This window comes from Geomonas terrae (assembly GCF_004791675.1).
Lineage (GTDB): Bacteria > Desulfobacterota > Desulfuromonadia > Geobacterales > Geobacteraceae > Geomonas > Geomonas edaphica.
Window position 1 is genome coordinate 57,672 of sequence record NZ_SRSC01000006.1, and the last position, 55,742, is coordinate 113,413.

The 55,742-nt window shown below is 63.1% G+C and carries 56 protein-coding genes (2 of these 56 cut by a window edge); 5 read left to right on the forward strand and 51 right to left on the reverse strand.

The features are described 5' to 3' along the window. A protein-coding gene (locus E4633_RS19645) for a fumarate hydratase (protein WP_135872942.1) crosses the window boundary here: on the forward strand, positions 1–1,082 show its 3' portion. The gene continues 544 nt to the left of window position 1, outside the view; 1,082 of the gene's 1,626 nt are visible here — the last part of the coding sequence; the start codon falls outside the window, past its left edge; the stop codon is at positions 1,080–1,082. Positions 1,083–1,210: 128 nt separating this feature from the next. Here E4633_RS19645 and E4633_RS19650 read toward each other — a convergent pair whose 3' ends face one another. Further along, a complete protein-coding gene (locus E4633_RS19650; protein WP_246014742.1) occupies positions 1,211–1,714 on the reverse strand; it encodes a chemotaxis protein CheX in 504 nt (167 codons plus the stop codon). Between the two features lie 190 nt (positions 1,715–1,904). Then, on the reverse strand, positions 1,905–2,087 hold the full coding sequence (locus E4633_RS19655; RefSeq protein ID WP_135872944.1) for a MerR family transcriptional regulator: 183 nt from the start codon (positions 2,085–2,087) through the stop codon (positions 1,905–1,907). A 247-nt stretch (positions 2,088–2,334) separates the two neighbouring features. Here E4633_RS19655 and E4633_RS19660 point away from each other — a divergent pair, with 247 nt between their 5' ends. Further along, entirely contained in the window at positions 2,335–3,312 is a 978-nt protein-coding gene (locus E4633_RS19660) for an HD domain-containing phosphohydrolase (RefSeq protein ID WP_135872946.1), read from the forward strand. Between the two features lie 615 nt (positions 3,313–3,927). Here E4633_RS19660 and E4633_RS19665 read toward each other — a convergent pair. Together E4633_RS19665 and E4633_RS19670 are read right to left on the reverse strand one after the other, a co-directional pair. Further along, positions 3,928–4,296: a glutaredoxin domain-containing protein gene (locus E4633_RS19665; protein ID WP_135872948.1), complete on the reverse strand. Its 369-nt coding sequence runs from the start codon at positions 4,294–4,296 to the stop codon at positions 3,928–3,930. Position 4,297: 1 nt separating this feature from the next. Further along, positions 4,298–4,675 (reverse strand): S41 family peptidase, encoded by a 378-nt coding sequence (locus E4633_RS19670; RefSeq protein ID WP_135872950.1) that lies wholly within the window; start codon positions 4,673–4,675, stop codon positions 4,298–4,300. A gap of 109 nt (positions 4,676–4,784) precedes the next feature. Here E4633_RS19670 and asnS point away from each other — a divergent pair, with 109 nt between their 5' ends. Beyond that, positions 4,785–6,170, forward strand: coding sequence for an asparagine--tRNA ligase (asnS, locus tag E4633_RS19675; RefSeq protein WP_135872952.1), 1,386 nt, complete (start codon positions 4,785–4,787; stop codon positions 6,168–6,170). Positions 6,171–6,260: 90 nt separating this feature from the next. Here the strand turns inward: asnS and E4633_RS19680 are convergent, their stop codons facing one another. From E4633_RS19680 to hpnJ, 4 genes are all read right to left on the reverse strand, one after another. Further along, positions 6,261–7,016 carry a DUF3108 domain-containing protein gene (locus tag E4633_RS19680; protein WP_135872954.1) on the reverse strand — a complete coding sequence of 252 codons (756 nt, stop codon included), beginning with the start codon at positions 7,014–7,016 and terminating at the stop codon, positions 6,261–6,263. 128 nt (positions 7,017–7,144) lie between these two features. Beyond that, a complete protein-coding gene (locus tag E4633_RS19685; protein ID WP_135872957.1) occupies positions 7,145–7,525 on the reverse strand; it encodes an EamA family transporter in 381 nt (126 codons plus the stop codon). Further along, on the reverse strand, positions 7,518–8,384 hold the full coding sequence (hpnK, locus tag E4633_RS19690; protein ID WP_135872959.1) for a hopanoid biosynthesis-associated protein HpnK: 867 nt from the start codon (positions 8,382–8,384) through the stop codon (positions 7,518–7,520). The genes E4633_RS19685 and hpnK overlap by 8 nt, the downstream gene beginning before the upstream one ends. Positions 8,385–8,436: 52 nt before the next feature. Further along, positions 8,437–9,858 (reverse strand): hopanoid biosynthesis associated radical SAM protein HpnJ, encoded by a 1,422-nt coding sequence (gene hpnJ / locus E4633_RS19695; protein ID WP_135872961.1) that lies wholly within the window; start codon positions 9,856–9,858, stop codon positions 8,437–8,439. 152 nt (positions 9,859–10,010) lie between these two features. Between hpnJ and E4633_RS19700 the strand changes: the two genes are divergently transcribed. Then, positions 10,011–10,784: a phosphorylase family protein gene (locus tag E4633_RS19700; protein WP_135872963.1), complete on the forward strand. Its 774-nt coding sequence runs from the start codon at positions 10,011–10,013 to the stop codon at positions 10,782–10,784. A 7-nt stretch (positions 10,785–10,791) separates the two neighbouring features. On the opposite strand, the gene ptsP is transcribed toward E4633_RS19700, so the two are convergent. The 10 genes from ptsP to lptC form a co-directional block, all read right to left on the reverse strand. Next, positions 10,792–12,552, reverse strand: a complete 1,761-nt coding sequence (ptsP, locus tag E4633_RS19705; RefSeq protein ID WP_135872965.1) for a phosphoenolpyruvate--protein phosphotransferase — start codon at positions 12,550–12,552, stop codon at positions 10,792–10,794. Continuing rightward, entirely contained in the window at positions 12,533–12,799 is a 267-nt protein-coding gene (locus tag E4633_RS19710) for an HPr family phosphocarrier protein (RefSeq protein ID WP_129128392.1), read from the reverse strand. The genes ptsP and E4633_RS19710 overlap by 20 nt, the downstream gene beginning before the upstream one ends. 209 nt (positions 12,800–13,008) lie before the next feature. Next, a complete protein-coding gene (locus tag E4633_RS19715; protein ID WP_135872966.1) occupies positions 13,009–13,404 on the reverse strand; it encodes a PTS sugar transporter subunit IIA in 396 nt (131 codons plus the stop codon). Then, the gene (rapZ, locus tag E4633_RS19720; protein ID WP_135872968.1) at positions 13,401–14,264 is read right to left on the reverse strand and encodes an RNase adapter RapZ; all 864 of its coding nucleotides are present in this window, start codon (positions 14,262–14,264) and stop codon (positions 13,401–13,403) included. Before rapZ ends, E4633_RS19715 begins: the two co-directional genes overlap by 4 nt. Beyond that, positions 14,265–15,215, reverse strand: coding sequence for an HPr(Ser) kinase/phosphatase (gene hprK / locus E4633_RS19725; RefSeq protein WP_162604741.1), 951 nt, complete (start codon positions 15,213–15,215; stop codon positions 14,265–14,267). It abuts the gene before it with no gap. Between the two features lie 147 nt (positions 15,216–15,362). After that, positions 15,363–15,911, reverse strand: a complete 549-nt coding sequence (gene hpf / locus E4633_RS19730) for a ribosome hibernation-promoting factor, HPF/YfiA family (protein ID WP_129128396.1) — start codon at positions 15,909–15,911, stop codon at positions 15,363–15,365. A 66-nt stretch (positions 15,912–15,977) separates the two neighbouring features. Continuing rightward, positions 15,978–17,525: an RNA polymerase factor sigma-54 gene (rpoN, locus tag E4633_RS19735; RefSeq protein WP_135872972.1), complete on the reverse strand. Its 1,548-nt coding sequence runs from the start codon at positions 17,523–17,525 to the stop codon at positions 15,978–15,980. Between the two features lie 233 nt (positions 17,526–17,758). Beyond that, on the reverse strand, positions 17,759–18,496 hold the full coding sequence (gene lptB, locus E4633_RS19740) for an LPS export ABC transporter ATP-binding protein (protein WP_135872974.1): 738 nt from the start codon (positions 18,494–18,496) through the stop codon (positions 17,759–17,761). After that, on the reverse strand, positions 18,477–18,977 hold the full coding sequence (gene lptA / locus E4633_RS19745) for a lipopolysaccharide transport periplasmic protein LptA (protein WP_246038263.1): 501 nt from the start codon (positions 18,975–18,977) through the stop codon (positions 18,477–18,479). Before lptA ends, lptB begins: the two co-directional genes overlap by 20 nt. Then, entirely contained in the window at positions 18,974–19,594 is a 621-nt protein-coding gene (gene lptC, locus E4633_RS19750; RefSeq protein ID WP_135872976.1) for an LPS export ABC transporter periplasmic protein LptC, read from the reverse strand. The genes lptA and lptC overlap by 4 nt, the downstream gene beginning before the upstream one ends. Between lptC and E4633_RS20465 the strand changes: the two genes are divergently transcribed. Next, complete coding sequence (locus E4633_RS20465; RefSeq protein ID WP_162605045.1) at positions 19,524–19,748, forward strand: hypothetical protein; 225 nt, start codon at positions 19,524–19,526, stop codon at positions 19,746–19,748. The genes lptC and E4633_RS20465 overlap by 71 nt on opposite strands. 4 nt (positions 19,749–19,752) lie before the next feature. Here E4633_RS20465 and fcl read toward each other — a convergent pair whose 3' ends face one another. The 33 genes from fcl to bamA form a co-directional block, all read right to left on the reverse strand. Continuing rightward, positions 19,753–20,682, reverse strand: a complete 930-nt coding sequence (fcl, locus tag E4633_RS19755; protein ID WP_135872978.1) for a GDP-L-fucose synthase — start codon at positions 20,680–20,682, stop codon at positions 19,753–19,755. Continuing rightward, positions 20,672–21,724 (reverse strand): GDP-mannose 4,6-dehydratase, encoded by a 1,053-nt coding sequence (gene gmd, locus E4633_RS19760; protein WP_135872980.1) that lies wholly within the window; start codon positions 21,722–21,724, stop codon positions 20,672–20,674. Before gmd ends, fcl begins: the two co-directional genes overlap by 11 nt. Before the next feature lie 75 nt (positions 21,725–21,799). Further along, positions 21,800–23,263, reverse strand: a complete 1,464-nt coding sequence (gene hldE, locus E4633_RS19765) for a bifunctional D-glycero-beta-D-manno-heptose-7-phosphate kinase/D-glycero-beta-D-manno-heptose 1-phosphate adenylyltransferase HldE (protein ID WP_135872982.1) — start codon at positions 23,261–23,263, stop codon at positions 21,800–21,802. 65 nt (positions 23,264–23,328) lie between these two features. Continuing rightward, positions 23,329–23,694 carry a four helix bundle protein gene (locus E4633_RS19770; RefSeq protein WP_135872984.1) on the reverse strand — a complete coding sequence of 122 codons (366 nt, stop codon included), beginning with the start codon at positions 23,692–23,694 and terminating at the stop codon, positions 23,329–23,331. 60 nt (positions 23,695–23,754) lie between these two features. Then, the gene (locus tag E4633_RS19775; RefSeq protein WP_135872985.1) at positions 23,755–24,702 is read right to left on the reverse strand and encodes a hypothetical protein; all 948 of its coding nucleotides are present in this window, start codon (positions 24,700–24,702) and stop codon (positions 23,755–23,757) included. A 44-nt stretch (positions 24,703–24,746) separates the two neighbouring features. Beyond that, the gene (locus E4633_RS19780) at positions 24,747–25,538 is read right to left on the reverse strand and encodes an HAD-IIA family hydrolase (protein WP_135872987.1); all 792 of its coding nucleotides are present in this window, start codon (positions 25,536–25,538) and stop codon (positions 24,747–24,749) included. 45 nt (positions 25,539–25,583) lie between these two features. Continuing rightward, entirely contained in the window at positions 25,584–26,399 is an 816-nt protein-coding gene (locus tag E4633_RS19785; protein ID WP_135872989.1) for an aldolase/citrate lyase family protein, read from the reverse strand. A 34-nt stretch (positions 26,400–26,433) separates the two neighbouring features. Further along, positions 26,434–28,245, reverse strand: a complete 1,812-nt coding sequence (locus E4633_RS19790; RefSeq protein WP_135872991.1) for a thiamine pyrophosphate-binding protein — start codon at positions 28,243–28,245, stop codon at positions 26,434–26,436. Between the two features lie 17 nt (positions 28,246–28,262). Then, positions 28,263–29,147 carry an NAD-dependent epimerase/dehydratase family protein gene (locus E4633_RS19795; protein ID WP_135872993.1) on the reverse strand — a complete coding sequence of 295 codons (885 nt, stop codon included), beginning with the start codon at positions 29,145–29,147 and terminating at the stop codon, positions 28,263–28,265. Next, a complete protein-coding gene (gene rfbH / locus E4633_RS19800; RefSeq protein WP_135872995.1) occupies positions 29,144–30,778 on the reverse strand; it encodes a lipopolysaccharide biosynthesis protein RfbH in 1,635 nt (544 codons plus the stop codon). The genes E4633_RS19795 and rfbH overlap by 4 nt, the downstream gene beginning before the upstream one ends. After that, entirely contained in the window at positions 30,759–30,980 is a 222-nt protein-coding gene (locus tag E4633_RS19805) for a hypothetical protein (protein WP_135872997.1), read from the reverse strand. Before E4633_RS19805 ends, rfbH begins: the two co-directional genes overlap by 20 nt. Continuing rightward, positions 30,977–32,080: a CDP-glucose 4,6-dehydratase gene (rfbG, locus tag E4633_RS19810; RefSeq protein ID WP_135872999.1), complete on the reverse strand. Its 1,104-nt coding sequence runs from the start codon at positions 32,078–32,080 to the stop codon at positions 30,977–30,979. Before rfbG ends, E4633_RS19805 begins: the two co-directional genes overlap by 4 nt. A gap of 49 nt (positions 32,081–32,129) precedes the next feature. Beyond that, complete coding sequence (gene rfbF / locus E4633_RS19815; protein WP_135873001.1) at positions 32,130–32,903, reverse strand: glucose-1-phosphate cytidylyltransferase; 774 nt, start codon at positions 32,901–32,903, stop codon at positions 32,130–32,132. Between the two features lie 108 nt (positions 32,904–33,011). Then, on the reverse strand, positions 33,012–34,022 hold the full coding sequence (locus E4633_RS19820) for an NAD-dependent epimerase (protein WP_135873003.1): 1,011 nt from the start codon (positions 34,020–34,022) through the stop codon (positions 33,012–33,014). A gap of 144 nt (positions 34,023–34,166) precedes the next feature. Beyond that, positions 34,167–35,297 carry a glycosyltransferase family 4 protein gene (locus E4633_RS19825; RefSeq protein ID WP_135873005.1) on the reverse strand — a complete coding sequence of 377 codons (1,131 nt, stop codon included), beginning with the start codon at positions 35,295–35,297 and terminating at the stop codon, positions 34,167–34,169. Further along, the gene (locus E4633_RS19830; protein WP_135873007.1) at positions 35,294–36,277 is read right to left on the reverse strand and encodes a glycosyltransferase family 2 protein; all 984 of its coding nucleotides are present in this window, start codon (positions 36,275–36,277) and stop codon (positions 35,294–35,296) included. Before E4633_RS19830 ends, E4633_RS19825 begins: the two co-directional genes overlap by 4 nt. Positions 36,278–36,293: 16 nt before the next feature. After that, positions 36,294–38,156, reverse strand: coding sequence for a DUF3413 domain-containing protein (locus E4633_RS19835; RefSeq protein WP_162605046.1), 1,863 nt, complete (start codon positions 38,154–38,156; stop codon positions 36,294–36,296). A gap of 88 nt (positions 38,157–38,244) precedes the next feature. Continuing rightward, positions 38,245–39,378, reverse strand: a complete 1,134-nt coding sequence (locus tag E4633_RS19840; protein ID WP_135873011.1) for a glycosyltransferase — start codon at positions 39,376–39,378, stop codon at positions 38,245–38,247. Between the two features lie 75 nt (positions 39,379–39,453). Next, the gene (locus E4633_RS19845) at positions 39,454–40,215 is read right to left on the reverse strand and encodes a glycosyltransferase family 2 protein (RefSeq protein WP_135873013.1); all 762 of its coding nucleotides are present in this window, start codon (positions 40,213–40,215) and stop codon (positions 39,454–39,456) included. Further along, positions 40,212–41,261, reverse strand: coding sequence for a lipopolysaccharide heptosyltransferase I (waaC, locus tag E4633_RS19850; protein WP_135873015.1), 1,050 nt, complete (start codon positions 41,259–41,261; stop codon positions 40,212–40,214). The genes E4633_RS19845 and waaC overlap by 4 nt, the downstream gene beginning before the upstream one ends. 21 nt (positions 41,262–41,282) lie before the next feature. Next, positions 41,283–42,359, reverse strand: coding sequence for a tetraacyldisaccharide 4'-kinase (gene lpxK / locus E4633_RS19855; protein ID WP_135873017.1), 1,077 nt, complete (start codon positions 42,357–42,359; stop codon positions 41,283–41,285). After that, on the reverse strand, positions 42,356–43,423 hold the full coding sequence (gene waaF / locus E4633_RS19860; RefSeq protein WP_135873019.1) for a lipopolysaccharide heptosyltransferase II: 1,068 nt from the start codon (positions 43,421–43,423) through the stop codon (positions 42,356–42,358). The genes lpxK and waaF overlap by 4 nt, the downstream gene beginning before the upstream one ends. 152 nt (positions 43,424–43,575) lie before the next feature. Then, complete coding sequence (locus tag E4633_RS19865; protein ID WP_135873021.1) at positions 43,576–44,874, reverse strand: 3-deoxy-D-manno-octulosonic acid transferase; 1,299 nt, start codon at positions 44,872–44,874, stop codon at positions 43,576–43,578. A gap of 87 nt (positions 44,875–44,961) precedes the next feature. Continuing rightward, a complete protein-coding gene (locus E4633_RS19870; RefSeq protein ID WP_135873023.1) occupies positions 44,962–46,008 on the reverse strand; it encodes a glycosyltransferase family 9 protein in 1,047 nt (348 codons plus the stop codon). Continuing rightward, on the reverse strand, positions 46,008–46,778 hold the full coding sequence (locus tag E4633_RS19875) for a lipopolysaccharide kinase InaA family protein (RefSeq protein WP_135873025.1): 771 nt from the start codon (positions 46,776–46,778) through the stop codon (positions 46,008–46,010). The genes E4633_RS19870 and E4633_RS19875 overlap by 1 nt, the downstream gene beginning before the upstream one ends. A gap of 93 nt (positions 46,779–46,871) precedes the next feature. After that, entirely contained in the window at positions 46,872–47,825 is a 954-nt protein-coding gene (locus E4633_RS19880) for a lysophospholipid acyltransferase family protein (protein ID WP_246038265.1), read from the reverse strand. After that, the gene (msbA, locus tag E4633_RS19885) at positions 47,810–49,573 is read right to left on the reverse strand and encodes a lipid A export permease/ATP-binding protein MsbA (protein ID WP_135873027.1); all 1,764 of its coding nucleotides are present in this window, start codon (positions 49,571–49,573) and stop codon (positions 47,810–47,812) included. The genes E4633_RS19880 and msbA overlap by 16 nt, the downstream gene beginning before the upstream one ends. Further along, on the reverse strand, positions 49,570–50,688 hold the full coding sequence (gene lpxB / locus E4633_RS19890; protein ID WP_162605047.1) for a lipid-A-disaccharide synthase: 1,119 nt from the start codon (positions 50,686–50,688) through the stop codon (positions 49,570–49,572). Before lpxB ends, msbA begins: the two co-directional genes overlap by 4 nt. A gap of 108 nt (positions 50,689–50,796) precedes the next feature. Further along, positions 50,797–51,573 (reverse strand): acyl-ACP--UDP-N-acetylglucosamine O-acyltransferase, encoded by a 777-nt coding sequence (lpxA, locus tag E4633_RS19895; RefSeq protein WP_135873031.1) that lies wholly within the window; start codon positions 51,571–51,573, stop codon positions 50,797–50,799. 15 nt (positions 51,574–51,588) lie between these two features. After that, positions 51,589–52,023, reverse strand: coding sequence for a 3-hydroxyacyl-ACP dehydratase FabZ (fabZ, locus tag E4633_RS19900; RefSeq protein WP_135873033.1), 435 nt, complete (start codon positions 52,021–52,023; stop codon positions 51,589–51,591). 73 nt (positions 52,024–52,096) lie between these two features. Then, positions 52,097–53,137, reverse strand: coding sequence for a UDP-3-O-(3-hydroxymyristoyl)glucosamine N-acyltransferase (gene lpxD, locus E4633_RS19905; RefSeq protein WP_135873035.1), 1,041 nt, complete (start codon positions 53,135–53,137; stop codon positions 52,097–52,099). Positions 53,138–53,315: 178 nt separating this feature from the next. Then, the gene (locus tag E4633_RS19910) at positions 53,316–53,831 is read right to left on the reverse strand and encodes an OmpH family outer membrane protein (protein WP_135873037.1); all 516 of its coding nucleotides are present in this window, start codon (positions 53,829–53,831) and stop codon (positions 53,316–53,318) included. A gap of 26 nt (positions 53,832–53,857) precedes the next feature. Continuing rightward, on the reverse strand, positions 53,858–55,742 hold the 3' portion of the coding sequence (gene bamA, locus E4633_RS19915; RefSeq protein ID WP_135873039.1) for an outer membrane protein assembly factor BamA. It continues 521 nt past the right edge of the window; 1,885 of the gene's 2,406 nt are visible here — the last part of the coding sequence; the start codon falls outside the window, past its right edge; it ends in the stop codon at positions 53,858–53,860.

The window sequence follows — 55,742 nt, forward strand, 5'->3', positions numbered from 1 at the left end:
TCCTCTTCATGGCCAAGGGGGGCGGCTCCGCCAACAAGACCTACCTCTACCAGGAGACCAAGGCTCTCCTTAACCCGGACAGCCTCGTGAAGTTCCTGGTCGCCAAGATGAAGACGCTCGGCACCGCGGCCTGCCCGCCGTACCACCTGGCCTTCGCCATCGGCGGCACCAGCGCCGAAGCAAACCTTAAGACCGTGAAGCTTGCCAGCGCCAAGTACCTCGACGCGCTCCCCACGAGCGGCAACGAGCACGGCCAGGCCTTCCGCGACCTCGAACTCGAGAAGCTCCTCCTCGAAGAGGCGCAGAAAAGCGGCATCGGCGCCCAGTTCGGCGGCAAGTACTTCGCCCATGACGTACGCATCGTCCGCCTGCCGCGCCACGGCGCCTCCTGCCCGGTCGGCATGGGCGTTTCCTGCTCCGCGGACCGCAACATCAAGGCGAAGATCAACAAAGAAGGGATCTGGGTCGAGCAGATGGACGACAACCCGGGCCGCCTGATCCCCGAGCGTTTCCGCGGCAAGCACGAGCACGGCGTCAGGATCAACCTGAACCAGCCGATGAAAGATATCCTCGCCGAACTGACCAAGCACCCGGTATCCACACCGCTGCTGCTCTCCGGCACCATCGTGGTCGGCCGCGACATCGCGCACGCGAAGTTCAAGGAGATCCTCGACTCCGGCAAGCCGCTCCCCGAGTACCTTAAGAACCACCCGATCTACTACGCCGGCCCGGCAAAGACCCCGAAAGGGAAGCCCTCCGGCTCCTTCGGCCCGACCACCGCAGGGCGCATGGACTCCTACGTCGACCTCCTGCAGGCCAACGGCGGCTCCATGGTCATGATCGCCAAGGGTAACCGCTCGCAGCAGGTAACCGACGCGTGCAAGAAGCACGGCGGCTTCTACCTCGGCTCCATCGGCGGCCCGGCCGCGATCCTCGCTGAAGAGAACATCAAGAAGGTCGAGTGCATCGACTTCCCCGAACTCGGCATGGAGGCGGTCTGGAAGATCGAGGTTGAGGACTTCCCGGCGTTCATCCTCGTGGACGACAAGGGGAACGACTTCTTCAAGCAGCTTGGGATCTAGTAGGGAAGACAGACAGTAGGACGAAAAAAGCCCCCGTTGCCGTAATGGCAGCGGGGGCTTTTTCATGTGGATGGTGGAGGAGCCGTTTCAGTCGGCCCGGTGCGGTCCCACGTCCAGGCCTTCCCTCTTTACATGTAGACCATGACCCGGAAATGGAGCCTGCCGTCCATGGTGGTGAAGGGGATGGTAACCCCTTTACATTGCACGCTCATGCTCCCGTCCGTGGTGCAGGCCTCGGGGGGATCGGTCATGGGACGCAGCCGCCCCGACAGCACCAGGGGAAGCCCCAGGGCGACACTGCCGTACTGTTCGTGGTACTTGGTCTTGAAGACGCCGGCGATGTTGTTCGCCACCTCGCCGACCGCATCCGAGATGGCTTCGTCATCGGCCTCCTCGATCATCAGCAGGTCCTTGGCGATCTGCTCCGCGGGCCCTTTCTCCGTGGCGAAGATGATATAGCCGACGCGGTCGCCGGCAACCCCCACGATCCCGACCACGTCGGAGTGCAGCGGGTTGATCTTCTTCTCTACCTTGCCGGCAAAGATGTCCGTGTTCATGTAGCTCTTGAAGGTGTCCTGGGTGGCCGACATGATGGTGAACATGATCTCTTCGAACGTTATGCTGTTGCTCAAGGCAACCCCCTTTACAACAATTGATGATTGACGATGGACAATTGACAATGGAAAACAGTGAGGGCAATTGCGTCGCTACCTTTGCTATTCGTCATTCACCGAAAAAGCTTTAGCGATGCGTATACAAGACACTCATTGCGTGCCATCTGCCTGCCGTGCGAAAACGTTGTCAATCAATGGTCAATTTGGTTCAGATCCCTGTCAGCTCTGCCACTTTAAGCTCTATATCGTCTCCGTTTACCCTCACTATCTTCCCACCTTCTTCCTCGGTGCGGATCACCCCTTCGTCGATCCATACCTTCAGACGCTCCTCTTCCACGCCGAAGTGCTCGCAGGCTTGCGTCACCGTGAACCAGGTCTTCGATGCCAGCATGATATCCCCCTTTAACCTGCTCCGGCCCCAGCTTGGACGCGTTCTCATAGAAAGGCGCGGGCTCGGTTTTAATTACAGATTCCACCGTTGGATGGTACCGCTCTTGCCTGCCTTGTCAAGCAGAGCGGCGAGCTAGCACCGCAAAAACACTACGAGTTTGCCGGATGTGCATTTTTTGCTTTCCCAATGAGCGTCCGTGCCGATAAGTACAAGGCGGCTGCTTAATGAGCCATCGGAGATCTTGAAGATGCCGACCAAAGAGCTACAACGCGAGACGGTCCTGTTCGTCGACGACGAGAGGAGCTACCTTGCCTACACCAGCGAACTCTTCGAGAACCGGGGGCTCAACATCCTCACCGCCGGCTCGGCGATGGAGGCCCTCGAGATCGTGGAGCACCATTCGGTTGCTGTGGTGGTCTCGGACAACGAGATGCCGGGTATGCGGGGGGTCGAGTTGTTGTCGCGGATCAAGGAGGTCTCGCCGCACACGGTGAAGATCATGATGACCGGCAGCGCCGATCTCGCGACCACCCTTGCCGCGATCAACAGCGGAGAGGTCTTCCGCTTCGTGCTGAAGCCCTGGAAGAAGGCGGATATGCTGCGCGCGGTGAAGGACGGGCTACGGCGCTACCGGGTGCTGCAGTCCCTCAAACGGGAGGACGAGTTCATCCTGCACTCCCTCGCTCAAACCATCGAGCTTAAGGACGCCTCCACGAAGGGGCACTGCGACCGCGTGGCGACGCTTGCGCTGCGCCTGGCGGAGCGTCTGGGGATCTCGGAGGACACCCAGCAGGAGATAAGGTACGGCAGCTGGCTACACGACTGCGGCAAGATCGGCGTCCCGGAAGCGATCCTCAACGCGGAACGCGCCCTGACCCAGGAGGAGTTCTCCATCGTCATGAAACACCCGGAATGGGGGCGCGAGGTGGTGCGTAAGGCGAACCTCTCGAAAACGGTCCAGGAGATCGTCCTGTACCACCACGAGCGCTACGATGGCAAGGGATACCCCTTTGGGCTTGCCGGAGACAAGATCCCTCTGGAGGCCCAGATCGTCGCCACAGCCGACATCTGCGACGCGCTCACCATGGACCGCCCCTACCGCAAGGGTTTTGACCGGGACGAGCTTCTCTGGACCATGAAGGGGATGAGCGGGTCGAACCTCGATCCGAAGCTGGTCGAAGTCCTTTTCGAACTGCTCGCCGAGGAGGAACCGAGCGAGGTGTGACGAGGGGCAATGAGGATTCAGGGCGCCGCCAGATGCAACCAGTAGTCACGGGACCGGCAAAGCCAGGTAGATCAATCATCCGTCGCGGTGCATGACTTCTCCATCGCGTTAGATTAATCATCCATCGCGTTGCACGACTTCTCCATCGCGTTAGATTAATCATCCATCGCGTTGCACGACTTCTCCATCACGTTAGATTAATCATCAATCGCGTTGCACGACTTTTCCAACGCGTTAGATTAATCATCCATCGCGCTGCACGGCTTCTCCATCGCGTTAGATTAATCATCCATCGCGCTGCACGACTTCTCCATCGCGTTAGATTAATCATCCATCGCGCTGCACGACTTCTCCATCGCGTTAGATTAATCATCCATCGCGCTGCACGACTTCTTTATCGCGTTAGATTAATCATCCATCGCGCTGCACGACTTCTCCATCGCGTTAGATTAATCATCCATCGCGTTTCACGACTTCTCCATCGGGTTAGATTAATCATCCATCGCGGTGCATGATTTTCCCATCGCGTTAGATTAATCAACCGCGGCCCGGGCAAACAAAAAAAGGGGGGAGCATCCTTCATGCTCCCCCCTCTTCGTTTCCGTGCAACCGACGCTATTTCTTCTTGCGCACCTGCTCGACCGCCTTCTCGAAACGCGTCACCTCAAACCCTTTAAGGATCTTGGCGTCATCACCTATGACGATGACCGGAACGCCCTGGCTCTTGTACTTGCCGGTCACGAGCGCCATCGCGTCGGGGTCCACCTCGACGTCACGGTTTATGAACGGGATGTTGTTCCTGGTGAAATACTCCTTGGCCGCCCTGCAGTGCGGGCACCAGGAGGTGGAGAAGAGAACGATCTTCGGATACTTCGTTTCCTGTGCACGCCCCCCCAGCGGACTCTGAGGAAGTTGCTCGGCGCCGAAACCGTTAAGCGGGAGCAGCAGGGATGCAGCCAGGATGGCGGTCAGCAGAATACGCATGTCAATTCCCCTTGGGTTGTGTTTTGTTGCCGCCGACGGTGAGCTGACGCCGGATCATCTTGAAACTTAGCGTTTTAGGGTTGCCGGGACGGCGCACCAGGATCAGGACCGGTGTCCCGGCGTGCCCCCTCAGGCGCCGGTCCACGATGAACTTGAAGTCGCTTCCCGCGGTGGGCGTGCCGTCCACCTGGATGATGATGTCGCCCGCCTTGATGCCGGCCAGATGCGCGGGGCCTCCCGCCACCAGCTGCCGCACCGCTATGGTGCCGTCGGCCCTTGGGACGCCGTCGATGCCGACCCCGCCAAAAGCGGCCCCCTCGCTGGAGATGGGCAGGGCGAGCAGGAGCAAAAGTTGTAATAAACAAATTATCCTGATCATGGGGCGTCAACTTATACGAAGGGCGCCCCGGCTGTCAACTATGCTTTTGCCGCGCTTTCCCCTCTGTGTTATAAATGATGCGTCCAAATCCACCAACGGAGCTACCTATATGACTCTTCGAACCAAGGTGAAAGAAGCCCTCTCCCAAGGACGCCCCGGCAGCACCATCCTCGTGAAGGGGTGGGTGCGCACGATAAGAAACAGCAAGGAGGTCACCTTCATCTCCTTGAACGACGGTTCCTGCCTGTCCGGGATCCAGGTCGTCGTCGAGCCGGACCTTGCCGACTACCATGAGATCACCGGGATCGGAACCGGCAGCGCCCTGGCGGTCACCGGGGTGCTGCAGGAGTCGCCCGCCGCCGGGCAGGCGCTTGAACTCAAAGCGAGCGCCATCGAGGTAGTGGGAGGCGCCGACCAGGATTATCCAATGCAGAAGAAGCGGCATACCTTCGAGTACCTGCGCACCATCGCCCATCTGCGGCTGCGCAGCAACACCTTCGGAGCCGTCTTCCGCGTCCGTTCCGCCCTGGCGCAGGAGGTGCACCGTTTCTTCGCCGAACGAGGCTTTCTCTACGTACACACCCCGATCATCACCTCTAACGACTGCGAGGGGGCGGGAGAGCTCTTCCGGGTCACCACTCTGGACCTGGCGCATCCCCCGCTGGAAAACGGCGTGGTGGACTTCTCCGGCGACTTCTTTGGCAGGGCCACCGGTCTCACCGTGAGTGGGCAGCTTGAGGGTGAGCTTTTCGCCCAGGCCTTCTCCGACATCTACACCTTCGGCCCGACCTTCAGGGCCGAGAACTCCAACACGGCACGCCACGCCGCCGAGTTCTGGATGATCGAGCCGGAGATGGCCTTTGCCGACCTATCCGACGATGCCGATCTCGCCGAGGCCTTCCTGAAGAGGCTCTGCCGCTTCGCCCTCGACAACTGCGAGGAGGACATGAGGTTCTTCAACGCGCAGATCGACAAGGGGCTCATCGAGCGCATCGAAGGGGTCGCGGAGGCCTCGTTTGCCCGCATGGATTACGGGGAGGCGATCGAGCGGCTGAAAAAGGCGCCGGTATCGTTCCAGTTCCCGGTAGAGTGGGGCCTCGACCTACAGTCGGAGCACGAGCGGTACCTGACCGAACAGGTGGTTGGGGGACCGGTCTTCATCATGAACTACCCGAAGGAGATCAAGGCGTTCTACATGAGGCAGAACGACGATGGCAAGACGGTCGCGGCTATGGACCTCCTGGTCCCGAAGGTTGGGGAGATCATCGGCGGGAGTCAACGCGAGGAGAGGTTGGAACTTCTGGAGCAGCGCATGCTTGAGACGGGGATCGAGCCGGAGTCGCTTTCGTGGTACCTCGATACCCGGCGCTGGGGCTCCACGCCGCACGCCGGTTTCGGGCTCGGCTTCGAGCGGCTGATCATGTACCTGACCGGGATGGAAAACATAAGGGACGTCATCCCGTTCCCGAGGACGCCGAGGCACGCGGAGTTCTAGGGACGCTTCGCTTTCCGGGCGGGCAATTAAATTGAAAGAGGCAAGGGCCGCGTGGCCCTTGCCTCTTTTTTTCACTGTGAAAGCTGCTTCCTACCGCTGCGCACTCTGCGGCCAGTAACTCCCCCCGACCAGCACCGCCTTGATCTTGCCGATCTTCACCTTGGTGGTGACCATCACCGGGATCTTGAGCGCGTCGTCGGTGAGCCAGACCTTGATCTCGCCGGAACGGTTGAAGAAACCGTCCGCCTTCATAAGCGGCTGCACCACTATGGTCTTGAAACGCCCGACCGGCGTGTCGATCTCCTCGCGGTTCAGGACCTTCACCTCGGTGTTCCAGAGTTTCTTGCAATCGTAGATATCGACATGCAGCGACTTGCCCGGGCTGAGTTGCAGGCTGCGCACGTAATAGACGATGGAGAGCGGGTCGAAGGTGTTGGGCCCTATGTCGTCGACGCGCTGGGTCTTATGCAGGAGGTCCCGTGATTCGACCTTCAGTTTCTGCTGGTCGAAGCGCGCCTCTTTGAGCTTTCGGTGGGTCCCTTCGCTGATCTTGTTGCGGAAATAGGTGGGGACACCGAACCGGTCGCCGCTGCCGCGCTGCACGACGGATTCGGCGCGGTCGTCCACCTTGAAAAAGGTATCCAGCCAGGGCATGGACCGTGTGGTGGTGACGATGTGGATCTCGCCCCCCTTGGTGGTCGCCTCCTGCACCGTAGTACCCGCCTTGACGCCGGTCCAGCTGACGTCATAGATCAACTTCTCGTTGGGACTCATGGCACTGGCAGGTATAGCGGACAGGGAAAGGACGAGAACGGCGGAAAGGGACAATAATGCTGAAAGTTTCATATCAACAGATTAGCCCCTCGCTGCTCATTTATTCAAGGGAAAAAGCTTAGGGATTACCTAATGTTAGAGCGTTCACACGAAGCTGACAGACTGCCGAACCGGGCTCTCCCCGGGCCAGGCGGGAAGCTCTACGCGCCGCTGCTCTTGGTGATCATGATGACACCGATGGCGACCAGCACCGTGCCGGCCCAGCGCATGGGGCTCACCACCTCGTGCAGGAGGTACTGGGAAAGAAAGGCGACCAGGATGTAGTTGAGCGCCTGCATGGGAAGGGCGACGGAGAGGTCTTCCCAGGAGAGGACGGCGAGCCAGAGGAAGAAGAAGATGGCGAGCATCGCCGTGCCGAAGACGAGTTTCGGCGTGGTGAGTGCCTGCACGGCGACCCGGAGGATACCCTTCAGGTTCATGGTCGAGATGTCGCCCAGTTCCTTCATGCCGCTGGCAAGGAGCAGGTCGCCGATGGTACCGGCGGTAACCGCGGCCAGCATGACCACTACCGTCTTAAACATACGTCTTTTCCTCTCCCCGGTAATTTCTCAGCCGAAGGCCGAGCCGGGCCATTTTCTCTCTCACGCGCGGGCTGGTGAGCGCCGCCAGCTCCGCCTCGTGCTGGTAGTCGGGCATGCGCCGTTTAAGGGTGGAACATGGATGGCAGCCGGGATGGAAGTAGATCTCGGTGAGCCCCTCCCCTACCCCGTCGAGTGCCGAGAGCAGGTACTCCTCGGTCATCTGCCCCGAGTTCAAAAGCCCCTTCACCTCGGCAGCATAGCGGATGCCGAGCCGGTCCAGGCGCGGACGACAGCGGTCGGCGAGCCGGGCGAAGATGAAGGCATCCGCGCACTTGCCGACGACACGCCTTTTGTCCAGCGCGAGGTTCGCAGGAAGGTTTTCCCTGGTGAGCCGGAAGCTCTTGATGCCGTAGGTGGGGATCAGCTCGCAGAGGATGTCAAACACCACCGGGTGCATGTGGATGTTCAGGTGGCCGTCCACGTGGGTGAGCTCGACTCCTGCGTCCCGGCACTTCGCGAGCTGTGCGTCGATCTCCTGGCGGAGTTTCTTCCTGAGCCCTTTGAGGAAGAAGTAGCGCATCCCGGCAAGCACCGGGTCCTCGGTGAACTCGCCCACGGCGTCGGTCAGGGCGGGAAGCCCCTGCTGCTTGAGGACCGCGCTCCCCTGCACCAGGGTGAGGTGCAGCCCAACCTGCAGGGCGGGGTTCGCGCGCGCGAAGGCCGCCGCCTCCTCGAAGGCGTCCCCTCCCACCATGAGGGAGGTGCTGGTCAGCATCCCTTCCTGCCATGCCTTGATGATGCCGCGGTTCGCGCCGGTGCTCAGCCCGAAGTCGTCGGCGTTCAGGATCACTTCTTTCATAAAGAGTTCTACGTTCTATGTTCTAGGTTCTACGTCAACTACCCCACTACGCTCAGCAGGCGGCCTTCTTGCGCTTTTTCATGTAGCTCAAGTACTGGGCGCCTTCCTTCAGGAGCTTTCTGCGGACCTTCGCGTCGACCAGCATGCTGTAGATGCTGCGCGCGATGTAGCGGGGGCGGAAGTAGAACTTGTTGTAGAACAGTTCCACGGCGTCGAAGATCTCCTGGTTGGTCAGGTCCGGATAGTTGATGACGCACTTCTGGTGCCCGGTGGCGTCCAGGAAGCTGTCGGAGGCGATCCAGCCGTTTTCCTTGGCCATCTGGTAGAACTCGGTGCCGGGGTACGGGGAGGCCAGGGAGACCTGGATCGAGGTGAGATCGAGGTCGATGGCGTAGGCGATGGTCTCCTTGATGGTTTCGCGCGTCTCGCCCGGAAGCCCGAGCACGAAGGCGCCGTGCACCGTGATGCCGAGCTTCTTGCAGTTCTTGGTGAACTCGATCGCCTGCGCCTTGGTGACCCCCTTCTTGATGTTCTTGAGGATCTGTTCGTTGCCCGACTCGTACCCGACCACGACGTGGTGCATGCCTGCTTCGGAGAGCTCCTTCAGGGTCTCATAGTCGGTGTTAGCGCGCGCGTTGATCACCCAGGAGACGTTCAGCGGCTTAATGGCCCGGGCTATGGCGATGGCGTGCTGCTTGTCCGCGGTGAAGGTGTCGTCGTCAAAGGAGATGTCCTTCACCTGGGGGAGGTTCTCCTTGATCCACTTCACCTCCTCGTAGACGTTCTCGGGGCTTCTCTTTCTGAGGGTTCTCCCGGAGAAGGTCTGCGGCCAGAGGCAGTAGATGCAGCGCGACGGGCAGCCGCGGCTCGCGTAGATGGAGACGTAGGGATGGCGGAAGTGCGGGATGACGTACTCCTCGATGGGGAGGTCCCGCTTGTACACCTGGCTCGCAAAGGGGAGCGCGTCGAGGTCCTGAATCGGGGGGCGGTCCTTGGTGTGGCACACCTTGCCGTCCTTCATGAAGCTGATGCCGTCGACCTCTTCCCAGGGTTTCCCCGCGCACAGCTCCGCGGTGGAGTAGTCGAACTCGCCGCGGCAGACGATGTCGACCGCGCCGTCGGCGAAGCGCAGGCTCTCCTCGGGGAGTACGCTCACGTGCGGGCCGGTGAGCACGGTCACCGTCTCGGGACGCTGTGCCTTGACCCGGCGCGCCGTTTCCACGTCGATGGCGAGGGTCGGGGTGGAGGTGTACATCACCACCATGTCGAAATCCTTGGCGATCTTCAGGCAGGCGTCGAGATCGAGCCGCTGCACCGGTGCGTCAACGACGCGCGCCCCCGGGATCATACCCGCGGGGTAGGTTAGCCAGCCGGGAAACCAGAAAGAGGTTACCTCCCGGGAGGCTTGGTAGCGCGCTCCGGCGCCTCCGTCGAAATCCTCGAAGGTGGGCGGGTTCAAAAACAGCGGCTTCATGTACCCTCCAGATTAATGAAGTCAAACAAAAAAGAACCCTGACTATAAGACGGCAGGGGCGGTTTGTCAAGGCGAACCCTGGCCGGGTTCGGAAAGCGTTGCGGCGGTGCCTCCCCTCTGTTAAAGTGGCCGGTCGAGAGGAACGAACCGCTATGACTACGGAAAAAAGAAGTCTGGGGGTGGTGGCCGCCATGCCCCAGGAGATCGCGCCGGTCCTTGCGCGCATAAAGGGTTTCCGCCAAGACACACTCGCCGGCCGGAACCTGTACCGCTTCCCGGTGGACGGCAGACCGGTCTTTATGATCGAGTCCGGCATGGGACCTGAGCACGCTGCGGCGGCAACGCGTGCACTCATCGCTCACGCGGCTCCCGAGGCGCTGGTGAACTTCGGGTTCGGCGGCGCCGTACTCCCGGGGCTTGAGGTCGCGGAACTGGTGCTGGCCGAACGGGTTTTCCACCTGGACGGCGATGCCCTCAGCGAACTCCCCCCGCCCGACCCGGCCCTTGCCACCCTCGCCTCGGAGCATTGCTGCAAGGTAGGAGTGCAGTTGCGGCGCGGCGGCTTCGTCACCGCGAGCGCCATCAAGAACAAGCGGGAAATGGCAAGCCGCATAGGTGCGGCCACCCCCTTGCCGCTTCTCGAGATGGAAACGGCAGCCGTCCTTCAAGAAGCTCAGCAGGCGGGGATACCGCTTTTCGCGCTTAGGAGCGTGAGCGATGCGGCCGACGAGGAGTTGGGGTTTGCCATCGAGGATTTCTGCGACGCGGAGCTGAACCTGAGCCCTTGGCGCGTGGCCCTTGCCATCGCGAAGCGCCCCTTGTTGGTGCCGCAGTTGATCAGGCTTTCAGGGAATACGCGCAAGGCGGGAAGAACGCTTGCCCTGGCGGTGGAACTCACCCTGCAGGCGTTCGCCAGGGAGTCCTGAGCCGTCTCTAGTCGAAGCTCTCCGAGAAGCGCGCCGCGATCTCCCCCTTCAGGTAGGCGTCAGCCTCGGCCGCGGTGGCGAAGTTCAGTGCCTTCTGCGCCACGGCGCGCGCTTCCTCGAGGGTGCAGCGGCGCAGGATCTTCTTCACCCTCGGGATGGAAACCGCGTTCATCGAGAGTTCGTCGTAGCCAAGCCCGAGCAGGATGGGGAGGTACTCCGGGTCCCCCGCCATCTCGCCGCAGATGCAGGCGTCGATCCCGGCGGCATGGGCCGCGTCGACGATGGTCTTTAGCGACCTGAGCACCGCGGGGTGCAGCGGCTGGAACAGCGAGGAGAGGTGCTCGTTGGTGCGGTCGATGGCGAGCGTGTACTGGATGAGGTCGTTGGTGCCGACGCTGAAGAAGTCGACCTCGGCCGCCAGGAGATCGGCGATCACCACCGCCGACGGGATCTCGATCATGATCCCCACCTGCACCTTTTCGTCGAAGGGGTGCCTGCCGCGCAGTTCCTCCTTCACCTCTTCCAAGAGCGCCTTGGCGGCGCGCACCTCGGCCACCCCTGACACCATCGGGAAGAAGAGTTTCACCTCGCCGAAGGCGCTCGCCCTCAGGATCGCCCTCAACTGGGCCTTGAACGACTCGGGCTGGCGCAGGGAAAGCCTAATCGCGCGCAGCCCCAGGGCGGGGTTCATCTCGTCGGAGAGGTCGAGATCGGTGAGGCACTTGTCGCCGCCTATGTCCAGGGTGCGGATGGTGACCGGCAGCGGCGCCATCTTTTTCACCAGTGCCGCGTAGGCCTCGAACTGCTCCTCCTCGGTCGGGAGCGTACTGCGGTTGAAAAAGAGCATCTCGGTACGGTACAGGCCGATCCCGTCGCTGCCGTGTTTCTCCAGGGATGCGGTCTCCTCGATGAACTCCACGTTACCCTTAAGGCGCATGCGGTGCCCGTCGAGGGTCTGCGCCGGTAGGTCGCGCAGCTTCAGAAGCTCGCGCTCCACATACTCGTAGCGCTGCTTTTTCTGCAGGTATTCCTTGAACTCATCCTGGCTCGGGTTGATGATGACCACGCCGGTAGCTCCGTCGATGATCAGGGTGTCGCCGTCCTGCACCTCCCCCGTGATCCGCTCAAGCCCGACCACCCCCGGGATCTCGAAGGCGCGCGCGAGGATGGAGGAGTGCGAGGTCTTGCCGCCTAGGTCGGTGATGAACCCCATCACCTTCTCCTTGTCGATCTGCAGGATGTCGGCCGGGGAGAGGTCGTGGGCCACCACGATCACCTTGCCGTCGATCTTCGTGAGCGGCTCCTGCTTTTCCCCCACCATGTTCCTGAGCACCCGCTCGACGACCGTTTCCACGTCGTTGCCGCGCTCGCGCAGGTAGTCGTCCTCGACCCCCTCGAAGAAGGTCTTGAAGCGTCCGAGTGTGCGTTTCAGCGCCCCTTCAGCGTTGATGCCGAGCCGCTCGATGTACTGGGTGGTCTCCCCGACCAGCATGGTATCGTCGAGGAGCATGAGGTGCGCGTCGATGACGCAGAGGTGCTCGGGGCCGTGGGTACTGGCGAGCTGGTCCTTGAGGGCGTAGAGCTCCCCCTTCGCCCGCTCGAGGGCGCTCGTGAAGCGCTCCACCTCGCAGGGGATCTCTTCCCGGGCCACCATCACCTCGGTCACCGCCACGCGGCGGCGGTCGGTGATGCGCACCTCGCCGATGGCGATGCCGGCGGAGGCGCCGATTCCCTTCAGTTGTCTCGACTCATTCCTCTCCGAATCCATTGCGGATCAGTTCCCCCAGTGCGGCATAGGCCTCCACCTCGTCCGCTCCTTCGCACTTGAGCGTGACGGTGCTCCCCTTTGCCGCCGCGAGCATCATGATCCCCATGATGCTCTTGCCGTTCACCTCGATCCCCTCCCGCTCGATCCTGATTTCGGAGGAGAAACCGCTGGCGGTTTTCACCAAAAGCGCCGAGGCTCTCGCATGCAGCCCCAGCTTGTTGGGTATGACGTATTCGCCTTCTATCATATCTGCCCTCACCCACCTACGCCAAGGCTACGGTGGGTAAACCCTCCTTGTTATTACGTTTCCAAGGCCTACGCCAAGGCTACGGTGGGTAAACCCTCCTTGTTATTACGTTTCCAAGGCCTACGCCAAGGCTACGGCGGGTAAACCCTCCTTATTGTTACGTCCACAAGGTCTACGCCAAGGCTACGGGGGGTAAACCCTACTTATTATTACTTCTTCAGGAAATCGCCGGCTACGGTGATCCCTTCCTGGGCGCTCTCTTTCAGCTTCAGCGCGAGTTCGGCGACGCCACAACGCCCGCGCTCCTGGGTGAAGCGGATCAGCATGGGGAGGTTCACCCCGGTCAGTACCTCGACCTTCCCTTCCTGCAGGAAGGAGATGCTCATGTTGGAAGGGGTGCCGCCGAACATGTCGGTCATGATGATCGCCCCGTCGGCGGAAACACGCCCCACCGCCTCCTTTATCGAGGCCATGACGTCGGTGGCCGACGCGTCGGGTGCGATCCCCACCGCCTCGGCGAGTTCCAGCTTTCCTACTATCATCTCCGCCGCGGCGAGGAGCTCCCCTGCCACGCCGGCGTGTGCTACCAAAAGCAGTCCTATCATCCCTGTCCCTTCTCTATATCCCGGTGGGATACCTTGATGTTCACGTTCCGTTGCCGGAAGTAGTGGTACAACTCTTCTGCTATGGCGACCGAGCGGTGCCTGCCGCCGGTGCAGCCTATGGAAACTGAAAGGTACGATTTTCCCTCGCGCCGGTACCCCGGCAGCAGAAACTCCAGCATGTCCCGGAAGCGCTCCAGGAAAACCTCGGTCTCTTTCTGTCCCAGGACGTAGTCGCGCACCGCAGGTTCGAGGCCCGAGTAGGGGCGCAGCGCCGCCACGAAATAGGGGTTCGGGAGGAAACGGACGTCCATGACCAGGTCGCTCTCCAGCGGCAACCCGTAGCGAAAACCGAAGGACTGCAGGTTGACCTGCATCTCGAGCGCCCCTTCGTTCCCCTTCACGAGGCCGATCACCACCTCGCGCAGGCGGTGCACGTTCATCTCCGAGGTGTCGATGATGGCCGTAGCGATGCGCCTAAGCCCCGCAAGCTGGTCGCGCTCAAAGCGTATCCCCTCGGGCACGCTCGCCCCCTCCAGCGCCGGGTGGCGGCGCCGGGTCTCGGAGAAGCGGCGGATGAGCACCTGGTCGGTGGCGTCGAAGTAGAGGATCTTGACGCTGTGCCCCGCCGTGGCGATGGCCTGGAAGACCTGGTCGTATCCCTTGATGAAGTCGCGGCTCCTGATGTCCATCACCAGGGCGACGTCCTTGATGTCCTCACGGGAATGCTCGACGAGCTCTATGAAGGTGGCAACGAGCGAAACCGGGAGGTTGTCCAGACAGAAGAACCCTTCGTCCTCGAGCGCCTTCACTGCCGTCGATTTCCCCGACCCGGAGAGGCCGGTTATGATGACGATGCGCATCTACTCCACCTCGTTGCCCAAGGGGCGGAACTCCAGGCGTGCCAGGAGCTTCTCGTGGAACTCCCTGGCCGAGTGGTATCCCATCCCCTTCAGGAGGAAGTTTCTGGCGGCGACCTCGATGATCGAGGTCAGGTTGCGCCCCGGCCGGACCGGTATCTTCACGTGCGGCAGGTCGACGCCCAAGATGGTCTTCATCGGCTCGTCGATGCCGAGCCGCTCGTACTCCTGGTTTGCGTCCCACTCCACCAGCTCCAGCACCATGTCGATGATCTTCTTCTCGCGGATCGAGGAGACCCCGTAGAGGTCCTTGATGTTGATGATGCCGAGGCCGCGGATCTCCATGTGGTACTGGATGGTCTCGCCCGCCTGTCCGACCAGTGCCGCCGGCATCTTCTTCTTGATGTGGATCACGTCGTCGGCGACCAGCCGGTGGCCGCGGATCACGAGGTCCAGGGCGCACTCGCTCTTGCCGATACCGCTTTTCCCCAGCAAAAGCACCCCCACGCCCAAAACGTCCACGAGCACGCCGTGGATGTGGGTCGAGGGGAGCAGGCTCTCCTCCAGGAATTTCGTGATGAGGCTTATGAAGGTGGAGGACTGGTGATGGGTGACCAGAAGCGGGATCCCCGCCCCTTGGGCCGAGCGCTTCAGGAATTCCGGGGGATCAAGCCCCTTGGTGACGATGAAGCAGGCGATGGGGTAGGTGCAGAGCTTCTCGATATGGCGCGAGCCGACCTCCTCGGGGATCTGGCTCAGGTACGAGATCTCGGTGTTGCCCAGCACCTGGACCCGGTCCGGATGCAGGTGCTCCGTGTAGCCGGTGAGGGCCAAGCCGGGTTTCTGGATGCGCGAGCTGTAAAGCCGGTTCGTGAGCCCCGCGTCGCCGCACAAAAGCTGCAGGTCGAGGCCGTACGCCTTGTCTTCCAGGAGGTCCTTAATGCTGAGGCTCATGCTTGTCAATGCTGCGACCCTTCCCCCGTGCAAGCGAAAAGCCCCAGAGGGGCCGTTATCACAACGGGAGGCGCCACGGGGACGCCTCCCCTCGCTTCCATGTCCCCGGGGCGAACCCCGGGGAGCTATCTGGATGTCAGGAAGTTACTACGGGTTCTCCGGAGAGATGAGGCCGTAGTTGCCGTCCTTTCTGCGGTAAACGACGTTGATGGTTTCGGTGGAAGACTCGGTGTAAACCAGGAAGTCCTTGTGCAGAAGTTCCATCTGCATCACCGCCTCCTCGACGGACATGGGCTTCATGGTGAAACTCTTGGTCTTGATGATGACCGGAGCCTGGGTCCCTTCCTCGATCCCCTGGGCCTGAACGATCGCCTTCTGCACCTGGCGCTCGCGGGCGTCGGCGGCCGGCTTATGTGCCTTGATGCGCTCCTTGAAGCGGCGCAGCTGACGCTCGATCTTGTCGGATACGGCGTCGATGGAGGCGTACATGTCGTTGGTCTCTTCAGCGGCCTTGATGGTGATCCCTTTGGCGGTAATGGTCACCTCGGCCAGGTGGCGGATCTTTTCCACGGTCAAAAAGACCTGGACGACGATCGGGTCATCGATATATTTCTTAACCCTCTCCAGCTTCTCCTCAGCGTAGCTTTTCAGGGCTTCGCTCGGTTCCATGTGCCTGAATGTCGTGGTTATCTGCATACGAAGTACCTCCCTTTATTGTCAATACACGCGACTCGCCCGCCGCCGCCGACGGCGGTGTCCGCGTTAGAAATGCTTCTTGCGCTCCGAGGAGGAGCCGATGCGGAGCATCTCGCGGTACTTGGTGACGGTGCGCCGCGCGATGACGATGTTGTGGTCGGAGAGAAGCTCGGCCAGGCGCTGGTCCGAATAGGGGCGCTTGGGGTCCTCGTTGTCGACGAGCTCCTTGATCTTGCTCTTCACGCTCTCCGAGGCGATGAAATCCCCCTCGCCGGTGGAGATCCCCGAGTTGAAGAAGTACTTGAGTTCGAAGAGCCCCTGAGGGGTCTGCATGTACTTGTTGGTGGTGACGCGGCTGATGGTGGACTCGTGCATGCCGATGTCCTCGGCGATGTCGCGCAAAACCAGCGGGCGCAGATGCTCGATGCCGCGGTCCAGGAAGTCGCGCTGGAACTTCACGATGCTCTTCGCCACCTTGAAGATGGTGCGCTGGCGCTGCTGGATGCTCTTGATGAGCCAGATGGCGGAGCGCATCTTCTCGCCGATGTAGTCCTCGGCCACCTTGTCCACCGGTCGGCTCGACTTGGCGTCCGGGGCGTAGAGCGGGTTGATCCTCAGGTTCGGCATCCCCTCGTCGTTCAGCATCACCACGTACTCGTCGCCCACCTTGTGCACGAAAATGTCGGCCGAGATGTACTGTACGTCGTCGCTGCCGAAGACGCGCCCCGGCTTCGGGTCGAGCTCGGCGATGATGCGGGTGGCGGCGAGGATGTCGTTCACGTCCACCCCGAGCACCTTGGCGGCCTGCTTGTACTTGTGGCTCTCCAGGTCCTTCAGGTGGTCGCGCAAGAGCGCCTCGACGAGGCTTCCCCCCATACCGAGGCTCGCCACCTGCAAAAGCAGGCACTCGCGCAGGTCGCGGGCACCGACGCCGACCGGGTCGAACTCCTGGACCCTTTTGAGCACGGCATCGACGAGCGGTACGAGGACGCTCCCGGCGTAGCCGTCCAGCGCGTCGTTCACCTGCTCTTCCGGTGCGTTGCCGGCGACACCGCCCCACTCGAGCGCCTCCTCGCGGAAGGGGGTGGCCTGCACGCAGGCCTGCGCCACGTCGTCGAGCCCGGCACGCAGGTAGCCGTCCTCGTCGATGTTCCCGATGATCTCGGCCCCTATCGCCATCTCACGGTCGGTGAGACGGGTGAGGCTTAACTGCCAGATGAGGTGGTCGAAAAGGGTCGATTTCTTGGTGAGGAGGTTCTCGAAAGAGGGACGGTCCTCGTCGTCGTAGTACTGCTCGCCGGAGCTGTAGTTGTAGCCGTCGATGTAGGAGTCCCAGTCGGCCTCGCGGGTTTCCTCGCCGGCGCGCACCTCCTGGAAGTCGCTCGCGGCAGCCTCCGGTTCGGCCTCCTTCTCGCGCATTTCGAGCTGCTCTGGCTCGCGCACCTCCTCCTGTTCGATAACCTCGTCGAGGATCGGGTTCTCTTCCAGCTCCTGCCGCACCACGTCCTGGAGTTCCAGCCGGGAGAGCTGGAGCAGCTTGATGGCCTGCTGCAACTGGGGGGTCATCACCAGTTGCTGACTCATCTTCATCTGCTGGCGCATCTCAATTGCCATAAATCCTCACTGCCGAAACCTGAAAACGTTCTACGTTATGTTCTACGTTTAAAAAACCGCCGTTTCCTGCGATTGTTTCCGAATTCCGTGCCGTGTAAGAAAGGAAAAGCTCCCATGTTCATGGAGTCCCGGCTCTCTTTGTTCTCATTATAGCGCAAGGAAGGAACTTTGGCGACCTGCCTCGCATTTTTAACGTAGAACGTAGAACCTAGAACATAGAACGTGCTTCTTCCTTACAGCCTGAACTTGTCCCCGAGATAGATCTCGCGTGCCTTCTTGCTTTGGGAAATCTGCACCGGATCGCCTACTTCGAGCACCTCGCCGGCGTTCATGATGTAGGCCTTGTCGCATACACCGAGCGTCTCGCGGACGTTGTGGTCGGAAATGAGAACCCCGAGCCCCTTCTCCTTCAACGCGGTGATGATGCTCTGGATGTCGATCACCGCGATCGGATCGATCCCCGCGAACGGCTCATCCAAGAGGATGAAGGCGGGATCGGTGGCAAGCGCCCGGGCGATCTCGACGCGGCGCCTCTCCCCACCGGAGAGGGCGTAGCCGCGGCTCCCCGCGATGTGACCGATGCGGAACTCGGCGAGAAGCTCCTCAACGCGCTCGCGGCGTCGTACCGGGGTGAGATCCATGGTCTCCAAAACGGCCAGGAGGTTGTCCCTCACCGTCAGGCGCCGGAACACGGAGGGCTCCTGCGGCAGGTAGCTGATGCCGCGCCGCGCCCGCTGGTACATGGGAAGCCCGGTGATCGGGTCGCCGTCGAGGAAGACCTCCCCCTCGTCCGGCCTGGTGAGCCCGACCACCATGTAGAAGGTGGTGGTTTTACCGGCGCCGTTGGGGCCCAAAAGACCCACCACCTCTCCGGAATGGAGCTCGAGGTCGACCCCCTTCACCACCATCCGCTTATTGAAACCCTTGGCGAGCCCTTTCGTGTAGAGGGTGCTACCGCTTCTGCCCGGCATCTTTACCCCCCGGATGGATGACCGCTTCCACCCGCTCCTTCGGACCGCTGGTGACAACGCTTTTCTGCTCGTTCACGTAATATACGATGACCTTTCCGGTGACGACGTCTTCACCGGACACCACCCTCGGGTTGCCGTCCAGGGTGATACGTGCTGTTTTCGGGTCGTACACGCCGTGGGCGCCGGTCGCCTGCCGCTCAAGCTGCACGATGCGAACGTTGCCGAAGGCCTCGACCTGGCTCACCTCGTTGCCGGGGCCGCTGTAGGAGACGACGAGACGGTCCGCGTAGAGCGTCATGTCCCCCTGGCGGGCGACCACTTTCCCCTCGAAGGTGGCGGTCTTTTTCTCGTTATCGGTGGTAAGCGTGTCGGACTTTACTTTTAAAGGCTCTTTGCTGCTTCCCGTCGCCTGGGCGCCGAAGGCCGCCGCCGCGAAAAGCGAGAGAGCGAGAACCGAACCGAAGAGGATACGTCGCATCATTTCCCCTCCTGCCGGTACACTGCGGTGACCTCTTTCATCAGCCTGAACTTCCTCGTCTGCGTCTGATACTCCATTCCCGTTCCTTCCAACTGGCTCCCGATATCGGTGAGCCTGACCCGCTCCGCGGTCGTCAACAGGGTGCGCGCCGCGATGTAATTTACGCGGGGGGCAAAGAAGCCGTACCCCTTGTCGCTCTTACCCCGTACGTCTCCTATGAGGGAGACATCCCTGGTGCCGTTATGGTACTCGGCGTGCTGTGCGGTGATCTCCAGATCGCCCACGCCGCCCGCGCCGTGCACCAGCATCCGCACTCCGGTCAGGTAGGAGATGTCGGTTTTCTTGTTATACTCGGCCCGGTCCGCGGTGAGTTCCCACCTTTTAGCCCCCTGTTTGGTTTCCGTGTAATGGAACTTCTGCAGGGAGACATCCACCTGCACGGGAAGCTTGCGCACCGCGAGCCTGGGTGCAGCTTCCTGCTGCATTCGGAAAACTATGGTGGCTATCACCAACAAGGAGGCAACTACTGCCAGGACGCCGAGGAATCGCTTGAAATTATTGAAGTTATGCATGATTTCGAGGCAAAGTATAGCATCTAAAAAATTCACTGTAAAGCGCATTTTGCTGCGCCGTGAAAGTTTTGGCACAAAGATTGAAAAAGGCAAAAAAACAGCAGTTCACGGCGTGGAGGATGCGTGGGCGGCGTTCCAGGTGAGGGGTGACCGCCCCGGTCAAACCGGGACGGTCAGTGCGGCAGGATGTCGGGAAAGTTAACGGTTCAGGCGCGGTTTTCCAGGTACCACCGGTAGGTACTCGCGAGCCCCTCTTCGAGCTCGATCTCGTGGCGCCAGCCGAGTTCGTGAATCCGGCTCACGTCGCAGAGTTTTCTGGGGGTGCCGTCGGGCTTGGAGCTGTCGAAGAGGGTCTTTCCGGTGAAGCCGACGACGGCGGCGACCTTCTTCGCCAGTTCGCCTATGGTAAGCTCCTCGCCGCTCCCGATGTTCACCGGATCCCACCCCTCGTAGCGCTCCATGAGAAAGAGCGAGGCGCGGGCCACGTCGTCCACGTGCACGAATTCGCGGTAGGGGGTGCCGGTCCCCCAGATGGTGACATCTGCGGCGCCCGCCGCCTTCGCCTCGTGGAACCTGCGGATGAGGGCCGGGAGCACGTGCGAGGTGGTCAGATCGAAGTTGTCGTTCGGGCCGTAGAGGTTGGTCGGCATGGCGCTGATGAACCTGGTGCCGTACTGGCGGTTGTAGGACTGGCACATCTTGATGCCGGCGATCTTCGCGATGGCGTACGGCTCGTTGGTCGGCTCGAGCGGACCGGTGAGCAGGGACTCCTCCCTGATCGGCTGCGGCGCGAGCTTCGGGTAGATGCAGGTGGAACCGAGCATGAGGAGCTTCTTTACGCCGACTAAGTAGCTCGAGTGGATCACGTTGTTCTGGATCATCAGGTTGTCGTAGATGAAGTCGGCCGGAAAGCTGTTGTTGGCGACGATTCCCCCCACCTTGGCGGCGGCAAGGAGAACGTAATCGGGGCGCTCGGCCTCGAAGAAGGCGCGCGCCGCCGCCTGGTCGCGCAGGTCGACTTCCGAGCTTTTGCGCAGCACGAGGTTCTTAAAGCCGCGACGCTCCAGTTCCCGCACCAGGGCGGACCCGACCAGGCCGCGATGGCCGGCGACGAAGATCTTCGCGTTATTTTCCATCCGCCCGTTGCTCCCTTTCGGCGTAGGCCAGGTCGGCCTGCGTCATCATCCGCACCAGCTCGGCGAAAGAGGTCTTCGGCTCCCACCCGAGCTCGCGTTTGGCCTTGCCCGCGTCACCCAGGAGAAGGTCCACCTCGGCGGGGCGGAAGTAGCGCGGATCGATCTCGATGACGGTCTTGCCGGTGGCCCGGCTGATGCCGACTTCCCTTTCCCCCTCTCCTTCCCAGGAAAGCGGCATGTCGAGGCTGCCGAAGACGATTTCGGCAAACTCGCGCACGCTGTGGGTTTCCCCGGTCGCCACCACGTAATCGGCGGGCTTATCCGCCTGCAGCATGCGCCACATCGCCTCCACGTAATCGCCGGCAAAGCCCCAGTCCCTCTTCGCCTCGAGGTTACCCAGGTAGAGGCGCTCCTGCAGCCCGAGTTTTATGCGCGCGGCGGCGCGGGTGATCTTCCTCGTCACGAAGGTCTCGCCGCGGCGCGGCGACTCGTGGTTGAAGAGGATGCCGTTGCAGGCGAACATGCCGTAGCTCTCCCGGTAGTTCATGGTGATGTAGAAGGCGTACGCCTTGGCGCAGGCGTACGGGGAGCGTGGGTAGAAGGGGGTCGTCTCGCGCTGCGGCGTCTCGACAACCTTGCCGTAGAGCTCCGAAGAGGAGGCCTGGTAGAAGCGGGTGTTGAGCCCCGCCTCGCGGATCCCCTCAAGGATGCGCACCGCACCGAGCGCGTCGACCTCGCCGGTGTACTCGGGGACGTCGAAGGAGACGCGGACATGGCTCTGGGCGCCCAGGTTGTAGATCTCGTCGGGGTGGATCTCACGCAACAGGCGGTTGATCGAGCTTGCGTCGTTCAGGTCGCCGTAATGGAGAAAGAGGCGGGTGTTCTCCTCGTGTGGGTCGCGGTAGATGTGATCGATCCTGCCGGTGTTGAAGGAGGAGGAGCGGCGGATCATGCCGTGCACCTCGTACCCCTTGGAGAGCAGAAGTTCCGCCAGATACGAGCCGTCCTGCCCGGTGATCCCCGTGATAAAAGCTTTTTTCATGACCCCTCCGGAAAAATTAAGAACTCAAAATGAATAGCATAGAAGCGGCGCACCTCAAGCCCCGGCGGCGCACTTTCACCCCGAAGCGAGGATCTTTTCGATGATCCTGGTCGTGGAGCGGCCGTCGACGAACTCGATGAGGGCGACCCTACCGCCGTTGGCCTCGACCACCTCGCGCCCGACCACGTTCTCGATGCTGTAGTCTCCACCCTTGACCAGCACGGCAGGGCGCAGCGCCTCGATCACGGAAAGAGGGGTGTCCTCGTCGAAGAGCACCACGTAGTCGATGCAGCCAAGGGCCGCGAGGATGTGCGCCCGCTCCGATTCCTGGATGAGCGGCCTCCCCTCCCCTTTAAGGCGGCGCACCGATGCGTCCGTGTTGAGCCCCACTACCAGCAGGTCCCCGAGCTCGCGCGCCTTCTGCAGGTACTTCACGTGCCCCACGTGCAGAAGGTCGAAGCAGCCGTTCGTGAAGACCACCTTCTTGCCGCGCTCGCGCGCCTTGGCGATCAGGTGGGTGAGGACGTCGAGGTTCTTGATCTTCGCGTCGCTGTCGCTCAGGCCGTGCGCCGCCTCGACCACGATCTCCTCGGGGGAGACGGTGGAGGTGCCGAGCTTGCCCACCGCGATGCCAGCGGCGACGTTGGCCACCCAGGCGGCGTCGGCTATGGTGAGGCCGCAGGCGATCCCCAGCGAGAGGACCGAGATCACCGTGTCCCCAGCGCCGGTCACGTCGAAGACCTCGCGTGCCACGGTGGGGATATGCACCGCCTCTCCGTGGACCGGGAAGAGCGACATGCCCGCTTCGCTGCGGGTGATGAGGAGCGCATCGAGTTCGAGCTCGGAGAGGATCGCGCCGGCCGCCTTTTCCAGCGACGTCATGTCGGTGATGGCGACCCCCGAGGCGATCTCCGCCTCCTTGCGGTTCGGGGTGAGGAGGGTGGCGCCGCGGTACTTGCCGAAGTCGTTCCCCTTCGGGTCGACGACGACCGGCACGCCGAGCTCGCGCCCCTTCTTGCAGATGGCGGTGAGGACCGCCGGTGTGAGCACCCCCTTCATGTAATCCGAGACGACGACGACGTCGAAGCTCTTCAGGTGGGCGTCCATGTAGTCAAGGAGCACCCGCTCGCTTGCAAGGCCCAGCACCGACTTCGTTTCCCGGTCGATGCGCACGATCTGCTGGTGAGCGGCAAGCACACGGGTCTTCTTGCTCGTTTTCCTTTCGGGGTCCTGGAAGAGCCCAGCGAGGTCCACGCCTTTTTCCTCCATGGCGCGGCGCAGCAGTTCTCCGTCCTCGTCGTTGCCGATCACCGAGCATACCGCCACCTGGCACCCGAGGGCGATCAGGTTGTTGACCACGTTGCCCGCGCCGCCAAGGCGCAGGTCCTCATGGGACACCTCGACCACCTGGACCGGTGCCTCCGGCGAGATGCGCTCCGCCTTGCCCCAGAGGTACTCGTCCAGCATCAGATCGCCGATGACCAACACCCGTATCGATCCGGCGCGCTCGAAAAGTGATTCTATTTCTCGTCTATCCATAACTTCTCCCAAAAAACGTTCAGCGTTCAACGTTCAACGTTCGCCGGCACCTTCTTCCAGGCCGGCTATGCCTTACGTTGGGACGTCTTCAAGAACCTAATAAATCCATTCAGTGTGTTGCTAATCCGGTTACAGCGCATGATCACGTCCTCAAAGGCTTCACGGCTGAAGTAACCGATGTCCAAGCCGGCATACGCAAGACTTTTGACCTCCGAAGCGGACCCACGGGAAACGATGAGATACTGAATAAGTTCCCGGTTGCTGCCTCTGTCAAAGCCTTCCGCAATATTGGACATAACCGAGACGGCTGCTCGTTGTATCTGATCCTTGAACCCATAATCCTTGCATTCACCAAGGAATTTGTAGATATCGGCCACAAGCAAACGAGCTTGTTTCCACGAATCAACATCTTCAAAGCGCTCTATTCTCAAGACGTCACCTCCTATTCGGCTAACAGGCAAGATTTCTTGAACGTCGAACGTTGAACGGGGTTAGGCGATCCTATCCAGTATCCCCGCCGCTAAGAGCGGGATCATGATCTCATGGTGTCCGGTTACGGTGTAGCCGTGGCTCTTGCCGGAAGTCGGACGCTTCACGACGTTGGTAAGCGGACGGTAGTGCTGCTGCATGTCGAAGTTCGCCGTGGTGAAGTGATCGACGTGGTGACCCAGGTTCTGCGCGATGGAGAGGGCCTTCAAGAACACCTCGGGAAGAAGCACGGCGCTGCCGATGTTCAGGTAGACGCCGCCGTCGCCCAGCTGGGAGACCACGGAGGTGAAGATCTGGAAATCCGTGTAGCTCGCCGCACCGATGACCGCGCCGTCGGCGGAGGGGTGCTGATGGGTGATGTCGGTACCGACCGCGACATGAACGGTGATGGGAATCCCCTTCTTGGCGCAGGTGGCAAGAAGGCTCTGCTCGCGATAGGGGAGCTCGCGCTCCAGGATCATCCGCCCGAGCGACTCGCCGTGCCCGAGCCCCTTGGCAACCCCTTCCTTGAGTGCTGCGTTGATCTGCGCCCCGGTCTCCTCGGCCATGCCGAAGTTGCCTGCGTGCAGAACGACGCCCACATCCTCGCTGGTGGCGCCGATGAGCGCGATCTCGAAATCGTGGATGGAACCGGCCCCGTTAAGCGCAACGGCGGTGATCACGTCGGCCTCGATCAGCGCCTTCAATACGGGCTGCAGCCCGCACTTGATCACGTGCCCGCCCATGGCCATCACGACCGGCTTCCCCTTCGCCCTGGCCGCCACCACGGCATCGATGATCCGGTTCAGGGCCTGCGCCCCCAACTGGTTCGGCATGGCGGCAAGGAGATCGGACACGGTCATGCCGGAACGCACCGGCTGGGCGAAGTCGTGCTTGACGTTCATCTTGTTCTTGCGGGTAGCGATGGGATAGGTGGTGACACCTGAGAAATCCATTGGTTTGTAGCTCATTTTAGCCTCTCCTGCCTCTCGCGCATGGGGTAGCACTCCTCATGTCAGCAACTCGTAAAAAGTACATCTTTCAGTTCTCGAATGTCACGAACCACTTGCATCTGGTCGAACGTCACAGCCGGTTTCTCTTCGGCAATGAGGATGGAAGCGCAGCCGAAACGTCGCGCCATCTCCATGTCACTTGTGAAGGAATCCCCCACCACGGCGATCTCGTCCTTGTTGAGCCCCCAGTCCTGACAAAGAAGCTCCATCATGAACGTGTTGGGTTTGCCGGCCATGTAGTCGGCCTCCCTCCCGAAGAAGCTTTCCACAGCCGCGACGATGGGACCGCAACCCGGCAACAGCCGCCCTCCCTCCACGGGAAAGCTCCTGTCCCTGTTGCAGACGATCAGCCTGCAATCCCCGCCGATCATCGGCCCGGCTTCGGCAAGCCTGTCGTAACTGAAACCGGGGTCGAGCCCAACGATCACCGCCTGAGCGCTGCGGCCGTCCTCGGTGACGCTGATGCCTCGAGAACCAAGTTCGTCCCTCAGCCCCTGGGTGCCGATGCAAAACACCTCTCCAAGTGACGCAGCGCAGGCGTATTGCGCACAGGCAAAGCCGGAGGTATAGACCTGCCGAAGATCCGCCTCGAGCCCCAGTCCTACCAGCTTTTGTCGCACCTGCTCGCGGGTCCTTCCGGACGCGTTGGTAAAATAGAAAACCATGAGCCCCTGTTCGCGCAGGAACGCCAGGGTCTCGACGGCGCCGTCTATGGCGCTTTGCCCCAAGTAGATCGTCCCGTCCAGATCAAAAGCGATCCCCTTCAGCGAGGGGAATCGAGGCCTGCATTCCATAGTCGGCTCCGTGGAGCGGGCGGGCAGGTGCCGCCCGCACAGACGCTATTCGTACTTTCCGCCAGCTTCTTCGATCAGACGACGGTACCTGCTCTCCAGCATGACGATGCGCTGGTTGTCCTCGGCGTAAATCATGCCGTAGTAGTCGCGCTTGTTCTTAAGCCACATGAGCTCGAAGCCTACTGCCTTCAGGATCCCTTTGTCGTAGCCGTCGGAGAGCGCTGCGGGGCACTCGAAAATGACCTTGCGGGTCTCGTAACGGTCCACGAAACCGGCCGGGAGCTCCTTGATGAAGGGGACCGTTTCCTTGGAGACGCCGCCTCCCACCACGCACTCCATCCCCTTGGCCTTGGCCTGGCTGAAGATCTCGCGGGCGATACCCAGCACCTCCGGGGAGTTGACGTATTCGCGGTCCTTGCCCATGGAGCCGGTCAGGTCGACGCGCCCCAAAACGACGCCGTCGAGTTCCGCGATCTCTGGGAGTTCCAGCATCTTCCCGAAGTTGCGGCAGGCGTCGATGGTCTCGATGTTGACGAGGAAGTCCACTTCATCGCGCTCTTCGGGAGGAAAGGCAAGCTTCACCGCGCCGAGATACTTGTGCAGCGCGTACGGGGTCTCTACCATCGGTGCGACCAGGTGCTTAACACCGATGGCGCGGGCGTTGTACATGTCGAGCAGGGCTTCGCAGCCGCCCACCTTCACCGTTAGGTCGAGCCCCGCCTTGGAGATCACGTCCTTGAGGCGCAGCGCCTCCTCCATCCTCGTCCCTTCGGCTTCAAATTCGGCTTTCACACCCGTAACGTGATGATTCTCACGCAGGTCGACCAGCGCTTCAACCATCCGTTTTTCGAGATTGTTCATTTAATCCCCCCTGTTGATAGCCAGCACAAAAGATTTATTCAGATTTCCACTCATCAATCAGCATGTTCTGGGCAAATTCATCCCGATCGAGGAACGGGTACATGTCCTCGAGAGGCTTGGACACGATCCGGCCGTCGGGTTTCTTCTCGGATGAGAGTTTCGGTTCGAAGGCGTAGTCGGGCAGCAGGCGAACATCGCACACGACGGGGCCCGGCATGGCGAGCACCCGGGAGAGCGACTCGGCCACGGCTTCGTTGCGGTCGATCACGGCGGAGCAAAGCCCGTAAGCGGTGGCGATCTTCGCCGGATCCGGAAAGCTAACGCCGCTTCTTGCGTCGCACCCGGCGAAGCGGCCGTTGAAGAAGGCGCTCTGCGTCTGGCGGATCGAGATGTAGCCGTCGTTGTTGAGCACGAACAGTTTTATGGGGAGCCGGTAGTGCGCGACCGTCTGGAGTTCCTGGATGTTCATCTGCAAGCTGCCGTCGCCGGCGAGACAGATGACCTGTTTCCCCCCGGCGGCGATGCAGGCGCCGATGGCGGCAGGGAGGTCATACCCCATGGAGGCGCAGCCGGAGTTCCAGAACACGCGCTGTCCCTTTTTCACCTTCGCCGCCTGGAACAGGACTACGCAGGCCGTGCCGTTACCGGCTACAACGATGGCGTCCTCAGGCAACTGCTCGGTCAGGACCTGGATGAAGTGGTAGGGGTTCACCAGTCCCGTCGCGCTCTGCTGCTCTGGGAGCACCGCGGGGTAGCGCCGCCTGCGTTCGGCGCACCAGTCGCGCCACGTACCGAAGTCGGGAAAACGGGTGCCGGCAACCTGTCGCAGCATTTCCAGGCAGAACCCCTTCGCATCGGCGCGAATGGCGAGGTCCGGGCGCACCGTCGGCTTTGCGAGCTCCGCGGGGTCGATGTCGACCACCACCTTGTAGGCCGCACGCGCGAAGGTCTGCCAGCCGTAGCTTACCTGCCTGATGTTGTTGCGGCTCCCGATGGACAGCACCACGTCCGCATTCTGCAGCGCAAAGTTGCCGGCCCGGTTGCCAATCGTGCCTATGCGCCCGACGTATAACGGGTGATCGCCTGGCACAAGGTCCATCCCGGAAAAGGTGGAGAGAACAGGCACGCCGATCAACTCCGCAAGACGCAGGAACTCCTCGGCACCGCCGGAGAGACGGATGCCGTGTCCGGCCACGATGACCGGCCGCTTGGCACCGGCAAGCCGTTCGAGCACCTGGGCGACCAGCGCGGGAAGCTCCGCCTCGCCCCCGGCACACTCGGGCTCCGGGCTGAACCCCTCCAGGCTTTCCTCGTCTACCAGCGCCCCCTGGACGTCCAGGGGAACATCGAGCCAGACCGGCCCCGGCCTGCCGTGCGTGGCCAGATGCAGCGCCTTCTCCAGGAGGAAGCGGCACGACTTGGGGTCGGCGATGCTGGCGGCGAACTTGGTCACCGGGCGCACCATGTCCACGATGTTGATCTCTTGATCGCCCAGTTGGCGCAAACCGAGTTCGCGGCAGCTGTCGATGGTGGTCTCGCGCTTCACCTGACCGGAAATATAGAGACCGGGAACGGAGTCGAGCCACTGACCGATGAGGCCGGTGAGGGTGTTGGTGCCTCCGGGGCCGGAGGTGACGACGCACACGCCGATCTCGCCGCTCACCCGCGAGTACCCTTCGGCCCCTATCGCCGAGGCCTGCTCGTGGTGGTTGCAGATGTAGTTGAGCTCCGGGCAGGACCCGACTGCGTCGTTGAGGTGCATCGCGCCGCCGCCCGTTATCATGAACACGTCCTTGACTCCGTATTCGACGAGCCTTTTCACCAGGTAATCGGCCACTCTTATCATGCGTATCTCTCTCCTACTTACTTATCCTGCAGCAGTTTTTCCCGGGCAATGAGACCTATGTTCTCCTGGTACCAGCGGTACAGCCGGTCCACCGCTTCGACCATGGGGGTGAAGGACAAGCCGGGGAGTTCACGGTGCAGCCTCGCGTTGTCGCCGGTATATTCAAGCCCCATCCCCGGCTGTGCGACGAGGACCTCCAGATCCTTTCCCGACCTGGCCCGCACCAGCTCGGCAAGCTCCAACAACTCGACGCTCCGGTCCGGCGTCACGTTGTACGCCGTGTGCCGCATCGGGTTCTCGATGCAGTGCTCCAGAACCGGCATCAGGTCATCGGCGAAGAGGTAATCAAACCTGCGGTTTTGCCGCAGCGTTATCGGCAGATCGAAGAGCGTCTTGCAGATCGCGTTGGAGATGAACCGGATGGTCCAGTCTTCATGCGCCCCGAACACCCCGAAAAGACGCAGGTTCACCATCTGTCCCGGGAACCGCTCCATGTAGGCGGAGGCAACGTACTTGGAGAGCCCCCCCTCGTCGAGCGGCAGGCTCGCTCCGAATGCGTCCTCCGGCACGCGGCTCAGGTTGCGCCGCACGTCGTATTCGCTACCAGAGCCGAGCAGGATGAACCTCTCCACCCTTGCGGCGTTCCTGGCGAGGTTAAGGAACATGCGGGTGTTCGCGTAGAGCACCCCGGTGGGATCCGCCGCGTTGCGGTGCCCTGGCCTTGTGGCGGCGTGGATGATCACATCGATGTCGCTCTTTTTGAAGAAGGCGTCGACGGCCGCGTCGTCGGTAAAGTCGACCTCAGCTCTTCCGGGCGCGAGGACGCGGTACCTGCCCGACAGCGCCGCGACGATGCTTCTGCCGACGAACCCGCTCCCCCCCGTTACCAGGACGTTCTTCACCGACTCTCCCGCGGTCGCGCGCAAAAACACAACTGTTCAATCATGAAGTCGAGCATCGCCTCACTCATGCCGGGGTAGACCCCGATCCAGAAGCTCCTCTCCATGATGATGTCGGTGGTGGCGAGTGCGTCCGCCACGCGGTACCCCTCTCCGCTTGCACGCATCTCGTCAAAGCAAGGGTGCTTCACGAGGTTCCCGGCGAAGAGCATCCTCGTCTGGATCCCTTTAGCTTCGAGGTGCTGCACCACCTGGTCCCTGGTGAAGGGGGCCTCGGGGCGCACGGTGAGAAGGAAGCCGAACCAGGAGGGATCCGCGTTCACGGTAGGCTCGGGGAGCACGAAGTGATCGGCGAGGTGGTCGAGCCCCTTTCTCAGGTGCTGCCAGTTGCGTTTCCTCGCCTCGACGAAAGCGGGGAATTTCTCAAGCTGCGCGCACCCTATCGCCGCCTGCATGTCGGTTACCTTCAGGTTGTAACCGAAGTGCGAGTAAACGTACTTGTGGTCGTACCCGGCGGGGAGCTCGCCGAATTGCTGTCCGAAGCGGTTGGAGCAGGTGTTGTCGCGCCCGGAAGGGCACCAGCAGTCACGCCCCCAGTCCCGGAAGGACTCGATGAGCCTTTTCAGCATGAGGTCGTCGGTATAGACCGCCCCCCCCTCCCCCATCGTCATGTGGTGCGGCGGGTAGAAGCTCGAGGTACCGATGTCGCCGATGGTCCCGGTGAAACGCCATTCCCCCTTGTAGAGGTAGCGGGAGCCGAGCGCGTCGCAGTTGTCCTCGATGAGCCACAGCTTGTGACGGTCGCAGAACTCCCTTACGGCGGCGAGGTCGAAGGGGTTCCCGAGCGTGTGGGCCACCATGACGGCGCGGGTGCGCGGAGAAAGCGCCCCCTCGAGCTTGGCGCAGTCGATGTTGTAGGTCGGCAGCGTCACGTCCACGAAAACGGGGACCGCGCCGTATTGGATGATGGGGGCGACCGTGGTCGGGAAACCCGCCGCGACGGTGATCACCTCATCGCCGCGGGCGATCCTCCTTGCACCGAGCTTGGGCGAGGTCAGCGCCATGAAGGCGAGGAGGTTCGCCGAAGAGCCCGAGTTGGTGAGCGAGCAGTGGGCGACGCCTAGGTAGGAGGCGAGTTCCTTCTCGAAGCGCTCGGCGTACCGTCCGGTGGTAAGCCAGAAGTCGAGCGAGGAGTCGACCAGCGTCGCGATCTCGCTCTCGTCGAAGACCCTTCCCGCGTAGGAGATGCGGTCGCCGGGGGCGAAATCCTTCTTCTTCGCGTGCTTCACCCGGTAGTGCTTGAGGGCCGCCTGGATCGCCAGTTCCCTCAGCACTTTCTCGAGGAAGTCCTCGGTCACCGCGGCAGCTTCCCCCGCAATGGCGCTTTTCGGGAGGACGTACTTCTTGTCCAGGTGCACCACCGAAGGATGCGGCAGACCCGGCCCGTCGAAGACCGCAGGGGTAAGTTCAAGGCGAGAGCCGCTCCCCTCGTGCTCCGTGGTCGTGATAAAAAGAAACTCGATGTCCCCCGCCGCGTCCGGCTCGCCCAGGGCCAGCGCCGGGCGCTGTCTCTGCTCGCCATCGCTGCCGAAGGCGAGCTTGAAAACCCTGCCGCTATAACTCATTCCAGACATCCTCTGCCTCCGAGGAAAGCACCTTGACCAGGAAGCCGCCGGCCTGCTGCAGTTGCGTGCAGTCGTCCGCCTCCGGGACAAGGGAGATCCCCCCTGCTGTTTTTTGTATGATGACTTCCACCCGCTCCCCCATCCACTCCGGCACCCGGATCAGCAGATGGCGGTCTGCGGGAACGTCTTGCACCAGTCGGACGCCGCTCACCGCGCCGCCCCCGCGACGCCCTGGTACGCATCGATCTGCGCCTCGCAGACCAGCCGCAGATCCTCGCCCCGCTCATAGGCACGGGTCCAGTCGACGATCATGTCGATGGCGGTCTCGAGACTCCAACGCGGCCTCCAGCCGAGGTGTCCCCGGGCTTTCGAGCAGTCGAGCTTCAGGTAGTGCGCCTCGTGCGGGTGCTCGCCTTTATCGACGACGTAGGAGGCATCCCCCTCCCAACGCTCGCACATCCGCTGCACGATCCACTCGACCTCACGGGCATCCTCGTCCTGCGGGCCGAAATTCCAGGCGCCGGCGCAGCGCGGCCCCTCCTCGTAGAGCCTCTGGGCAAGCGTGAGGTAGCCGCAGAGGGGCTCCAGCACATGCTGCCAGGGACGGATCGCATGGGGGTTCCTGATGCGCACCGGCTCTCCCTTGAGAAGCGCCGCGATGCAGTCCGGCACCAGGCGGTCCGCCGCCCAGTCGCCGCCCCCTATCACGTTGCCGGCGCGCGCCGAGGCGAGTGCCACGCCGTGGGTCTCGTAGTCGGCGGGGTTGAAAAAGGAATTGCGGTAGGCAGCGGTCACCAGCTCGGAACACCCCTTGCTGCTCGAGTAGGGGTCGTACCCACCCATCGGCTCGTTCTCGCGGTACCCCCAGGGCCATTCCCGGTTTTCATAGCACTTGTCCGTCGTGACGTTCACCACCGCACGAACCTCTTTTGCGCTGCGGACAGCCTCCAGGAGGTGCACCGTCCCCATCACATTGGTCGCGTAGGTTTCCACGGGGTTCACATACGACTCGCGCACGAGCGGCTGCGCCGCCATGTGGATCACGATCTCGGGGCGCGCCCCCACGAGCTCCCGGACGAGCGTCCCTTGGTCGCGCACGTCGCCGGTCACCGAATGGACCAGCTCCTTCAACCCGGCAAGCCCGAAGAGGCTGGGATCGGTGGGGGGATCAAGTGCGTAGCCGGTGACCTCGGCGCCCAACCGGTGCAGCCACAGGATCAGCCAGGCCCCCTTGAAGCCGGTATGGCCGGTGACAAAGACACGCCTGCCGCGGAAGAAGGCAGGATCAAAGCCAGGTTTCCTTTTGCTCATACGCTACCCGTCCCGCTCTCCCCGGCTGAAGGAGTGCAGATGGCGGAGCTCACCACTGTTTCCACGGGGCATCTCCTGATTTCCAAAGCTCTTCCAGGTAGTTCTTGTCACGCAGGGTGTCCATGGGGTGCCAGAACCCGCTGTGGGTGAAGGCGACCAACTGGTCCATCCGCGCAAGCGACTGCATCGGCTCCTTTTCCAGTACCGTAGCGTCCCCGGCGAGGAGGTCGAGCACCTCCGGCTCCAGCACGAAGAAACCGGCGTTGATCCAGGAGCCGTCCCCCTTGGGCTTCTCCTGAAAGCCGCGCACCCGCTTGTCTTCGGCAAGGTCCAGCGCGCCGAAGCGCCCGAGCGGTTGGGTGGAAGTGACGGTGGCAAGCTTGCCGTGGGAGCGGTGGAATTCGAGCAGTTTGTCGATGGGGACGTCGGAGACGCCGTCGCCGTAGGTGAGCATGAAGGTCTCCCCGTCGAGGTAATCCTTCACCCTCTTCACGCGTCCGCCGGTCATGGTCTCGAGCCCCGTGTTGACCAATGTGACCGACCACGGCTCGGCGGAGTGGTGGTGGATGAGACGCTGGTTGGCATTTTTGAAGTCGAAGGTGACGTCGGACTCGTGCAGGAAGTAATGCGCGAAGTACTCCTTGATGCAGTACCCCTTGTAGCCTAGGCAGACCACGAAGTCGTTGAACCCGTAGTGGGAGTACATCTTCATTATGTGCCAGAGGATGGGACGCTCGCCGATCTCGATCATCGGCTTGGGCTTTAGGTGGGACTCCTCGCTGATTCTGGTGCCGAAACCGCCGGCCAGTATCACTACCTTCATGCGCTCTCCTGAGATGTTCGTTATTGCATGACAAATCGCCGTCGTGCGGCCGTGGCGCCGGTGCCCCCCTCGGCAAGCGAAGCGGGGGCTCCGGGCGACCCGGCCGGGCTAGACGCGGTAAAACTCCCGGTACCACTTGACGAAGCGCCCGATCCCCTCCTCGATGGAGGTGGCGGGCCTGAACCCGACGTCGGCCATCAGGTCGTCGACGTCGGCGTAGGTCGCCGGTACGTCGCCGAGCTGGATGGGGAGGAGGTTCTTCTCCGCCTTTTGCCCCAGCGTATCCTCCAGCACCTCGATGAACCGGAGCAGCTCCACCGGGGAGTTGTTGCCGATGTTGTAGATCTTGTACGGGGCGTAGCTCGTGCCCGGATCCGGGGTGTCGCCGCTCCAGGCGGGGTTCCCCTGCGGCACCTTGTCGCTCACCCGGATCACCCCCTCGACGATGTCGTCGACGAAGGTGAAGTCGCGGCGCATCTTCCCGTAGTTGAAGATGTCGATGGGGCGCCCCTCGAGGATCGCCTTGGTGAACAGGAAGAGCGCCATGTCCGGCCGCCCCCACGGTCCGTAGACGGTGAAGAAGCGCAACCCCGTGGTGGGGATGCCGTACAGGCTCGAATAGGTGTGGGCCATGAGCTCGTTGGCCTTCTTGGTGGCGGCGTAGAGGGAGACCGGGTGGTCGACGTTGTGATGCACGGAGAACGGCATGGTGGTGTTGGCGCCGTAGACCGAGCTGGAGGAGGCGTAGACCAGGTGCTTCACGCCGTGGTGCCGGCACCCCTCTAGGATGTTGATGAAGCCCTGGATGTTGCTGTCGATGTAGGCGTAGGGGTTAACGAGCGAGTAGCGCACCCCCGCCTGCGCCGCGAGGTTCACCACGACGTCGAAACGCTCCTCCTCGAACAGGCGGTGCAGCGGTTCCCGATCCTCGAGCCCCATCTTCAGGAAGCGAAAGCCGTCGCGCTCCTTCAGCAGGTCGAGCCTGCCGAGCTTCAGGTTGACGTCGTAGTAGTCGTTTAGGTTGTCGATCCCTACCACCTGGTCGCCGCGTGCCAAAAGCCGCTGCGTCAGGTGAAAGCCGATGAAACCGGCGGCGCCGGTAACCAGTATCTTCTTCATGTTGACCTCCCAATGGACCTGGTGCGGCCGGCGGGGTGCCGCTGCCGCGGATAGCCCCGGCCGCACCGGATACGGAAACGGATTATATGCCACCTTCGCGGAGCACAAGTAAATCTTTTTTTACGTTTTCCGCAACACCGTCCCTTACCTTTTCTCCAGAACCTCCCCGATCACCTCCAGGGTTTCCCTGCTGTTACGCTGCATGGTAAGGGGTGCCGCAGCTTCGGCGGCCGCCGCCCCCATCCTCAAGCGGCGCAGCGGATCGGCGAGCTGTGCCACGGCCGCCGCGATCTCCCCGGCATCGAGCGGATCGCGCAACACGACCCCCTGCTCCCCGTCGCGTATCAGCTCCGCCACGCCGTTGTAGCGCGAGGTCACCACGGGAAGCCCGCAGGCCATCGCCTCGAGCGTGGCGTTGCTGAAGGGGTCGTAGAGGGTCGGGAAGGCAAAGATGTCGCAGCCGAGATAGAAACGCTCCACGTCGCGCACCGGCCCGGTGAACACCACCTGCTGCGCCACCCCCAGGCGCTGAGCCCGGCGCATAAGCGCCCCGGTGCGCCCCTTCCCGACGATGAAGAGCTTGAAGGGAACGGTGATCTTCGCCGCAGCCTCGATCAGGGCAGGGACACCCTTGCGCTTGAAGCCGCTCCCCACGTAGAGGATGCGCAGCTCTTCCCCGAGCCCGTACGCTTCGGCCAACCGCGCCCGGTACTCCTCGCGCCTTTGCAGCGGGAAGCTGGCCGCGTCCACCCCGTTGTACACCACCCGGATCTTCTCCTCGGGCACCCCGTAGAGCTCCACGATCTCGCGCTTGCCCATCTCCGAGTTGGCGATCACCGCGGCAAGGGCTGGATCGGTGTAGAGCCGCCGTTCCAGGGCCATGTAGGCGAGCTGGAACGGGCTCAGGTAGGTGGCAAGCCGCGCGAGCCACCCCCGTCCCAGGTTCTTGCGCCTAAGCCAGATCCGGTGGCAGCCGTCGCCGGCGCGGTAGATGTCCTGCCTGAGCGTCCGCTCCAGGCTGAAGACCACGTCGAAGCGCTCGCGTTCGATGATGCGCTTGCATCCGAGCGAGAAGGTGAGCGACTTGAGCCAGCCGGGCTTGCGGGCCACGGAGACCGGGTGCAGCCGGATCTTCTCGCCACCCTCCGCGTCCCAGCTCGACGCCAGGACGTGCACCTCGTGCCCCAGGGCGACAAGCTCCTCGATCAGTCGCACCATGTAGCGCTCCGCCCCGCCGAAAGGGGTGTATTTCTGGCGGATCAGGGCGACTTTCATGGCAATCCCAGCCGGAAGGCGAGCTGCGGGAAGCGCTGCACCAGCCCCCGCTTGGTCAAAAACGGGAGGCGGCAGGCCTTGAGCGAGCGATCCACGTACTCGCGGTAGTTCGCCGTATCCCCCATCTCGCGGTAGGCCCCGGCCACCTTGAGCATGATCTTCGCCTTCCGCTTGCGGTAAGCCCGCAGGTGATGCGCGGGGGCCGCCGTCGGGTTCTCCCCGAGGAAGTCGTCCAGGAGCCGGAAGTGGTTGTCCCGCTGGAAGCCGGGGGAAATGGCCCTGAGCGTGGCGGTTCCGGACGCGGTGTGCTTTCTGTAGTAGATGAGGTAGTCGGTGATCACGGCGAGCGGGACGCCGTTTTTAAGGTAACGCAGCCACAGGTTCAGATCCTCCGGACCGACGTAGGCGTCGCTCCAGAGCCCGGCCCGCTCCAGCGCGCCCCTCCTGGTCATGAAGCTCGGGCAGACGATGAAGTTCCCTTCCCGCAGGAAGATGGGGAGGAAGGCGTCCATCCCCCCCCAGAGGTACCCGTCCCCCTGTTTCATGGCGCCCCCCGGTTTCAGGAAGCGCTGTTTGCAGCGGCGCGCCTGCTCCAGGTCGTCGCAGAAATTCTTTGCCTTGCAGAAGACGGCGCCCACCTCGGGGTTGGCGTCGAGGATCTCCACCTCTTTTTGCACCAGCGTGGGCTGGTACACGTCGTCGGCATGGTAGAAGGCCACGTACTCCCCCTTCGCCATGGCGAAAAGGGTGTTCAGGTTCCCTACGTACCCGAGGTTTTTCTCGTGCCTTACGTGAACGACCCTCGGGTCGCGTGCGCAGAAGCGGTCGATGATCTCGCCGGTGGCGTCGGTGGAGCAGTTGTTCCCCACCAGGATCTCGACGTTTTCATAGCTCTGCGCGATCACCGATTCGAGGGTCTGTCCGATGAACGCCGCGCCGTTGTACGCGGGTATGCAGACCGAAACGAGCGGCTGTGTCATAACTCCTCCTAATGCCCTATCGGGCGAAAAACTTCCCCATGCCGCGCATTGCGTCGACGGCTATTCCGGGACGCGGCGCAGCCCCCCTGATGGGGCGGTAGGCGGCATCGAGCACCTCGATATCGCCTGCGGGGTGGGTCACCGTGATGCGGTCGGGCTCGTTCACGCTGAAGGTATCCCAGGAGCTGATCACCGTGAAAGGGCGTGCCCCGGTATCCAGCAGCGAACGGCCGTTACTGAAGGCCCCGGGCTCGTTGCGGCAGCCGAGGAGCTCCTTCATCAGCGTGGGGACCAGGTCGAGGTGAGTGGTAGCATGGCTGTAGACGTGCGCCCCCTTGCCCGGCCAGAGGATCACCATCGGGGTCTGGGTCTGGTACCTGGAGAAGTTGCCGCCGTGCCCCCAGTAGTTGAGCTTGAGGTCGTTGAACTCCTCACCGTGGTCCCCGGTGATCACCACCACGGTCTGCTCCATGAGCCCCTTTTTCTCAAGGGCCACGAGCACCTCGCCCACCAGGGTGTCCACGTAGTAAACCGAGTTGCGGTACCTGTTGTAGAAGGGGCGCGGATCGTACTCGTTGTTCAGCTTGAGGTAATTGACCTCTTTAAGCTCCGGCTGGAACGGCGCGACACCGGGAGGGTGCCCCTGGGTGTGCGGCGCGTCGTAAAACATGAAGCCGAAGAACGGCGCCCGCGCGGACTGGGCGTCGATGAACTTGAGCATCTTGTCCGTGATGGCCCGGTCCTTCGCGGCCGGGGAGTCCCCCCCGGTGCGCAGGTCGATCTTGCCGCGGATATCGGCGAAGACGGTGCGGTCGAATTCGGGGCTCACCAGCGGGGCGCTGGCGTAGATCCCCATCCGGTAGTCGCGGCGCAAAAGCTCCCGCATCAGCACGGGGCTCCGCTCCTCGGCCAGCACCGCGTGCCAGTAGGTGCCGTAGAGGCCGTAAAACAGGCCGAAGATCCCGAAGCGCGTCGCGTTGCCGGAGCTTAGGTGGTTTTCAAAGCGCCACGCCTTTTGCGACAGGCGCCAGATGTTGGGGGTCTCCTCGGCGGTCAGGTTGTCAAAGCGCCAGCTGTCTATGGCGATGACCAGGAGGTTCAGCCGTTGCGGCGGCTCCCGGAAGGAAAGCTGCTCCAGGGGATAATGCAGGCCGCTGTGCGGGCCGGGGATGGCAAGCCCCCCCTCTTCCCGCTTGCCGGCAAGCCCGAGCCTTGCGAGCAGACGCTTCGCGGTGAGGGGCTGGAAGGCGGGAAGGTAACGCGCCTGGCTCGTGACGGAGGTGACGTAGTTGGCGTCGGCCCAGGCATACACGGCGTGGGTGGAGAGGACGAGCAGCGTGACGGCGAGGGCCACACCTCCCCCCACGCTGCGCCTTCTTTTCTCGACCCAGCGCCAGCAAACCCAGGCGATGGCGTACTCGGCCAGCGTGCCGACCAGCACGGCGAGCGCCAAAAGGAGCCAGAGCTTCCCGGTCATCGGGAGCACCTCACCGGCGGCGCCGCTGGCGAGCAGGTTCAACACCATCCCGTTCAGGTGAAAACGGTACTGGGTGAACACCAGGGTGTCGATGACGACCCCCAGCACCAGGGCAAGCTGCAGTGCGGCGGAAAGCCCGGAAACCGCCCATCGGCGCGGGTAGAGGGCGATCATCAGCGCGCTTGCCGGGAATAGGTAGAAGGCCAGGGAGAAGAAATGCCCGAGGTAGGAGATGCCCAAAGAAGCGGTCGCCAGCGCCGAGTCCGGCGGCGGCATAAGCTTCAGGTACTGCACGGATATCAGCATGAGCACCACCGCGTTGGCCGCGGTGAACCACGCCGTCCAGCGGAACAGGGTGATGCGGGGACCGGTCCTTTTGAAGGTAGCCGCCTTGTTGATCAACAGGAACCACTCCTTTGCCACGCCACCGGCCGACCGCGCCCGCCTGCCCTGACGGCGCCGGGTCCGGCCTGCCGTGTCCGACAGGCGCTCACCGCCCCTTCTTCCTCGCGTCCAGAATACGGTGGTAGAACTCAAGCGTCCTTATTGCCATCATCTCTTCGGTGTACCCCTGGAGCACATGGTTGCGTGCGGCGGTGCCGAGCCTTCCGCGCAGCGCCTCGTCGCGCAATAGCTTCGCGATGGCCGTGGCGTAAGACGCCGGGTCGCCGCTTTGCGCGCGAAAGCCGGTTTTGCCGTCGAGGACCAGCTCGGCGAGCCCCCCCACCGGGGCAGCCACCACGGGGAGCCCCATGGCCATCGACTGCGTGATCCCCTGCGGCACCCCTTCCAGCTCCGAGGTGAGCACCGCCACGTCCGAAATGGCGAGCAGCTCCGGGATGTCGCTGCGGTAGCCGGTCAGCGTCACCTGGTGCTCGAGGCCGGCCTCACGGACCAGTCCCTCGATCGTGGCACGCCCCGCACCGTCGCCGACGAACAGGTAGCGCGCCTGCGGGAACTCATCCTTCAACAGTTGCGCCGCGGCCACCATGACGTCGTAGCGCTTCCCCTTTCGCAGCATGGCGATCATGGTGATCACCGGGGCGTCCTCCGGTATCCCCAGCTCCTCCCTGAGCCCGGGGTTGACCGGTCGGCTCGGGTCGAAGCGCTCCAGGGAAACGCCAGTGGCGATGGAGACTATCCGCTCCGGCGCCATGCCGTTGTCCTTGATCATCGCCTCCCGGACCGCTTCGCCCGTAGTGACGATGCCATCGGGCATGCGGTAGACGAAGTTGAAGGGGCTCTGCGAGATCGGGTTCGCCATGTGGCGGGTCCTGATCAACAGCTCGACCCCGGCCAGCTTGGCCGCCAGGCCGCCGGACCAGCTGTCCTTGCTGCTGTGCGTGCTTACCACGTTGATGCGGTGCTTTTTGATGGCGCGGTAGATCTTCCAGACCGCGGCGGGGTCGAGGACCCGGCGCATCGGCACCTCTTCCACCGGGATACCGACGTGCTTCGCGTTCTCGAGCACCGCACTCCCGGGCTGGCAGGCGATTACCACGTTGTGCCCCATCTCGCGCACCCTCAGGCACTCCTGGATGACGCGCCGTTCCTGCCCACCCCAGCCGTCTGGAGACCACTCGGTGTGGAGGATGTTGAAGGTGCGGCTTTGCTTTTCCTGCATGCATGCTTTTTCTGTCACTCTTTGAACCTGTATCCTTCCCGCGGCACCCGTAAGGCCGCGGCATCGCCCCCGGCCCTAGCCGCGTCGAAGCTCCTTTTCCGCGCGGTTCAGCTCGATCGCCTTGCCGTACTTGTAGAAGGTGTAATGGGCGTAGATGGTGCTCAGCACGAACCCCATCCCCCCTTCGAGGAAACCGAGCTTCAGGACGTACATCTTGAAGAAGGTGAAGAGGGGTTTGAAAAGAAGATGGGCAAGCCCAGGCCGCTTCCCCTTTTTGACCAGCTCCCGTGCCGCCAAGGTGGAGTAGCGCTCCATCCGGATGACGTAGTCGGAGAGCCCGGAATAGGTCTTGTGCACCAGATTCCCATCGAGCTCCCCCACCCTCCCCCGGCACTCCAGCGCCTCGTGGACCTCTTTCTCGCTGAAGGCGCATTCCCTGCGGTCGTAGAGCCGCTTGTTGAAATCGGGGTACCAGCCGCAACGCCTGATCCAGCGGTCGCCGAAGTAGTTCTCCCGCGCCACCCGGTAACAGGGAGCCCCCCCCTCGGCCACCTTCAGGATCGACTCCTTGAGCCTTGGCGAGACCCGCTCGTCGGCGTCGATGTTGAAGATCCAGTCGTTTTGCGCAAGCTCCGCCGCGGCGTTTTTCTGCTTGCCGAAGCCGGGCCATGCCCGGTGCACGAAGCGGACCTTCGGGTTTTCGCGGCAGATCTCCTCGGTACGGTCGGTGCTCCCCGAGTCGACCACCACGATCTCGTCGGCAAAGTCGAGGCTCTTTAAACAGTCGCCGATGAACTTCTCTTCGTTCAGGGTGATGATGGTAGCGGTTATCTTCATGAATGATCCGTCAACAGTTTCTCGACGCAGGCCAGCACCGCCTCCACCTTGATGGTGTCGCGGCAGGCGAGGTCTTTGTCGCATTGCTTGCGCAGGCAGCGGGCGCAGTGCATGGGGGACTGCAAGACGGCGTGCTGCTCGCCGCGCGGCCCGACGCTGCGGGCATCGCTGGAGCGGTAGAGGGAGACCGTGGGGGTGCCGAGTGCGGCCGCGAGGTGCAGCGGGCCGGAGTCCACCCCCACCACGAGGTCCGCCTTTTTCATCACCGCCGCGAGCCCATTCAGGTGGTACGCCTCGAGCACGCGTGCGCCGCGCCCGATACCCGCGGCGATGCGGGCCACCGCCCCTTTTTCACCGGCGTTCCCCCAGGGAAGCAGCATGGTCGCGTCCGGGAAACGCTCCAAAAGCGCGGTCCCCAGGGCGATCCACCCCGCCTCGCTCCAGAGCTTGGTCGGCAGCGAGCTGCCGCACTGGAAGAGGAAGACGAGGCCGTCGGAAAGGGTCGCGTAGAGCGCCGCCGCATCGGCGTCGTCCTCGGCAGAGACGCCGATCGTGACGCAAAGGGGCATCTGCCTGAAGTCCTTGCCGAAGGGGATGCTCACCAGGCGCAGGTACTTGTCGGCCAGGTGCTGGTCCTGGCGCCGCATCGGGATCCGGCGCGTGGTGAAAAAGGCGTTCACCCCCTCCTTCAGATCCTCCTTCTCGAAACCTATGCGGTTCGGGCAGCCGGTCAGCTTGCAGATGAGGCCGCTTTTCAGGTCCCCCTGCAGATCGAAGACGATGTCGTAGGCGCGCTCGGCAAGCGCCCCCCTGAGCGCCGCCACCTCGTTGCGGGTCGAGGCGGCGAAGGGCTGCCGGCGCCAGGCGTCGGGGCGAACCGTGTGCAGCAGGCTTACGTCCGGATGACCTTCCAGCACCTGCCGCAGCGACTCTTCGACCGCCCAGTCGATCTCGATGCCGGGCGACGCCTGCTTCAGGTAGTCGAGCACGGAGAGTGCGATGGCCAGCTCGCCCAGAGGCGAGGTCTTGATGATTAGTACACGCATAGAGCCTTCTGCGAGCAAGGGTTAGCGAAACAGCTTATCGAGCTTGTCCAGCAGCGCGCCGCTCTCCTCGAATTCGATCTCGAGCAGCGTCACGAAACAGTTGCCGAGCCTCTCCCGGTACGGCGCGAGTTTCACGGCATCCTTCTCGGTGGTGATGAGAACGGTGCTGCGCGAGGCGTCCCGCAGCCGGCAGATGGCGGCGATCTCGTCCTCGCCGTAGCTTGCGTGGTCCGGAAAGGCCAGGGTCGCGGTGAGCCTCACCCCGCCCGCCTCCAAAAGATCGAAGAAACCGGCGGGGTCGGCGATGCCTGAAAAGGCGGTCACCCGCGCTCCTGCCGCACTTTGAAGACCGACGCGGGCGCCCCCCGCGAGCGGCATAAGGCCGGTGAGCCGGTGGCTGCTGCGGCAGGCGGGCTTCTGCGCGACCGGTTCGGGGACAAGCCCCGGGACGCAGCGGGTATAGACGATGAGATCGGCTCGCTGCACCGCTCCCGCAGGCTCCCTCAGAAACCCAGCGGGAAGGGTCCGGCCGCCGGCCAGCGGACGCTTCGCGTCAAGGAGCAGGATGTCGAGATCGCGCTTCAGGCGCAGGTGCTGGAACCCGTCGTCCAGGATGAAGACGTCCGGCTGCAACTCTTTGAGCGCGAAGAGCCCGGCGCGGTACCGGTTCGCCCCGATGACGGTCATGAGCCCCGGGACCTTCTGCGCCAGCAGGTACGGCTCATCCCCGGATGCTTCGGGGGGAAGGAGCATGCTCTTGCCGTCGCAGACGATGTGGAGCTCCCCTTCGGCGGAACCGCCGTACCCGCGGGAAAGGACGGCGACCCGCTTGCCGCGCTTTATGAGGTACTGCGAAAGCCAAGCGACCACCGGCGTCTTGCCGGTGCCGCCGAGTGCTATGTTCCCGACCGAGATGACCGGGACCGGCAGGCGGTGCGACGGCAAGAGGCCGATGCGGTAGAAAGCCGCCCTAAGCCTCAGCACCCCCGCGTAGGGAACGGCCAGAGCACGCAGCAGGGCGAGGAGGAGCCGGTCCCGCACAGCCTCTCGCTTTCCTTCCACGAGCTCGCGGTAGTAGTGCTCCGAGGGAAGCTTCACCGCCCCCCCTTGCCGAGGCCGAGCCGTTGGTAGAGGCCGTCCGCCGCCTCGATCACATCGCCCGCGGTCACCGCGGTCATGCAGCGGTGGTCGATGGGGCACTCCCGCTTCATGCAGGGAGCGCAGTCGGCCCCCCGGCGCACGATGGCGCCGCGCTCGAAGAAGGCGCTCGTGGTGCGGTGGTCGGTCGGACCGAAGATGGCGACAAGCGGGACGTCGAAGGCCGCGGCTATGTGCATCGGCCCGGAATCGTTGGTGATGAAGAAGTTGCAACGCTTGATGAGCGCCATGAGCTGCCTTACCGAGGTCTTCCCGGCGAAGTCGGCGCAGTCCCCTTCCAGCAACTCGGCGATCTTCCCCGCCATCTCGGTTTCACCCGGTCCGCCGGTGATGATGACCCGGGCGCCCCAGCGTCCGGCCAGCTCGCGCGCGGCCTCGGCGAAGCGCTCGGGATACCAGCGCTTGGCGGAGCCGTAGGTGGCGCCGGGGTTCACGCCGAGGACGAAGTCCCCGGGGGCGATCCCCCGCGCCGCGAGGAGCGCCTCCATCTCGGCGTCCTCCTCTGCCGATGTCTGCAGTCTAAGGTGCGCCGGCGAGGGGTTGAGGCCGAAATACTCCAGCATGGCCAGGTAGTTCAGCACCTGATGCGTGTCCGGCTTGAGCAGTACGCGGGGAAAGCGGTGCGTGAGTATGATGCTGCGGGCGTCGCTGTCTTTGCCGACGCGCTGCGGGATCCCGGCAAGCCAGGGGACGAGGGCGGCATCGAAGGAGTTCGGGAGCATGACGGCCAGGTCGAAGCGGCTGCGGCGCAGTTCGGCGGCGAGCCGCAGACGCCCGAGGGCACCCTTGTGACGGCCGTTTCGGTGGAAGGTGATCACCCGGTCCACGCCGTCATAGACGCGGAAGACCTCGGAGACGGCCTCGTTGGCAAGCACGGTGATTTCGGCTTCGGGGAAATTGGCGCGAACGGTGTCGACGGCCGGGGTGGTCATCACGGCATCGCCGATCCAGTTGACGGCACGGATGAGGATTTTGCGAACACGGCTGCGGTCTATTGGCTTCATCGGGCACCCGTAGCGCCGCTGGGGCTGCCCCCAGCGCAGGACGGACCGGCGGGACGAGCGGACTTATCAAAACGTGGAACTGATTGCATTATGGCTTTCTCGGCGTTGAAATCGGGCAATGATGCCATAACCACGCCGATATGGGAAGTAAATTAAGGGAGTTTGTCCAGGAACCGGTCCATGAGCGCCATGTGTTTCGCGGTCGCCCCGCCGCTCTCCCGCATCATGCAAAGCGCGTTGTGCCCGAGTTCCCGGCGCCGGTCCGGGTCGGCGAGAAGCTCGCGCCAGATCTCGGTCAACTCGCCCGGCGACGGCACCTGCACCCCGCCGCGGTAGCGCTGCACGAGCGCCGCGATGTCGCGGAAGTTGTTCATGTACGGCCCGAAGGTGGAAGGGATGCCGCACGAGGCGGGCTCCAGCAGGTTGTGCCCGCCGAGCTCCACGAGGCTTCCCCCCACGAAACAGAGGTCGGAGAGGGCGTAGAGCCTCATCAACTGTCCCACCCCGTCCACGAGGAGCACCTCGCCCGGCGCAAAGAAACCACTCCACCCGTCGAGCGCGCTGCAGCGCCGGTAGGTAAAGCCATCCCGCTCCAAAAGCGCGGCGATCTCCGCGGTCCGCTCGGGGTGGCGCGGCGCGAGGACCAGGAACAGGTCGTCGCGCTCCCGCTTGAGCTCCCGGTAGGAGGCGAGCAGGTACGCCTCCTCCCCCGGCCTAGTGCTCCCCGCGCAGATGACGGTAGCGGAGGCGGGGACCCGGTACTCTTCCCGGAGCCGCGCCTTTTCTGCGGCCGGTACCTCGCGGTACGGGACGTCGTATTTCAGGTTCCCGGTCACCACGCTTCGCTCCGGCGGGGCGCCGATCGCCAGCACCCGCTCCAGGTCCCCCGCCGCCTGCATGCAAAGCAGGGAAAAGAGGCGCAAGGTCGGGCGGAAGAACCAGTCGAATTTGCGGTAACGCGGGAAGGAGCGCTCCGAGATCCTGCCGTTCGCGAGGACCACCGGGATGCCGCGGCGCGCCGCCTCGCGGGTGAAGTTGGGCCAGATCTCCGTTTCCATGATCACCACGAGCTCGGGTGCCACGACGCCCAAGGCGTGCCGCACGGAGGGGAGAAAATCGAAGGGGAAGCAGACGATGGCGTCGATTTCGGGGATCCCGGCGGAGACGGCCCGGCCGGTGGCGGTGGTGTTGGAGACCACGAGGGCCCAGTCGGGGCGGCGCTCCTTCAGGGCCTTCAGGAGGGGACGCGCCGCCTGCGTCTCGCCGACCGAGACCGCGTGGACCCAGATCACCTTGCGCCCCCGGATCTTTTGCACCTGCTCCGCCGAGATCGCACCGAGGCGCTCGGCAAGTGCCGGCGGGTTCTTACCGGCCAGGAGCTGGAAAAGATGAAACGCCAGCAGCGCTGGAAAAAGGATCAGGGCGGCCAGGTTGTAGAAAAGAAGGAACATGCAGCTCTCTCTCCCGTCCCGGGTGTCGAGCGGGGGACGGGGGGTCGCGCCTGACGGCGGGACCATGGTCGGTCGGCGCCTTGGGCGCTAGGCGCCCGCCTCGCCTTGGCGGTAACGGCTGCGCCACACCTCGACCTTGTCGAGGACGTCCTGCACCGTGATGCGCGCCATCCGGTCGGGATGGTTCTCCATGGTGATCGGGTAATCCTCGCCCGGTTCGCCGTAGGCGTCGATGGCGAGGTCGCCGAACTTGCGGTACGGGCCGACGCGCTTCGGGTTCGAGTACCCCATGAGGGCGATCACGGGACGATCAAGGGCGACGGTGATATGCAGCGGGCCGGTGTCGAGCGACAGCACGAGCGCCGCCTTGTCGAGCACCCCGACGAGCCCGCGCAGGCCGCCGTTACCCAGGTTGCTGAAGGGCTTGATGCGCGCCTTCTCCATGATGATCCGTTCCGCGTTCTCCTCGCGCGGGGAGCGCCCACCCACCAGCACCGGCTGCAGGCCGAAGTCGCCGTGCAGCGCGTCGCACACCTCCGCCCAGCGCTCGGGGACCCAGTCTTTTTGGGCCTTGCTGGTGGCGACCACGATGGGCACCACCGGACGGTCGAATTGCGCGTAGAAATCGCGCTGCCAGGTGCGCTCCTGGTCGTTCCAGGGCCCGAGGTTCCACTCCACCGGGGAGGTCGGCGCGCCGAGGTACGAGCAGAATTCCAGGTACTGGTCCTGGACGTGCTGCATGGCATGCGGCGGAATGCGGTGCGTCGTGAAGAGCCAGTTGAGGTCCCGGGCACGCGCGAAATCGAAGCCGAGCTTCACCGGCGCGTTCACGAAAGAGCAGATGATGTTGGCCTTGAAGTACACCTGCAGGTCGAGCACGAGGTCGAAGCGGCGCGACTTCAGCTGCTCCCGTACCTCCAGGTAGCCGCGCCACCCCTTGCTGCGGTCGAACAGGATGATCTCGTCAACCAGCGCGTGTCCGCGCACCAGCATCGCCGGCCCGGGCTGCAGGATCCAGGTCACCTTCATGGCCGGGTTGGCGCGCTTTAGCGCGTGAAGCACCGGCAGCACGTGCACGGTGTCCCCGACTGCGCTCATCATGACGATACAGACCCTATCTGTGGCAAAACGCATCAATCTTTCTCCATAGCGAGGGATGCCAGCCGCGCCAGCGCCTCCTCGTCGATTTGCAATCCCCACCGGTCGCGCCACTTGCGCGCCGAGCGGGCGAGCCGCTCATAGTTGCGCCGGGCGACCTCCGCTTCCGGAGGAAACAGCACCCGGTCCACGTCGAGGAGGTAAGCGGTGGGGACCGGGGCGTGCGTCAGGTAGATGTTTTTCATGTTGAGATCGGGGTGCCAGGCACCGCACCCTTCCAGTCGGCGCAAAAGAAGCGCCACCGCCTGCATGAGCGCCTCGCGCCCGGCGGCATCGCTCGCCTGCCAGCGCTCCGGCAGGTCCCCCCCCGCAGGGAGGCGCCGGGTCATCACGTCGCAGCGGACGAAGGGGAACGCCGCGGGATAGAGCGCGTAAGCGACCACCTCGGGGGTCGGGACCCCGGCTTCCGCGAGCCGGACCGCGTTGGCGAGTTCCAGCGGCGCCCGGGTGGGGGGGAGGAAGCGCTCCCCGGTCAAGTAGCGCAGCAGGCCGCCGTGCCGGTTGCGGCGCACCACGACGGGTACCGGCTCTGCCCCGGGGAGGGTGACGCCGTAGCAGGCGCCGCGGCCGTGCATCACGTCGCGCTCCGGCCGGGCTGCCGCCCAGTCGTGCAGAGTCGGCGCGGCCAACGCCTCGCGGACGGCGTCTGCGGCCCAGGCGCGCGCCACCACCCGCCTGCCGGCGACGACAAACTCAAGGTACGAATCGGGGTTGGCCATACGTGTTGCTGCGGGGTCTGCCGTCATCCGGCCTCCAAAATAATCCGGGAACCTTAGTGGGGAAGCCGCCGGCCCCTATGCGATCAAACGCGGGTGCGGCCTCGGCGCAAAGCGGAGGGGTTACGGTTTCGCCCCGTCCGCCGGACCTGCCGGCTGCGGAGCGCGCTTCCAGCGCTGATGGACCCAATACCACTCGGTCGGGTGTTGCACCACGTAATCCTCGAGGCAGCGGGTCATCTGCACCGTGTCCTGCACCTCGATATCCGCGTGCGCCGCCCCCGGTTCCAGTTCCAGTTCCGGGTGGAACTCCACCACCTGGCGCTCCCCTTCACGATGGATGAAGGCGGGCACGAGCGGCACCTGGTTCTTGCGCGCCAAAAGGGCAAGCATGTTGGTGGTCCAGGCCGGTCGGCCGAGAAAATCGACCAGCACCCCGTTGCGGGTCCAGGTGGCCTGATCGATCAGGAGCCCTACGACGCCGTTGCGGCGGAACTGGACGAGCATGTTGCGCAGCGCCCCGTCGGCGTAGATGACCGAGTTCCCGTGACGCCCGCGCACCTTCTCCAGCACGGCGTTCAGGGACTGGTTGTCCTGGCGTTTGGCCACCACGCTGATGTTTTGCACCCGGCTGCCGAAGGAGAGCGCCATGAGCTCCCAGTTGCCGCAGTGCCCGGTGAGAAGCGCCACGCCCCGCCCCCGCTCGCGCGCCTTCTGGAAGTGCTCCAGTCCCCGGAACTCGACGGCATCGATCATCGCCTGTCCCTTGTCGTGGTACAGGCGGCAGACCTCGACCGCGGTACGACCGAGGTTCTCGAAGGTCTCACGGGCAAGCTCGACGGCACTGCGCCGTTCCCACCCCGGCTGGGCTTCCAGGAAGGGAAGCGAGCGCTCGATGTTTTGCACCGCGATCTCGCGACGCCGCTTCAGCAGACGGAACAAAAGCCTGCCGAGCGCCGGCCCGACTGCGTTCGCGGCACGCAGCGGAAGGCGCGCCACCAAGTTGGAGGCGGCCATGAACACAACCGACTCCAGTCTCCAGCGCAGCTTCCTCGTTGCAGTTACCCTGCGGGCCACGATTTCGTCTCCTTGAACTGCATGCCGTGCAGGCGGCTGTAGAGCCCTTCCTTCTGCAGCAGGTCTTCGTGGGTCCCCATCTCCGCGACAACACCCTTCTCCAGCACCACGATGCGGTCGGCATGGGTGATGGTGGAGAGGCGGTGCGCGATGACAAAGGTGGTCCGGTTCTTCATGAGGTTATTGAGCGCCTTCTGCACCATCTGCTCGCTTTCGGTGTCGAGCGCGCTGGTCGCCTCGTCGAGTATGAGGATGGGGGCGTCCTTCAGGATGGCCCGGGCGATGCACAGCCTCTGGCGCTGTCCGCCGGAGAGGCGTACCCCGCGGTCGCCGATGTTGGTCTGGTACCCCTCCGGGAGCTCCATGATGAAGTCGTGGGCGAAGGCGGCCCGTGCCGCGGCCTCGACCTCCGCGTCGGTCGCCTGCGAGCGTCCGTAGCGGATGTTGTTGGCGATGGTGTCGTTGAAAAGTATCGTCTCCTGGTCGACCAGGGCGATCTGCTGCAAAAGGTTCTGCATGGTCCGCTTGCGGATGTCGACGCCGTCCATGAGCACCGCGCCGCCGGTCGGATCGTAGAAGCGGGTGATGAGGGAGACGAGGGTGGTCTTGCCGCCGCCGGAGGGTCCGACGAGCGCGATCACCTCGCCCTTCTTCGCCTTCAGGTTCACCCCCTGCAGCACGTAGTCGTCCTCGTACTTGAAGCGGACGTCGCGGAATTCCACCTCGCCGTTCACCTTGCCGAGGTCCCGGGCATCCGGCGCATCAACGATCTCGGGTTTCTCGTCCATCACCTCGAAGACACGTTCCGCCGCGCCTATGGAGCGCTGCAGGTTGTTGTAAGAGGAGAGAAGCCTCTTGATCGGGTTGAAAACGAGCACCATGCCGGTTATGAAGGAGAAGAACTCCGAGGCGCTCTTCGTGCCGTGCATGACGTTGCTGCCACCCACCCAGATGACGGCCGCGATGCCGAAGGAGGTGATGAACTCCATGATCGGGGTCGAGAGGCCGTCGTACTTGATGTTCTTCCTGGTGAAGTGGTAGAAGTCGCTGTTGCGCGCCCGGAAGCGCTCGATCTCGCGCCCCTCGAGGCCGAAGGCCTTCACCACCTTGATGCCGGAGTAGGTCTCCTGGAGGATGCTGGCCAGGTCCCCCATCTTCTCCTGCCCCTGGCGCGCCACCCGCTTGATCCGCTTGCCGATCTTCGTGGCCGGGATCACGGTGAGCGGGATCACCACGAAGGAGATCAGGGCGAGCTGCCAGTCGCGGTAGAAGATGACGCCGAGCAGGGCGATGGCCGAGAGCCCGTCGCGGAACAGGCCGCTGATGACGTTCGCCACCCCTTCCTGCATCATCCCGACGTCGGCCAGAACGCGCGACATGAGCATGCCGGTCTCGTGGCGGTTGAAGTACCCGACGCTCAGGTGCATGTTCTTCGCGTAGAGGTCGTTTCTCACGTCCTGGACCGCCAGCTGGCCGGCGCTCTTGATGAAGTAGTCGTTCGTGTAGCGGCAGACGCCGCGCAGGGCGTAAAGCAGCACGATACCGATCGGCAGCAGCATGAAGATGGCGGTGTCCTTGCCGGAAAAGATCTTCCTCAAGACCGGCTCGACGAGGTAGGCCATGGCGCCGTCCATCCCGCCCACCCCGAGCGAGCCCACGGCGGCAAGTGCTATGCGCCACCAGTGAGGACGGCTGTAGCCGACCAGCCGCATGAAAACGTTTACTTTCTTCGGGGGTGTTGCACTCATTTCATCATCTCCATGGCGAGCCGGGCCACGCGGCCCAAGGCGCCGCCGCTGCCCAGCTTAACTCTCATCGCTGCGAAATCTTCCCGCATGGCGGCCGTGTAACCGGGGTTGTTCAGGAGCGCGTCGATCTCGTTTGCGATCGGCAACGGCTCCGCTTCGTCTTGCAACAATTCCTTCACCATCCGCTTTTCAGCGACGATGTTGCTGATCCCTATGTGCGGCACGTTGATGACCCGTTTCCCCACCTCGTAGGTGAACTTGGACATCTTGTAGATGATCACGTGGGGAACGCCGACCAGGGCGAGCTCCATGACCACGGTACCGGACGCTGCGATCACCGCGTCGCAGGCGGTCATCACGTCGTGGTTTCTCCCGGCGATCACGGCGACGTCGAGCCCCGCCCCGGAAAGGCAGGGGGCCAGGTCCTCATCCTTGAGCGAGGAGGCGCGCGGCAGCACGAACTGCAGGTCCGGCATGCGCTCCTTCAGGATGCGCGCCGCGTCGAGGATGACGGGGAGGAGCTTCTTCACCTCCGCGAGGCGGCTGCCGGGGAAAAGCCCCACGCAGCGCCTTTGCGGGTCGAGTCCGAGCGAGGCGAGCGCCTCGTCACGCCGCATGGTCGGCTTTACCAGGTCGAGCAGCGGGTGCCCGACGAAGGTGACCGGGACCCCGGCCTTCTGGTAGAAGGGGACCTCGAAGGGGAAGAGCACCGCCATCATGTCGACGACGCGGCCGATGCCGTGCACGCGGTGGCTTCTCCAGGCCCAGACCTGCGGGGAGATGAAGTAGAGCACCTTGATGCCCGCCTTCTTCGCCACCTTGGCGAGCCTCAGGTTGAAATCCGGGTAGTCGATCAGGATCAGGAGGTCGGGAGGATCGGTGTGGAGTTTGTTTTTGAGCGTGTTGAAGCCGTTTATGATGGTCGGCAGGTGCGCCACCACTTCCACGAGCCCCATCACCGCCATCACGTTGGCGTCGACCAGGGTTTCCACCCCGGCCTCGCGCATGCAGTTCCCCCCCATCCCGAAGAAGCGGGTGTCGGGGGAAAGGGTGCGTATCGCGGACGCGATCTGCGCGCCGTACATCTCGCCGGAGGCCTCCCCGGCGACGATCATCACTGACTGTTGCTTTTCTTGCAAATAGAACCTCTAAAAGAGATCAAGGTCGAGGCACGGGTCGGAGAAAGTCCGTCCTGCGGCACCCCGACCTTGACCCTCCTTTTTTTACCTTGTGACGCCCCGTTTGGCGGTCTCGATGAACTCGATGAAGTGGTCCACCTCGGGGCACTTCGGCACCTCGGTCTTCATCTTCTCGACCGCCTCGGCAAGCTTCAATCCCGACATGGAGAGAAGCTTGTACGCCTTTTTCAGGCTGGAGATGCTCTCGTCGGGGAAGCCGCGACGCTTCAGTCCGACCAGGTTCAGGCCGCGCAGCCGGCTTTCGGAACGGTCACCGGTAACGATGGTGTAGGGCGGTACATCGAGGGTTATCGAGGTCATCCCCCCCACCATGACGTGCGAGCCGATGCGCATGAACTGCAGCACCGCGGAGAGCCCTCCCATGATGGCGTAGTCCTCGACGGTGACATGTCCGGCCAGGGTGGCCGAATTGGCCATGATGACGTTGTTGCCGATGTGGCAGTCGTGCGCCACGTGGGAATAGGCCATAAACAGGTTGTTGTCTCCGACCGTGGTTTCGCCGTCGCCGGTCACGGTCCCGAGGTGCAGGCTCGCGAACTCCCGGATGGTGTTTCCGTTGCCGATTTTGAGCCAGGTCTTCTCGCCCCGGTATTTGAGGTCCTGCGGGATAGCCCCGACCGATGCCATCTGGAAGATGGTGTTGTTCTCGCCGATCTCGGTCCAGCCGTCGATGACGGCGTGCGGCCCCACCTTGGTCCCCTTGCCGATGCTCACGTTCTCGCCGATCACGGCGTAAGGGCCGATCTCGACCCCCTCGGCGATCTTGGCGCCGGGCTGGATGATTGCGGTGCTGTGGATCATAGATGTTCTCCGTGCCTACTTGTCGGCGAGCGTTGCCTTCAGTTCCGCTTCGGTCATGAGCGTCTCACCGACGTAAGCCTTGGCGGCGCAGCTCCAGATGCCGCGCTTGTTGAAGAGGGTCTCCACCTCGATTCTCAGTGTGTCGCCGGGCTTTACCGGCTTCCTGAAACGCGCGTTGTCGATGGCCATGAAGTAGCTCACCTTGTCCTTCGCGTCCCCCCCCATGCTGAGGTATGCCATGGTGGCTGCGGCCTGGGCCATCGCCTCGATGATCAGCACACCCGGCATGACCGGGAAACCGGGGAAGTGCCCCTGGAAAAAGGGTTCGTTCATGGTCACGTTCTTGATGGCCACGATGCGTTTCCCCGGCTCCAGCTCGGTGACCTTGTCGATGAGCAGAAACGGGTAACGGTGCGGCAGAATTTCCATTATCTGGACGATATCAAGCATTGCCTGTCCTCTCCTTGCATCGGCCGACAGCCCGTCGGGCTTGAGCCGAGTAATCATTTCAGTGTTACTGGGGCTATTCCCCTTTTTCGGCGAGCTTCGCCTCCAGCTCGGCCACGCGCTTCTCCAGGGTGTTCAGGGTCTTCCTGAACTCCGGGAGTTTCGGGAGCAGATTGGAGGATTTGAGCCACTCGCGGTGCGGCATGACCGGGATCCCGGAAAGGACCTGGTTAGGCTCCAGGTTCCCCGCCACGCCTGACTTGGCCCCGACCATGACGTTGTCGCCGATCTTTATGTGTCCGGCGACGCCGACCTGGCCTCCCAGGATGACGTGGTTGCCGAGCTGGGTGCTGCCGGAGACACCTACCTGCGAGACGATCATGCAGTCCTCGCCGATCACGCAGTTGTGGCCGATCTGCACGAGGTTGTCGATCTTTGTGCCGCGCCTGATGCGGGTGACCTCGAGGGCCGCGCGGTCGATGACCGCGTTGGAGCCGATCTCCACGTCGTCCTCGACCACCACGATGCCGATCTGGGGGATCTTGTACCAGGAGCTGCCGTCCGGCGCGTAGCCGAAGCCGTCCGAGCCGATCACCGTGCCGTCGTGGATGATGACGCGGTTGCCGATGCGGCAGCGCTCGCGGACGCTCACGTTGGCGTAGAGGGTGACGTCGTCCCCGACGCTGGAGCCGGGGTAGAGGACCACGCCGGGGTAGAGGGTCACGCGGTCGCCGACGGTGACGCCGGGGCCGACGGTGGCACCCGGGTAGATGGTGACCTCCTGGCCTATCTTCGCACCCGGCGCTACGAAGGCGCCCGGGAGCACGCCCAGGCGGGGTGCCGGCTGGGTGTAGAACAGGGTCAAAAGCTTGGCGAAGGCGAGGTAGGGGTTCGCGTGGAAGATCGCGTTTTTGCCGTGGGTGTTCCCCCCCGTCCCCATGAGCACCGCCGAGGCGCCCGTGGTGGCCACCTTGCTTGCGTACTTCGGGTTCGCGAGGAAGGTGAGCTGCCCTTCGCCCGCGTCGTCGAGGGTGCCCAGTCCGCCGATCAGCACGTCGCCGTCGCCCGAAACCGTCCCCCCGAGATACTCGGCTATTTCTCGAAGCGTCTTTTTCATATGAACGTCCTTGGAAACCGTTCTACGTTCTACGTTCTATGTTCTACGTAAAAAACGACAAGTCCCCCTTCGTGAAAAGGGGGCTCATCGTAACGATCCCGGAAAAGCCGCTCGCGCAGCCTCCCGCGGGGTATTGCTAACGTAGAACTTGGAACGTAGAACGTAGAACGGCCGTAAGTTACTTCTTCCTGTTCTCGTTGAACGCCTTCAGCACCGCGTCGGTGACGTCGGCGGAGGGATCGAGGAAGATCATGGTCTCGTTCTTGACGAAGATGGCGGTGAAGCCGTTCTTCTTCCCGAAGTCCTGCGCCACCTTCACGATCTCGTCCACGATCTTGCCGGTGAACTCGTCGTTCTTCGCCTGCAGGTCGTCCTGGGCATCCTTGAGGAAGCGCTGGTACTCTTTCAGGCGCTGCTGGTAGTCACGTTCCTTCGCGCCACGGGCGGAATCGTTCAGCAGCGTCCCCTGACTCTCCAGCTCGCCTTTGAGCTTCTTCAGCTCACCTTCCTTGCTCGCCTTCTCCGCCTCGTACTTGCTTGCCTTCTGGGCCAGTTGCTCCTTCGCTTCCTTCCCTGCGTCGGAGGTCAGCAGCACCTTCTGCACATCGACCGAACCGATCTTTGAACCATCGGCGGCCATCACGGACAGCGGAAGTGCCAGAACCAGCGATAATGCGATGATGAAACGTTTCATGACTTGCTCCTTGCAGTGCATCGATTTTAGAAAATGCTCCCTATGGAGAACTCCAACTTGCCGCCTTTGCTGTCTATCCCTTCCCTCGGGTTGATCGGAATGCCGTACTCGAGCCGCAGCGGTCCGATCGGGGAGAACCACCTGATGCCGGCGCCGTAACTGGTGAGTACGTTGGAGAAGGTGGACTTGAAGTTGTTTTCGCAGTTGCCCGCGTCGAAGAAGAGTACCGCCTTGAGCCCCGCCTCCTTCAACAGCGGGAAGGTGTACTCGGCGTTAGCAACCGCCTCGACCGCGCCCCCCAGGTAGACACGGTTGTCGCTTTTGCCGTCGGCGCCGCCGACACCGATCTTCGGTACCAGGCTCGTTTTGTAAGGGCTCACCGTTCTCGAGGAGTAGCCGCGCAGCGAGCTGATGCCGCCCAGGTAGAACTTCTCGTCGATCGGGACGTCCTTGCCGCCGTAGGACTGCACGTACCCCAAGGTGCCGCGCAGCGACCCCACACCCCACAGCACCGGGTGGAACAGGGTGTGTTCGGTCAGGTACTTGATGTACCTGTTGCTGCCTCCAAGACCGGCGAACTCTATGGAGAGCGTGTTGATCATGCCGGTCGTGGGGTCGGGACGGTAATCGGTGGTGTTGCTGGTGAGGCTCCCGACGATGGCGCTCGTCGTGGAAGTGGCCTCGGGCGCAAGCACCGACCCGTTGTGGATGTTCTGCAGGAGGTCCACAGACTCGTCGAAGATCTCCTTCTGCTCGTACTTGTAAAGCCAGAAGGTCCCGAGCGTGTCGGAGAGGGAGTATCCCGCCTTGATGTCACCGCCGGTCGCCCTGCGGGTGTAGTCGAGGTACTTCCGCTCGGTGCGGTAGATGTCGCCCCCCACGGTCCACTTGGTGTCCATGAAGTACGGGTCGGTGAGCCCCAGGTTGTAGGTCTGCGACTTGCTGCCGAGGCTTGCGGCCGCGGTCATCTTGAGCCCGAGCCCCAGGAAGTTCGCCTGCTGGACCGACCCCTGCCCTATGATGCCGTCGAGCGAGCTGTAGCCGGCGCCGATGCTGAAGGTGCCGGTCGGCTTCTCCTTCACCTCGACGTTCATGTCGAGCTTGTCCGGGGCGCTTCCCTTCACCGTGGCGATGTTCGCCTCCTCGAAGAAGCCGGTGTTCATCAGGTTCTGCTTGCTGCGTTTGAGCGCGGTGGAGCTGTACTGGTCTCCCTCGTCGAGCCTCAGTTCACGGCGCACGACCTTGTCGCGCGACTTCGTGTTGCCGGAGATGTTGATCCGGTCGATGGTCACCTTCTGCCCCTTCTCCATGTCGAAGGTGATGTCGATGGTGTGGCTATCCGCGTTCAGCTTGGTGAGCGGCGACGCGTTGGCGAAGGCGTACCCCTTGTCCGCGTAGAGGTCGGTGAGGGCGAAGACGTCGGTGCGCAGGTCGGCGCGGCTGAAGAGCTGGCCGCTCTTCTCCTTGAGCTTTCCGGCGAGCACGCTCTCGTTCTCGAGGAGCTCTCCCTTGAAGGCGAGCTTGCCGAGGCGGTACTGCTCCCCCTCGGTGATGCCGATGCTGACCTTGAGGCCGGTGCGATCGGTCAGGAGTTCGACCTTCGGCTCGCCCACCTTCACGTTGACGTAGCCGTTGTTCATGTAGAGCTCGGTAAGGAGGTTGACGTCGTTTTTGAGCACCTCCTCCTTGTAAGTACCGGCCCCGGTGAGCCAGGAGAGGAACCACTTCTCGTCGGTCTCCATCGACTTTTTCAGCTTCTTGTCGGTAAAGGCGTGGTTGCCGTCGAACGCGATCTTCTGGATCAGCACCTTGTCCCCTTCCTTGATGCGGAAGATGACGTGGATATCGGTGTCGGAGCGCACGCTGATGTCGCCGGAGACCTCGGCCAGGTAATACCCCTCGTCCGCGTAC

What these genes read in the sequence shown, in the direction of transcription:
- E4633_RS19655 (WP_135872944.1), bottom strand. Translation starts at nt 2,087, where the DNA reads ATGCTGGCATCGAAGACCTGGTTCACGGTGACGCAAGCCTGCGAGCAC.
- E4633_RS19660 (WP_135872946.1), top strand. Translation starts at nt 2,335, where the DNA reads ATGCCGACCAAAGAGCTACAACGCGAGACGGTCCTGTTCGTCGACGAC.
- E4633_RS19665 (WP_135872948.1), bottom strand. Translation starts at nt 4,296, where the DNA reads ATGCGTATTCTGCTGACCGCCATCCTGGCTGCATCCCTGCTGCTCCCG.
- E4633_RS19670 (WP_135872950.1), bottom strand. Translation starts at nt 4,675, where the DNA reads ATGATCAGGATAATTTGTTTATTACAACTTTTGCTCCTGCTCGCCCTG.
- asnS (WP_135872952.1), top strand. Translation starts at nt 4,785, where the DNA reads ATGACTCTTCGAACCAAGGTGAAAGAAGCCCTCTCCCAAGGACGCCCC.
- E4633_RS19680 (WP_135872954.1), bottom strand. Translation starts at nt 7,016, where the DNA reads ATGAAACTTTCAGCATTATTGTCCCTTTCCGCCGTTCTCGTCCTTTCC.
- E4633_RS19685 (WP_135872957.1), bottom strand. Translation starts at nt 7,525, where the DNA reads ATGTTTAAGACGGTAGTGGTCATGCTGGCCGCGGTTACCGCCGGTACC.
- hpnK (WP_135872959.1), bottom strand. Translation starts at nt 8,384, where the DNA reads ATGAAAGAAGTGATCCTGAACGCCGACGACTTCGGGCTGAGCACCGGC.
- hpnJ (WP_135872961.1), bottom strand. Translation starts at nt 9,858, where the DNA reads ATGAAGCCGCTGTTTTTGAACCCGCCCACCTTCGAGGATTTCGACGGA.
- E4633_RS19700 (WP_135872963.1), top strand. Translation starts at nt 10,011, where the DNA reads ATGACTACGGAAAAAAGAAGTCTGGGGGTGGTGGCCGCCATGCCCCAG.
- ptsP (WP_135872965.1), bottom strand. Translation starts at nt 12,552, where the DNA reads ATGGATTCGGAGAGGAATGAGTCGAGACAACTGAAGGGAATCGGCGCC.
- E4633_RS19710 (WP_129128392.1), bottom strand. Translation starts at nt 12,799, where the DNA reads ATGATAGAAGGCGAATACGTCATACCCAACAAGCTGGGGCTGCATGCG.
- E4633_RS19715 (WP_135872966.1), bottom strand. Translation starts at nt 13,404, where the DNA reads ATGATAGGACTGCTTTTGGTAGCACACGCCGGCGTGGCAGGGGAGCTC.
- rapZ (WP_135872968.1), bottom strand. Translation starts at nt 14,264, where the DNA reads ATGCGCATCGTCATCATAACCGGCCTCTCCGGGTCGGGGAAATCGACG.
- hprK (WP_162604741.1), bottom strand. Translation starts at nt 15,215, where the DNA reads ATGAGCCTCAGCATTAAGGACCTCCTGGAAGACAAGGCGTACGGCCTC.
- hpf (WP_129128396.1), bottom strand. Translation starts at nt 15,911, where the DNA reads ATGCAGATAACCACGACATTCAGGCACATGGAACCGAGCGAAGCCCTG.
- rpoN (WP_135872972.1), bottom strand. Translation starts at nt 17,525, where the DNA reads ATGGCAATTGAGATGCGCCAGCAGATGAAGATGAGTCAGCAACTGGTG.
- lptB (WP_135872974.1), bottom strand. Translation starts at nt 18,496, where the DNA reads ATGCCGGGCAGAAGCGGTAGCACCCTCTACACGAAAGGGCTCGCCAAG.
- lptA (WP_246038263.1), bottom strand. Translation starts at nt 18,977, where the DNA reads ATGATGCGACGTATCCTCTTCGGTTCGGTTCTCGCTCTCTCGCTTTTC.
- lptC (WP_135872976.1), bottom strand. Translation starts at nt 19,594, where the DNA reads ATGCGCTTTACAGTGAATTTTTTAGATGCTATACTTTGCCTCGAAATC.
- fcl (WP_135872978.1), bottom strand. Translation starts at nt 20,682, where the DNA reads ATGGAAAATAACGCGAAGATCTTCGTCGCCGGCCATCGCGGCCTGGTC.
- gmd (WP_135872980.1), bottom strand. Translation starts at nt 21,724, where the DNA reads ATGAAAAAAGCTTTTATCACGGGGATCACCGGGCAGGACGGCTCGTAT.
- hldE (WP_135872982.1), bottom strand. Translation starts at nt 23,263, where the DNA reads ATGGATAGACGAGAAATAGAATCACTTTTCGAGCGCGCCGGATCGATA.
- E4633_RS19775 (WP_135872985.1), bottom strand. Translation starts at nt 24,702, where the DNA reads ATGAGCTACAAACCAATGGATTTCTCAGGTGTCACCACCTATCCCATC.
- E4633_RS19780 (WP_135872987.1), bottom strand. Translation starts at nt 25,538, where the DNA reads ATGGAATGCAGGCCTCGATTCCCCTCGCTGAAGGGGATCGCTTTTGAT.
- E4633_RS19785 (WP_135872989.1), bottom strand. Translation starts at nt 26,399, where the DNA reads ATGAACAATCTCGAAAAACGGATGGTTGAAGCGCTGGTCGACCTGCGT.
- E4633_RS19790 (WP_135872991.1), bottom strand. Translation starts at nt 28,245, where the DNA reads ATGATAAGAGTGGCCGATTACCTGGTGAAAAGGCTCGTCGAATACGGA.
- rfbH (WP_135872995.1), bottom strand. Translation starts at nt 30,778, where the DNA reads ATGTCTGGAATGAGTTATAGCGGCAGGGTTTTCAAGCTCGCCTTCGGC.
- rfbG (WP_135872999.1), bottom strand. Translation starts at nt 32,080, where the DNA reads ATGAGCAAAAGGAAACCTGGCTTTGATCCTGCCTTCTTCCGCGGCAGG.
- rfbF (WP_135873001.1), bottom strand. Translation starts at nt 32,903, where the DNA reads ATGAAGGTAGTGATACTGGCCGGCGGTTTCGGCACCAGAATCAGCGAG.
- E4633_RS19820 (WP_135873003.1), bottom strand. Translation starts at nt 34,022, where the DNA reads ATGAAGAAGATACTGGTTACCGGCGCCGCCGGTTTCATCGGCTTTCAC.
- E4633_RS19825 (WP_135873005.1), bottom strand. Translation starts at nt 35,297, where the DNA reads ATGAAAGTCGCCCTGATCCGCCAGAAATACACCCCTTTCGGCGGGGCG.
- E4633_RS19830 (WP_135873007.1), bottom strand. Translation starts at nt 36,277, where the DNA reads ATGACACAGCCGCTCGTTTCGGTCTGCATACCCGCGTACAACGGCGCG.
- E4633_RS19840 (WP_135873011.1), bottom strand. Translation starts at nt 39,378, where the DNA reads ATGCAGGAAAAGCAAAGCCGCACCTTCAACATCCTCCACACCGAGTGG.
- E4633_RS19845 (WP_135873013.1), bottom strand. Translation starts at nt 40,215, where the DNA reads ATGAAGATAACCGCTACCATCATCACCCTGAACGAAGAGAAGTTCATC.
- waaC (WP_135873015.1), bottom strand. Translation starts at nt 41,261, where the DNA reads ATGCGTGTACTAATCATCAAGACCTCGCCTCTGGGCGAGCTGGCCATC.
- waaF (WP_135873019.1), bottom strand. Translation starts at nt 43,423, where the DNA reads ATGAAGCCAATAGACCGCAGCCGTGTTCGCAAAATCCTCATCCGTGCC.
- E4633_RS19865 (WP_135873021.1), bottom strand. Translation starts at nt 44,874, where the DNA reads ATGTTCCTTCTTTTCTACAACCTGGCCGCCCTGATCCTTTTTCCAGCG.
- E4633_RS19870 (WP_135873023.1), bottom strand. Translation starts at nt 46,008, where the DNA reads ATGCGTTTTGCCACAGATAGGGTCTGTATCGTCATGATGAGCGCAGTC.
- E4633_RS19875 (WP_135873025.1), bottom strand. Translation starts at nt 46,778, where the DNA reads ATGACGGCAGACCCCGCAGCAACACGTATGGCCAACCCCGATTCGTAC.
- msbA (WP_135873027.1), bottom strand. Translation starts at nt 49,573, where the DNA reads ATGAGTGCAACACCCCCGAAGAAAGTAAACGTTTTCATGCGGCTGGTC.
- lpxB (WP_162605047.1), bottom strand. Translation starts at nt 50,688, where the DNA reads ATGATCGTCGCCGGGGAGGCCTCCGGCGAGATGTACGGCGCGCAGATC.
- lpxA (WP_135873031.1), bottom strand. Translation starts at nt 51,573, where the DNA reads ATGATCCACAGCACCGCAATCATCCAGCCCGGCGCCAAGATCGCCGAG.
- fabZ (WP_135873033.1), bottom strand. Translation starts at nt 52,023, where the DNA reads ATGCTTGATATCGTCCAGATAATGGAAATTCTGCCGCACCGTTACCCG.
- lpxD (WP_135873035.1), bottom strand. Translation starts at nt 53,137, where the DNA reads ATGAAAAAGACGCTTCGAGAAATAGCCGAGTATCTCGGGGGGACGGTT.
- E4633_RS19910 (WP_135873037.1), bottom strand. Translation starts at nt 53,831, where the DNA reads ATGAAACGTTTCATCATCGCATTATCGCTGGTTCTGGCACTTCCGCTG.